Here is a 57,671-nt window from a genome sequence, read left to right as displayed (position 1 = left end):
TGTTGAATACATGACCTTTAACTTCTCTCTAGTTGGTATTGATCAAATTATAAATAATGCAGCTAAAATCAGACAAATGTCTGGTGGACAATTTAAGTGTCCTATTGTGTTTAGAGGCCCAACAGCTTCTGCTGGACAATTAGGTGCAACACATTCACAGGCTTTTGAAAGTTGGTTTGCAAATACTCCTGGTTTAAAAGTGGTAGTGCCATCAAATCCATATGATGCAAAAGGATTATTAAAATCTGCTATTCGTGATGATGACCCGGTTATTTTCATGGAAAGTGAGCAAATGTATGGTGATAAAGGTGAAGTTCCAGAAGGAGAATATACAATTCCATTAGGAGTTGCTGATGTTAAAAGAGAAGGAACAGACGTAACAATCGTCTCTTTTGGGAAAATAATTAAAGAAGCTTATGCAGCAGCCGATGAGCTTGCAAAAGAAGGCATTTCATGTGAAATTATTGACTTGCGTACTGTGAGACCAATGGATAAAGAAGCTATTCTTAAATCTGTTAAGAAAACAAATAGATTAATAATTTTAGAAGAAGCATGGCCTTTTGGAAACGTTTCAACTGAAATTACATACATAGTGCAATCTGAAGCTTTTGATTATTTAGATGCACCAATTATTAAAATTAATACAGCTGATACACCTGCACCATATTCTCCAGTTTTATTGGCTGAATGGTTGCCAAATAGTAACGATGTTATTAAAGCTGTAAAAAAAGTTTTATACAAATAAATTAAAAGTTTTTACGTTATATAAACTTCATTAGCACGATTGTTGATGAAGTTTTTTTTGTAATATGAATATAAGAATACTTTTTGCCCTTTTCTTCATTGGATTTTTTTCCTCATTGGCTCAAACCAAAGTTAGTGGTTATGTTTTTGATGAAGACAATCAACCAGTTTCCTTTGCTAATGTTATTTTTAAAGGATCTACTCAAGGAACAATTACCGACGAGAACGGTAAGTTTTATTTAGAATCTTCTGATACTTGGTCAGAACTTAAAGTCTCCTTTATTGGATACGAAACTATTGTAGTTCCGCTAACCAAAAAAGTTAATTACGATTTAAAATTCATTTTAAAAGAACAAGCATCACAACTTGATCAAGTATTAATTGTAACAGGAAAACAACCCAAAAAGGATAATCCAGCAATTGATTTGCTCAGGAAAATATGGGAGCATAAACGAACAAATGGTTTAAAACAATTCAATCAATATAAATACGATAAATACGAGAAGGTTGAGTTTGATATCAACACCATTGATAGCGCTCTTATAAATAGTAAATTGTTTAAAGGAATGGAATTTGTTTTTAGTGAAGTTGATACTTCAAACGTTACTGGAAAAACATATTTGCCAATCTTTATTAATGAAGCTGTTTCAAAAGTTTATGGGGACAACATTCTGAACAAAGAAAAAGATGTCCTAGAAGGGAATAAAAATTCTGGATTTAGCGATAATCAAATCGTTATTGATTTTGTTAATGATTTGTATTCTGAATTCAATGTATATGATAATTACCTTAAGTTCTTTGATAAAAGTTTTGTGAGTCCACTTTCAAGAACAGGAATAAACACCTATAATTATGTATTATCAGACAGTACTTATATAGATAATAAGTGGTGTTATAATATCATTTATTATCCTAGAAGAAAAAATGAACTAACCTTTAAAGGAGATTTTTGGGTTGCAGATACAACCTATGCTATTAAAGAAATTAACTTACAAGCATCAAAAAGTGCCAATATAAACTGGGTAAAAGATATTTATATAGAGCAAGAATTTGAAGTGTTGAATGACTCATTATTTTTAGTAAAGAGAGATTATATGATGTCTGATTTTGCTCTTAGAAAAAAAGAGAAATCAAGAGGGGTTTATGGTAAAAGAACCACACTTTATAATAATTATGAGTTTGATAAGCCTTTAGATAAAAAATTCTATGAGCAAGAGGTTTATAACTATGATAAAGATGTATATGATAGAGATGAAGAATTCTGGAATGAAAATAGGCTAGAATCTTTAAATAAAGACGAAAAGGGTGTGTACAAAATGTTAGACACACTAAAAACCGTTAAAAAATTCAAGCAGCTTTATAATTTAGGAAGCATTTTAGCTTCTGGTTATATTGAATTTAACGAGCTTCCATTAGATTACGGCCCCATCTTTTCAACCTTTGGTTTTAATGAAGTAGAAGGGACCCGTTTAAGAACAGGAGGAAGAACCTATTTTGGTAAAAACGACCTTTGGCGTTTAGAAGGGTTTTTAGCTTATGGTTTCAAGGATGATAAGTTTAAATATGGAATATCTGGTAAATGGTTGTTAGACAAAAAAAGCCGATTGATTATTTCTGGCGGAAATAGAAGAGATGTAGAGCAAATAGGAGCCAGTTTAACCACATCAACAGATGTTTTAGGTAGAAGTTTAGCTTCATCTTCAGTAGTTGGAACAGGTGCTAATGATAAACTTACCTCAATAAATTTAACCAGTTTTGCAGTTGAATTAGAACCGGTACGAAATTTAATTTTTAGATTAGGAGCAAATTACCGCACTTTAGAATCTGCTTCTCCAACGTTTAGTTTAGACTATAATACACCAACTGGAGTTGAGTCTCAAATAAAACAATATGAAACAACCTTATCATTATCATATTTTCCAAAACGGAAAATGACTGGATTTGGGGTTGAAAGGCGTGAGGCAAATGATAATTTTGCTCGTCTTTTTGCACAAGTGAGTCGTGGAGATAAAAGCATTTTTAATAGTGATTTTAATTACACAAAAGTTCAAATGTCATACGTGCAACCTTGGTTAATAGGTGGTTTAGGAAGATTAACAACAACGATTGAAGCAGGTAAAACTTTTGGAGAAGTGCCTTTAGGGTTGTTAAGTGTCATTCCAGGGAATCAATCCTATTTTTCAATTTATAACACATTCTCTCAATTAGATTATTACGAGTTTGTCTCAGATACTTACACGTCAGTAAACTTTGAGCATAACTTTAATGGGCTGTTCTTTTCAAGAGTTCCTTTTTTAAGAAAATTCAATCTTCGTGAAATTGTTGGTATTCGAGGTGTTTGGGGAGATCTTTCAGATGAAAATTTTGCCTTAAGCAGAACAGCAAACCCAAACAGTATTCCTTTAGTAGCTCCAAACAAAAAAGTGTATTACGAATACAGCTTTGGAGTAGGAAACATTTTTAAGATTTTCAGATTAGATTTTAATTTTAGAGGTAATTATCTTGAAAATCCTAATGCCAGAAAATTTGGAGTTACCGGTACTTTTGGATTTCATTTCTAGGTTTCTAAAAAGTTTTTTTAGCTAATTCTATTGCTTTTGAAATGTCTTTTACAACAAATTTTTTGTCGATTATTAGGAACAAGGCATTTTTTTCAAAATCTTTTCTTAGAGTTTCACTTATTCCGGAAAGAATTACATTGATACCTCTTACTTTATAGGTTTTAATTATTTCTTTTAAGCTTTGGTATCCTGTGGCATCTATCATAGGTACATAACGCATTCTAATAATAATAACTTTAGGTTCTTGATTTGTGTTTGTTATGGTTTCTTGAAACTGGCGTGCGGCACCAAAAAAGAGAGGGCCATTAATTTCATAAAGTAAAGCGCCTTTAGGTAAATCAACCAATTCCTCATCAAACAAATGCTCGCCATTAACATTGTCGGTCAATATATTTTGAACTTGAACAGATTCACTCATTCGCTTCATAAACATAAAACTAGAAAGTACTATGCCTATTTCAATGGCAATAACCAGATCAAAAATTACGGTTAAGAAAAAGGTGGTTAGCATGATAATAATATCCATTCTATTACCTTTTAAAATAGATTTAAATTGTCTCCATTCACTCATATGATATGCCACTATAATTAAAATTCCAGCCAAACACGAAAGCGGAATTAATTTTGCATATGGTCCAAAAAGCAACATTATGGCTAGCAAAACCAAAGCATGAACAATTCCGGCTATTGGAGTTCTGCCACCGTTTTTAACGTTAGTTGCTGTTCTGGCTATGGCTCCAGTTGCAGGTATTCCGCCAAATAATGACGAGAAAATATTGGCACCACCTTGTGCAATTAGCTCGATGTTTGATCGGTGTTTTCCTCCAATCATTGAATCAGACACCACTGCAGAAAGTAAAGATTCAATACTTCCAAGTAAAGCTATGGCAAAAGCAGGTTGAATAAGACTCTGGATAGTATTGAAATCCACTTTAGGAAAGGATGGCAAATGAAAACTATTGGGAATACTTCCAAAATTACTTTCAATAGTATCAACAGGAATCTTAAGTAGTTGGACAATAATTGTAGAAATTAAAATGGCTATTATAGAACCAGGAATTTTTTTTATAAATTTTTGGAAAACCAACATAATGGTAATAGTACCAATGGTTATTGCAGTTGCATACCAGTTTATATTGCTGAAATTTTTAAAATAAACAATCCATTTATCAATAAAATCGGCAGGTAATTTAGTTATGTGAAGACCAAAAAAATCATTTATCTGTGATGAAAAAATAATTAAGGCAATGCCGCTTGTAAATCCTAAAATGAGCGAATAAGGAATAAATTTTAATAAATTTCCAAGTTTAGCAATCCCAAAGCCAATAATTATAAATCCAGCCATAAAGGTTGCAATGGTTAAACCATTGATACCATATTGTTCTACAATGCCATAAACAATCACAATAAATGCTCCTGTTGGTCCGCCAATTTGAACTCTGCTACCACCAAATGCTGAAATAATGATACCAGCAATTATGGCTGTTATAATTCCTTTTTCAGGTGAAACACCAGATGCAATGGCAAAAGCAATGGCAAGTGGTAAAGCTACAATACCAACTATTAAACCAGAAAGTGAATCTTTTATAAAAGTTTCTTTAGAGATGCCTAGCTTAAGAATTGAAAACAGTTTTGGGGTAAATTCTTTACTCATTTTCTTAATATAAAAAGTGATTTTTTATAGGATATGGTTTGATGCGAAGTTAATTGTTTTTCCTTGATTTTTTTAAATTTAATGCTATTTGATTGTGGTATTTTTATCATTTTTTTTTTCTTTTTAAAAAGTTTTAAAACAATCTTCAATTTGTTGCTTAATCTTTAAGGGATGAGTATCTTTGCTTTGCATTTTTAAATGCCTCAAAAAAAAAGAAAATCATTATAATTTGTAATATTAAATATGAGTAAGAAAAATGAATTAACCTTTGACGTGTTAATAGAAATCCCAAAAGGAAGTAGAAATAAGTATGAATATGATTTTACATTACATAAAATCCGTTTTGATAGAATGTTGTTCTCATCTATGATGTACCCTGGAGATTATGGCTTTATTCCTGAAACTTTAGCACTTGATAAGGATCCATTAGACGTATTGGTGTTAGGTACAGAACCAACCTTTCCAATGGTCGTTATGGAAGTAAAACCAATTGGAGTTTTTCATATGACGGATGAAAAAGGACCTGATGAAAAAATTATTTGTGTACCAGTATCAGACCCTATTTGGAGTCAGAATAATGATATAAGTGATTTAAATCCTCATAGATTAAAAGAAATTGAGCACTTTTTTCAAGTGTACAAAGATTTAGAGGAAAAGAAAGTTGATGTTGGAGGTTGGGGAAGTGCTGAAGAGGCCATAGAAATATATCATAATTGTGTAAAGCGTTATGATGAAAGCGAACATAAGAAAAAGAGAACTTTTACCATCTAATTATTGGATTGTCAAAATATCACAAAAAAAATTAAAACCATCTTATTATAAGGTGGTTTTTTTTATCAATTATATTTTACTATTTTTAGTCGATTCAAAAAAAAATTAACTAACAACTAATCATTAATATGGAATTATTAGTAAAATTTCTTCCCGCTTTTGGGGCCCTAGGTCTTCTATTTGTTTTTGTTAAAAACGTTTGGATAACTAAACAGGAGGTAGGTTCTCCAAAAATGGCTAACATAGCCAAACACATAGCAGATGGTGCTATGTCATTTTTAAAAGCTGAATATAAAATTTTAGCAATTTTTGTAGTTGCAGTAGCAATTTTATTATTCTTAAAAGGAAATTCTGAAGAGGGTTCCAATGGTATTATTGCATTATCATTTGTGGTAGGAGCAGTTTGTTCTGCTTTGGCTGGTTTTATTGGAATGAGAGTAGCAACTAAAGCAAATGTAAGAACAACCCAAGCGGCAAGAACATCTTTAGGTAAAGCTTTAGAAGTTGCATTTGCAGGAGGAGCTGTTATGGGATTAGGTGTTGTTGGACTAGGTGTTTTAGGATTGAGTAGTTTGTTCATGATTTATCAAAGCATATGGCCAGGTTCAGAAAATATTCCAATGGTATTAAATGTGCTTTCTGGGTTTTCTTTAGGAGCTTCATCTATAGCCTTATTTGCACGTGTTGGTGGAGGTATTTATACCAAAGCAGCAGATGTTGGTGCAGATTTAGTTGGTAAAGTTGAGGCTGGAATTCCTGAAGACCATCCTCTAAACCCTGCTACTATTGCAGATAATGTTGGTGACAATGTTGGAGACGTAGCTGGAATGGGAGCAGATTTATTTGAATCTTATGTTGGTTCTATTATTGGAACCATGGTATTAGGCGCCATTATTGTTACTCCTGGTTATGGAGGTCTAGGAGCTGTGTATTTACCGCTTGTATTGGCAGCCGTTGGTATTGTAATGTCTATTATAGGAACCTTATTTGTTAAAGTTAAAGATGGAGGTTCACCACATAAAGCTTTAAATTTAGGAGAATTTGGCTCTGGGTTTTTAATGATTATAGCTTCCTATTTTATTATTGAAGCTATGATTCCAGAAACAGTTGAAGGATTACCATTTGGTTCTTTTGGTGTTTTTATGGCTACTCTTGCTGGATTAATTGCAGGATTCTGTGTTGGTAAAGTAACAGAATATTACACGGGTACAGGTACTAAACCTGTTACTTCAATTGTAAGGCAATCTGAAACAGGTTCTGCTACCAATATTATTGCTGGTTTAGGTGTAGGTATGATGTCTACTGCTATTCCAATATTATTAATAGCGGCTGCAATTATGGTTTCTCATTATTATGCTGGTTTATATGGTATTGCTATTGCAGCCGTTGGAATGTTAGCTAATACAGGAATTCAGTTAGCTGTTGATGCTTACGGACCAATTTCTGATAACGCAGGTGGTATAGCAGAAATGGCTGAATTACCAAAAGAAGTTCGTGAACGTACAGATAAATTAGACGCTGTAGGAAATACTACTGCTGCCATTGGTAAAGGATTTGCAATTGCTTCTGCTGCGTTAACAGCGTTAGCCTTATTTGCAGCCTTTATGCATACGGCACACGTAGAAGCAATTGATGTATCTAAACCAAATATCATGGCTGGATTATTAATAGGAGGAATGCTACCATTTGTGTTTTCTGCTTTATCAATGAATGCTGTAGGGCGTGCTGCTATGGCAATGATTGAAGAAGTTCGCCGTCAATTTAGAGACATTCCGCAATTAAAAGCAGCTTTAAAAGTTATGAGAGATGTTGATTCAGATATGTCTAAAGCAACAGAAGAACAAAGAAAAATATTTGATGCAGCTGATGGTTATGCTGAATATGAAAAATGTGTTGAAATATCAACAAAAGCATCTATTAAGGAAATGGTATTACCAGGTTTAATGGCCTTAGCTGTTCCGGTTGCTGTAGGCTTTATTGGAGGAGCCGAAATGCTAGGAGGATTATTAGCTGGAGTAACAACTTGTGGGGTTCTTATGGCAATCTTCCAATCAAACGCTGGCGGTGCTTGGGATAATGCCAAGAAAATGATTGAAGCCGATGGTCGTAAAGGTTCAGCAGCTCATAAAGCAGCAGTTGTTGGTGATACAGTTGGAGATCCATTTAAAGATACATCTGGACCTTCATTAAACATTTTGTTAAAATTAATGTCGGTTGTGGCTTTAGTAATTGCACCTAGTATTGCTCTAGACAATGATGCCGTGACTGTTTATGCTGAGAGTGGATTAACTAATTCAAAAGAAGTAAAAGTTGTCATGAGCAGTAATGATGATGGTATCTATACCGCTACTGTAACTACCGTAAACAATGTGAATGGAGAGGAAAAAAAGACTGAACAAGTTTTTAAAGGAACCGAAGCAGAAGTTAAGGATGAAATTGAAGCTTTAAATGATAAAAATGAATCTGTAAAAGTACTTATTGAAAAACAGGTTGAAAAAGAAACAAACTAGCTAATTATTATATTATTACAAATGAAAAACCACACTTTTATGTGTGGTTTTTTTATTATTTAAAAAGAATTGTTTTTTAAAACAATCCGTTAATTTCTGCATCAATAGTATTAATGATAGTTCCTAAATCCTCTGGTTTTTCAACAAAATCTAAATGGTCAACATCTATAATAAGTAATTTTCCTTTGTCATAACCATGAATCCAAGCTTCATAGCGTTCATTCAATCTGCTTAAATAGTCAATGCTGATGGAGTTTTCATAATCTCTGCCTCGTTTGTGGATTTGAGAAACTAAGTTTGGGATTGAGCTTCGTAAATAAATTAAAACATCTGGGCCATGAACCAGTGATTCCATTAAATCAAAAAGTGATTTGTAGTTTTCATAATCACGGTTAGTCATTAAACCCATAGCATGAAGGTTGGGCGCAAATATATGTGCGTCTTCATAAATAGTTCGGTCTTGAATAATATCTTTTCCGCTTTTTCTTATTTGTAAAACTTGACGAAATCTACTATTTAAAAAGTAAACCTGAAGGTTAAAACTCCAACGCTCCATTTGGTTATAAAAGTCATCTAAATACGGATTGTCTACAACATCTTCAAGTTGTGCTTCCCATTTATAATGTTTTGCCAGTAATTTAGTAAGCGTAGTTTTTCCGGCGCCTATGTTTCCTGCAATTGCAATATGCATAATATCAGTTGGTTTTTAATTGGAATTTCTGAAGGGTTTCATCATTGTAAATATACAAGGTTTCGTTGGTTACAAAAAACTGATTTATTAACAAATTTGGAATTTTAATTGGAAGGATTTGCGTGGTCCCCTTTTTTAAATAAAACAAAGCATTATCCTTTTTTAAAATAATATTTTCATCACTTTCATCCATTTTTGTAAATCCATCATTAGCTATTTTTGAAATTAAGGTTCCAAAATAATTGTAAATTAATAAATTGTCTACGGTTAGTAACCAACAGTAATTATAGTTGCTCTTTATATCTAACACATTGCTTTTTATGGGTAACGTTTTAAATTTGGTTGAATTGTATTTATAATCATAAACTTCCAGTTGTTGCTTGTCTTGATTAAATAACCATAATGTGTTATCATTTCCTGTTGAAATATGTGATACATTACGATAAGGTTGCATAGAACTAAAATCTATTTTGAATATTTCGGCTAACCTGTTATCAAGTATTATAACCGAATTAAAATCTTTATAAAACAAATTAATTTTTAAAGTATTGAATGTATTTGCTGATGAAATATTTCCTAATTGCAAATTATTATAAGAAATGGTTTTTGTAGCATCTTTTTTATAAAACACATTGTTGCTAATATAGTACATGGTGTTAAAACCATCAATGGCAACTGGCGTTTCAACCTTTAATTTTATTGAAGAAATAAAATTAGCTTCAATAGATTCTTGAGAAAATATTGAGAATGAAATAAATAATATAAAACAAGTGATTTTCATACTGACATGAAAAATACAAAAACCAAATCACTTTTAATAAATTAACTTGTAACCAAATCCACGAACATTAATAATTTGGATAGAATCATCTTGATTTAGCTTTTTACGGAGTTTGGTTATAAAGACATCCATACTTCTTGCACTAAAAAAATCGTCATTTCCCCAAAGCTTATTAAGAATTAAAGACCTATCTAAAACGGCATTTTTGTTTTTTATAAGATGAAATAATAAGTGTGCTTCTCGGTGTGTTAGTTGAGATGGAGCATCATTGTTAAATTGAAGGAGTTGCTTCGGGAAATTAAACGTGTATTTACCTACCTGCAATATTTCGGCTGTTTTTTGAAGATGCTTTCGGTTAAGTAAGTTATTAATGCGAGCAATAAGTTCTTCAATGCTAAAAGGTTTTTTAAGATAGTCGTTTCCACCAATGGAGAAGCCTTCAACAACATCTTGGGTTTGCGATTTTGCTGTTAAAAAGATAATAGGAATGTACTCATCAACATCTCTAATATCTTTAGCCAAAGTAAAACCATCTTTTTTTGGCATCATTACATCAAGTACTAATAATTCTGGCTTACAATTAGTATAAACCTCAAAAGCCTTTTCCCCATCTTCACATAACAAGACATTAAAATTTCGGGTTTCTAAACTTTCTTTGATGATTTGCCCCAAAGCAGGCTCGTCTTCAGCTAAAAGTATGGTTATTGGTTTATTCATTAGGTAGCGATATTTTAAATGTTGTTTCGCTCTTGTTCAAATCTAAATGGATAATACCACCATGTTTTTCTGCTATTTTTTTGGAGTAATAGAGGCCTATTCCAAAACCTTTAACATCATGGGTGTTGCCTTTTGGAACGCGATAAAATTTCTCGAATATTTTTTCTTTGTGAGACTTTGTTAATGTATTGCCGTTATCAGAAATTGAAACAGTAAATGCGATTGGTGTTTGTGATAAATGAATAGAAATAGTGTTGCCGCCATATTTAATGGCATTGTCCAAAATATTATTTATAGTATTTTCAAAATGAAATACATCAACTTTAGCAATAATTGCATCTTGTTCAGATTTTAAAGAAATGGTTTTATTATTGGTTTGCATGCTATGTTTGTTAACCAACATGCTTATGAGGTCGGTTATATTTGTGTATTCTTTATTTAATTGTAAACTATCACCATCTAAGGTAGCGGTCTCTAGTAGTTTTTCAACCATCACATTTAATTTTGATAGTTGATTGCTTGACATATCTAAATAGCTTTTTGTTTTTTCTTTATCATCAATCACATTAAAATTCTTAATACTTTCTATAGCTACACCAATAGTGGCAATTGGGGTCTTAAATTCGTGGGTAATATTGCTTATTAAATCATTTTTAACTTCTGCTAGTTGCTTTTGGTTTTTAATGATTTTTAAAAGATAAAAAAGACAACTAATAACTGCCAATATTAAAAGTAACGATATTAAAATACTTGAAAGAATACGTTTTAAAATAATCTTGGTCTCGTTTGTGAAATGAATTTTTAATTCACTAAATTTTGGTAAAAAAGTTGATTTTGAGCTAACAGACAAAAAATCGTTATCAATATGATTTGTAGTTTTTTGGATGGTAGTGGAATCCTTTTTGAATGTTAAGCCATAAGTAATGTTTAATTGTTTTCGTTGTAATTCTTCATGTAGTAAACTATCAATAGTCTCTAGGTTTAATGAATCATTGGTCATTGAAATCAAAACCTTTGAGGTTAGTGTTTTAAAGCTGTCCAAATGCAGTTTATGAATTGAATTGTTTGAGGTCTTTTTTAAAATAACTTTGTTAGAATACCATTCGTTATTTGATTCGTCTTGATAAAGATGTTCTATTATTGTATCGGTGTGTATGTCTTTTAAGGTATCTAAATGATTCTTTTTGTTTGTAAAAATTTGAATGTTTTTAATAATACTATCTAATTTTATGTCATTTGAAAGAGTGTCATTATCTGTTGTAAAAGCAAACTCTAAGGTGTTTTTTTTGGCAAGATTAGCAAAGTAGTTTTCAATAGCTGTGTCCAAACTCAATTGTACCTCGTTGATTAATTGTTGTTTACTAGAAAGATAGTTTTTGTAATTCCAATATAGCTGAACCCAAACGGTGCCCAGTATAACACACGCTATAAAGTATAGAATCCATTTTAATTTAGAATCGTTCATAAATCAAAAGTAAATTTAAAAACCATATAAAACCAATCGGTTAACACACGTTAACACTCATTAACTGTAAAGTATCATTTAAGATTTAATATTTGCAATATCATTAATCAAAAAACGAACAGATATGGTTACAATTATTAGATTCATTATTGTTACAACCTTGACATTGGCAACCTTTAGTGCTAGTGCTCAGAATTTTAAAGGAGAAGCTACTTATAAAACAAAGAGAAAAGTAGATATCAAGTTAGATAGTACCCAAGTAAATTCTGAAATGCATCAAAAGATGTTAGAAATGTTTAAAAAGCAGTTTGAAAAAACATTTATTTTGAGTTTTAATAAAGAAGAATCGCTTTATAAAGAAGAGGAAAAGCTAGGAGCACCACAACCAAGCAATGTGCAAATGGTTATAGTAAACACAGATGAATCAGATATTTTGTACAGAAACCTAAAAGAAAAAAGATACACCTCGAAAAATGAGGTTTTTGGGAAGATATTTTTAATAAAAGATACACTGCCTAAATTAGAATGGACGTTTGAAAAGGAAACCAAAAATATTGGAGAGTACACCTGTTTTAAAGCCACTATGAAACACATGGTTCCAATAGTGACAGGAGGTATCAGTATTAATGATGATAAAGATTTAAAAGCAAATGAAAATAAAGAGCCACAAATGGAGGAAACAACTATTACTGCTTGGTACACAACACAAATACCAATAAGCAATGGACCAGCAAGATATTATGGTTTGCCAGGGTTAATACTTGAAGTTAATGATGGTACAGAAACCATTGTTTGCAGTAAAGTTGTATTAAATCCTGAAGGTAACGCAGATATTGTTGAACCAAGAAAAGGTAAGGTAGTTAATCAGGCAGACTTTGAATCTATTGTGGAGAAAAGAATGCAAGAGGAGAATGAAAGAAGAGAAAGTAACCGTAACGACGACGATGGTGGACACAGAATAGAAATTAGAATAGGAGGATAATTTTTTTGTGAATACTTTAACATTTCTAGCTTAAACTTATTTGTTTAATATAAGTCAAATAAAAAGTTCATTTTTATTAACCTAACAAACAATTCCAATGAATTCAAGTAGAATTAGACTTAGTATTTCAGCACTTTTCATCTTTAGCTTTTTCTTATCACATGCACAAAAGGATTTTCAGGGAAAGGCTTATTATGAATCCAAAACAACAATGGATATGAGCAATTTTGGTGGTGGTCAGTTAAGCGAAGAAAGAAAAAAGCAAATTGCAGAACGAATGAAAAGTGCCCTTGAAAAATCATACATTCTTACATTTAACCAATCAGAATCTATTTATAAAGAAGAAGAAAAGTTAGATGCTCCAAGCCAAGGTGGCGGTATGCGTATTGGAATGATGAGTCTTTCGGGTGGTAATCAGTATAAAAATGTAAAAGAGCAACAACTACTTCAGGAAAATGAGCTCTTTGGAAAACAATTTTTAATAAAGGATAGTTTACCAAAATTAAATTGGGAATTGGGTTCTGAAACCAAAACAATCGGACAATATATGTGTTTTAAAGCAACTGCTGTTAAAGATGCGGATGGATTTGATTTTAATAGTTTTAGAAGACCGCCAGAAAATGATAAGCCCAAAGATTCAACAAAAACAAATTCTGAAGAGATTAAAGAAGAGCCAAGACAAATAATCGTTACTGCCTGGTACACACCACAAATTCCAGTAAATCAAGGTCCGGGTGAATATTGGGGTTTACCTGGTTTAATACTTGAGGTTAATGCAGATAGAACAACTATTCTGTGTTCTAAAATTGTTTTAAATCCTTCAGAAAAAGATGTTATAAAAGCGCCTTCAAAAGGGAAAGAAGTTACAAAATCTGAATACGAATCCATTCAAAAAGAGAAAATGGAGGAAATGAGAGAGATGTTTAGAGGCAGAGGCGGACAAAGAGGACCAAACCATTAATTTTTAAGCAACAATTACATTTAATGAGAAAAATTATTTTTTTAATGCTGCTGTTTGCGGTAAACATCACTTTTGCCCAAGTAAAAATTGAAGGTGTTGTAAAAGACAGTATAGGAAATCCTTTAGAATTGGCCAATGTCATTGCCATCAATCAAAAAACACAAAAGTTAGATTCCTATGGCATTACAAACAACGATGGTCGCTTTAAGTTGTCTGTTGAAAAGAATTCAACGTATAAATTGCAGGTAAGCTATATTGGGATGAAAACGGCTCAAATAGAAATTACTACAACAGATGCCGACATTAATAACGACATTACTTTACAAAACGACAATACCTTAGATACTATAGAGCTTGTGTACGAAATGCCAGTTGTGGTAAAAGGCGATACTATTGTTTATAATACAGATTCATTTACATCTGGAACTGAGCGAAAATTAGGAGATGTTTTAAATAAGTTGCCGGGTGTTGAAGTGAATGATGAAGGACAGATTCAAGTTGAAGGAAAAACGGTTGGAAAAGTAATGGTTGAAGGCAAAGATTTTTTTGATGGCGACTCAAAATTAGCGACTCAAAATATACCAGCCAATGCCATTGATAAAGTTGAGGTGCTTAAAAATTATTCAGAAGTTGGCCAGTTAAGTAGTGTAACAAACAATCAGGATAATATTGCAATTAACATAAAACTTAAGCAAGGAAAAAAGAATTTTTGGTTTGGTAATGTTACCGCTGGATTAGGCGATTCAAAAAACAACACATTGTATTTGGCGCAACCCAAATTGTTTTATTACAGTCCAGATCATAGTATAAACTTTATAGGCGATTTAAATAATATTGGAGAAATTGCCTTTACACGAAGAGATTATTTCAATTTTACAGGCGGATTTAGAAGCCCTAGCAGAAGCAGTGGAACAAGCATAAATTTAGGAGGTAATGATTTAGGATTTTTATCGCTACAAAATAACCGGGCAAAAGACATTAACACCAAATTTGGAGCTGCTAATTTTAGCTACTCACCAAAAAAGACTTTAGATGTTAGTGGTTTTGCCATTTTTTCAAGCAGCAAAACCGAGTTACAAGAAAATAATTCCATTGTTTATACCGACCCAAATTTAGGAATTCCTGATGAAAATACAGAAAGTAATACAACACAACGTAGTGATTTGGGAATGCTAAAATTTAGTACAAAATATAAACCTAACGCAAACAATCAACTGGATTATGATGTGTTGGCAAGAACTTCAAAAGAGTCTCAAGATCAATTATTTTATTCATCAGTAAACGGTAATATTAATCAATTGGAAAAATCGTCACCGTTTAGTATCAACCAAAATTTAAACTACTATTATACGCTTGATGATAAGAATATTTTTGCTTTTGAAGTACAACATTTGTTGCAGGATGAAGACCCGTTTTATAATGCTTTTTTAGAAGATAAAGACAGTTACTTAAATACAGCATCAGCTTTAGGGCTTGATGATTCTCAATCTGGATTTGATATAGCTCAAGATAAACGCGTGAAATCAAATCAAGTAGATGCTAAGTTGGACTATTGGAATATCCTAAATCAAAAAAGCGATATCAATTTTACTTTAGGAACCATTTATAGTAAGCAGGATTTCAACTCCAATATCTTTCAGTTTTTAGATGACAATTCAAAATATGAAACGACTCCAACAATAAATGATGGGATAGATTATAATGATATTTCATATACGTTTAATGATGTGTATTTAGGGTTGCATTACCGATTAAAATCAGGCATTTTTACTTTTACACCAGGAGTTTCGGCACATGCTTACAGTTCTAAAAACGATCAGTTTAATGTAAATTTCAAAGACAACTTTTTTAGGTTATTGCCAGATTTTAATATGCTTATGCAGTTAAAAAAGAGTGAACAAATTGTATTTAATTATGCCATGCAAACCAGTTTTACAGATGTAAACCAGTTTGCCAGAGGCTTGGTTTTAAATAATTATAAGTCTATTTTTTCTGGAAACCAGGAATTAGAAAGTGCTTTGGCTCATAATGTAAGCTTGTCATATTTTAGTTTTAATATGTTCAATTACACCAATGTAAATGCCAGAATTAGTTATACAAAAACCATTGATAGACTTAGAACCACATCACAGTTTGAACCTGGAAGTGTTGTTAATGTTAGCTCACCTATTAATTCTGATTTTGCCGATGAAAGCGCCAGTGCTTTTGCGCGTGCCCAAAAAACCATTGGTAAATTCAGAGCCATGTTAAGTGGTAATTTTAGTTATAGTAAATTCAATCAGCTTATTAATAGTCAAGCTTCGGTTAACGAAAATTACTCTCAAACTTATAGAACTACTATAGGAACAAATTTTAGAGAAGCTCCAAATTTTGAAATTGGATATAGATATGTAATTCAGGATAATGACCAAGGTTCGAGCAGAACGAAATTTTATACTAAGGCACCTTCAGTTGAATTTGATGCCTTGTTTTTAAAATCATTTACTTTTAAAACAGATTACAGTTATAATAATTTTAGCAGAGGAAATACAACGATTAATGATTATGAGTTTTGGGATGCCTCATTGTCTTACAAAAAGAATAAAGACAGCAAGTGGGAATACGAAATTAAAGCTACCAATTTGTTGGATGCCAAATCGCAAAACACAAGTAATACAGGAAGTGTTTCTGTAAGTGCTACAGAGTATTATATACAACCACGGTTTTTAACCTTTAGGTTGAGGTATGAGTTATAAATTAGTTTGACTTTTTTTTGGAGTTTCGTTTAACGCCACGCGGATATGGCGAGTTGCGTTGGCAGCTTGCTGCCATTAGCGATAGTAGCCATTAGACGCATATTCGCTATATCCGATGTTAGGTATAGTGGCAAAGGCAATTTAGTGAAAATATCTTTTGGTTTGACAATGGGTTTATGGCGAAAGTGCAGTCGTACTGCGTGGCGTTAGGAACATTTAGTGTTTGCAGGTGGCACGGAGTGCCGCAAACACGTGTCGAAGGCATTGTTCCTAACGGTTTGTATAAGAATAGTAGCCGACTGCGGAACTCAATGTTTTCAAGTTAATACTAAATTTTATGCGGGCTACAATGTTCATATTTACTACTATCTCGGCTATTATTTTTATACTTTGTTATGTGCTTTTAATTTTACTTCTTATCAATATTTCATCAATAATCAGCAGTAAATCATTATACTCTGTTGTCTGTTTCCAATTTGTGTAATTATCACCTTGCAAAAGACTAATAACTTTTACCAAGTCTTTAGTTTTAAAACCAATGGGAAAATAATCTTCAATATCTCCCCGTCTAAGTATAAAATTATTATTGTTTTTTTGGTCACTAATCAATTTTTTAAGAGAAACTTCCTCAGAAGGACTAAGAGTTAATTTAAGTTTTCTTCTAAAGGATTTTATATATTCCCAAATAATCTCAAGTTCATCTGTTTTCTTTTCGGAAATAGCCCTCTCGATAATCTGAACTAACGAGTCGCCATCTTTACTTTTTTGATTTTTAATTACATCTTTCTCTATTTTCTTTCTATTGCTTGCAAATAATGTCTTAATTTCGGAAGAACCTATTTCATTTACATAATCCAAATCACTTATAAAATATGTTGGAATTTTTAGAGAAGAAAGGAACTTTTTAAAATTGTCAACATTTGATTTACCCTTAATTTCTATAATTTCAACAATTCTTGTTGCATTAAAACTTTCAATTTGTTCATTAAGAATCTTTTGAAAAACTAACCTATCGGTTATTCCTTCAACTAAAAGTACAACATCAGCGAAGAAAATCTTTTCATTATTAGTACTATTTACAATATGTAGGATATCTCTTAGCTTAAATGAATCTGAATCTTTTAGAGTGATTTCTTTGCTAACATTATTAATATCCTTATAAATTCTAAAAATATGATTGTAAGACCTATCATTAATAAAGGTTGGTGAATGTGTTGATAGAATAAATTGATTCTTTGTTACACGAGAAAGTTCTATGAATAAATCTAACAATACATTCTGCCACCTTGGGTGCAAGTGTAATTCAGGCTCATCAATAATAATGATTCCGTTGTTAATATTAAACGCAAAAACACCCAGCAAAAAGTTTATTATTTCTTTTTCTCCAGAACTTGCTTGGTTTATATAGAACTCTTTACTCTCTTTGGTTAAAACTATCTCATATATATTTTTATTCTTATCAATTAGCCTTAAATCCCAACCATACCCTAATTTTCCAAGATATTTAGAAACTAATTTAACTTCTTCATCATTCATCCATTTTTGGATATAACCTTCACTTGTAGCTTCATCCTCAAATCCCCGTCTTTTTTCTGCAAAGTAGATTGTAGCAAGGTTTATTAATGAAAAAACAGATTTTGATGTGGTGTTAATTACAGTTTGTAGAACTTGATAGAAGTTTTGATTTGAAAGATTTGCTTGTAAATTTTGCAAATTTGCCCCACGATAAGGGCTAAAATATAAATAATTAGTATGCAGTTTTATCGCAGGTAATTCTCTGATAAGAATAAGCAAAAATTCAAAATAGTTTAAATACTGAAAGAATAACAGTTTTTTTGGCGTTTCATTTTGATTATTGACAGAATAGTTTTTAATACTGTATGTTAGTTTTTCGTCTACAGTGAGTACTGAGTTATTCCAAGCTTCTATTTGCTTTATTTGGTGATTATAATCTTGTGCATTTCGAAAATCTGACAACTTGTCTTTTATACTATCTATGTTCTGAACAACTTCATTGATATTATCAATATCTTCTTGTTTTACAATAAAATCAATTTCAATTTCAGAATCCGAAGAGTCTCCATAAAATTTATCAAGAAACTGCTGAATGTTTCTAAATGCTTGATTTTGACTTATATTTTTAAAGAATCCTTGTGTGTCATTGGATTCATTTACAGTATATGGTAACAGAAAATATTGGCGAATACATATAGTTATAATATCTAATAGGTTGCTTTTCCCACTTCCATTAGGTCCAATTAGAATATTAAAATCATCATTTAAGTTGATTTCGATTTGCTCTCTAAAGCTTTTTACATTTTTTATTCTAATACTCTGTAATTTCATATCTAAATCCTGTTCATTCTTAATGCTCTAATTGCACATAACTATTATGATATGAATACGCTTTAATTATTTATATCAATCGTTAAACGAAGTTAGTCAATTTTTCTGACAAAATCAAAAAATGGTTTATTCCTTTTCTTCACTGCAATAGTTCATAACTGCAGTAAAAACTTGTTCTCTCACTGGGTTTAAATTATAATAGAATAGAGAATTTAAAAGTCCCATATTTTGGCGATTAATCAGCATAATTACAGAGATATCATATTTAGGTACAACGGCAATACTGGTGCCTGTAAACCCGGTATGCCCAAAACTACCTTCGGGCGCATTTTTTATTACAGCATTATTGGCGTCCATCATCCAACCCAATCCGTTATTAAACTCATCTTGGGTTAAAAATAAATTGATGGTGTTTTCAGAGATCAATTGAAAATCTTCAGTTTTACCATGATGTTTTAATACATCAACTACTTTTTGCAAATCTGAAATTGTAGAGAACAATCCTGCATGACCGGAAACCCCATTATTTGCATACCAGGCATTGCCATCATTTGCTTCGCCTTTAAGCGTATATTGTCTCCATCCGTTCCATTGGTTCACGTTGATGCTATCTATTGTAAACCCAAGCGTGGAATCGGTTACCATTCTTTTCTCGTAAGGATTTCCGTGAGATGTTGCAGCTATGTTATATTCCGATTTACTTTTAAGTGGATTATACATGGTGTGTTCCATTTTTAAAGGAATAAAAATGTTTTGTTCCATATACTCTTCCAAAGAAAGGTTGGAAACGGTTTCAATTATTTCACCTAGTAACATAAAGCCCAAATCACTGTAATGTCTGCCACTGCCAACAGGAAACTTTAAAGGAAGTTCATCAATAATTTTATAAACTTCTTGTTTGTTGTTGCAATAATAAAACATTGGGTACCATTCGTAAAGTCCAGAAGTATGGGTAAGCAAATGCCTGATGGTGATTTTATTTTTATCAACAGTATTAAAAGCTTTAATGTATTTAGAAACAGGGTCGTCTATTTTAACAAGTCCTTTATCGACCAACAACATCATAGAAGTTGTAGTGCCAATTACTTTTGTAAGCGATGCAATATCATAAAGATGATTGATTGTTGTTTTTTCAGGATTCGCAACGATCTGTTCGTTGAAGTCTTTTAAAAAGGCATAACCAAAAGCGTTTTTATAAATCTCTTCGTCACCCTGTTTTATTAATATAACAGCGCCAGGAATTTTAGATTGGTCTATTTCGTTTTGTAAAATGGTATTAATTTCTGTGATTAATTTTTCTTTGTTTTGAGCAATAGAAATTTGATGAATAGTAAAAAGAGATAAAAAAAGAACAATAATTTTTTTAGACATGAAGTAGATTTTTAAAAAGTAAACTAAGTTATAATTTTTTTCTTATTCAACACTTTCTAAATTAAATCTCCAGAAAAAAATGGTTTCATGATATTACAGATACATTAAGAATACATTATCATAATTTTTAATGGTTTAAAAACCATTTATTTAACTAATTCTTAATTATTAAAATAAATAAACTTTAAATACTTAGTATATTTTTAAATACCAAATGTACGTGTAATTTTTAGCTGCTACTATGAGCAAAACCGGTTCTAAAAAACGAAAAATTGACCTTGTTGTTATTTCAGATATCCACTTAGGAACTTATGGATGTCAAGCTTCTGAATTATTAAATTACCTAAGAAGTATCAAGCCAAAAAAGGTGATTCTTAATGGGGATATTATTGATATATGGCAGTTTAAAAAAAGCTATTGGCCTAAAGAACATATGCAGGTTATTAAGCACATTATTAAATGGATAACCGATGGTGTTGAGGTGTATTATATTACTGGAAATCATGATGAAATGCTGCGCAGGTTTGTGAATTTTAAAATTAATTCGTTTAAGATTGTTAATAAAGTTGTACTTAAACTTGATGATAAAACAGCTTGGTTTTTTCATGGCGATGTGTTTGATGTGACCATGCAACATTCAAAATGGTTGGCTAAATTAGGTTCTAACGGTTATGACTTGCTTATTTTAATTAATAGTTTGGTAAATAAAATAAGCAGTTTTTTTGGCAAAGGAAAAATATCGTTATCTAAAAAAATAAAAAACAGTGTAAAAAGCGCCGTTAAGCATATAAATAATTTTGAGAAAACGGCGATTGATATTGCTGTTGAAAACAATTTTGATTATGTAGTTTGTGGGCATATCCATCATCCAAAAATGGAAACCTTTCAATCATTAAACAAGGAAGTTACTTACTTAAATTCTGGGGATTGGGTTGAGAATTTAACGGCTCTTGAATATCATAAATCTAAATGGACTATTTATAAGTATGATGAAGATGATTTTAAATCATTAAATAAAGAGCATGATGAACATGAAGGCATCCTTGAAAAATCCAATAAAGAAATTTTCAACGAATTATTAATGGATTTTAATTTAATACGGCCATTATGAAGATTTTATACGCAGTTCAGGGCACAGGAAATGGTCATTTAAGTAGAGCCAAAGAAATATATTCTGTTTTAAACAATCGCGTAGATGTTGATGTGCTTGTAAGTGGAAGTCAGTTTGAAATTGATTGTCCTTTTCCTGTAAAGTACCAACTTAAAGGAATCGTTTTTGTTTTTGGTAAAAATGGTGGAATAGATTATTTAAAAACCTTAAAATCAAATAATCCGTTTAAAATTTTTAAAGAAATAAAGAACTGTGATTTGAGTGATTATGATTTAATAATCAATGATTTTGAACCCATAACTGCATGGACAAGTTATTTTAGAGGTGATTTAAATTGTATTTCATTAAGTCATCAAGGAGCCTTTTTATCAAGTAGAGTTCCTAGACCCAAAAGGAGAAGTTTCATTGGCAGATTAATTTTAAAATATTTTGCACCATCGGCAACAAATTATAGTTTTCATTTTAAAAGTTACGATAAAAATATGTTCACTCCAATCATTAGGAATGACATAAGGCGCCAAAGTATTAAAGAGAAAAACTACTATGTAGTGTATTTGCCTTTTTACAGTGATGAAAAAATCATTAAAGTTTTATCAAAAATTAAAGGGGTAAAATGGAAGGTGTTTTCAAAACATTCTAAAGAATCATATAGTTTTAAAAATGTAAAAGTGAAACCTATCTCTAATAGCAATTTTGAAAGAAATATGGCATGGAGCAGCGGTGTTATTTGTGGTGCGGGTTTTGAAACACCAGCTGAAGCTATGTATTTAAAAAAGAAATTATTGGTAGTGCCTATGAAAGGACAGTATGAACAAGCTTGTAATGCAGAAAGTTTAAAGGAATTGGGTGTTTTGGTATTGCCGACTTTCAACAAAAAAAAGCTCCCAATCCTTTTACAATGGATTGAAAGCAAAACAATTGTTGATATTGATTTTCCTGACAGAACACAATTTGTTATTGATGAGATTATTACCAATCACATTGTGGCTACAGAACTGTCAGAACGTTTACTTCAAAATATTTAATTATAGACCAAAAGCTTCTTTCACCTTATCAACATAATCTAATTTTTCCCAAGTAAATAATTCTACGTCGAGATTAATTGTTTCTCCATTAGGTTGAGAAAATGTTTTAGAAACAATCTCGTTTTTTCTTCCCATATGTCCGTATGCAGCTGTTTCACTATATATTGGTGAACGTAATTTTAAACGCTCTTCAATAGCAGCCGGACGCATATCAAATAATTTGGCAACTTCCAGGGCAATTTCACCATCGGTCATATTAAAAGGACATGTGCCATAAGTATCCACAAAAATTGATGTTGGTTTAACCACACCAATAGCATACGATACTTGTACTAAAATTTCGTCTGCGACACCTGCTGCCACTAAATTTTTGGCAATATGTCTGGCTGCATATGCAGCACTTCTATCAACTTTGCTTGGGTCTTTTCCAGAAAAAGCTCCACCACCATGAGCTCCTTTTCCACCATAAGTATCCACAATAATTTTGCGTCCAGTTAAACCAGTATCGCCATGAGGTCCACCAATAACAAATTTCCCTGTTGGGTTTATATGATAGGTAATATCATCATTAAACAACGCTTTAATATGTTCTGGTAATTTTGCCTTAACTCTTGGAATAAGAATGGTAATAATATCTTTTCTTATTTTGGACAACATGGCTTCGTCTTCATCAAAATCATCATGCTGTGTAGAAACTACAATGGCATCAATACGCTGCGGAATATTGTCATCACTATATTCAATGGTAACCTGACTTTTAGAATCGGGTCTTAAATAGGTGATTTCTTTGTTTTCTCTGCGTAAATCGGCTAATTCAATTAAAATACGATGGGATAAATCTAATGCCAAAGGCATGAAATTTTCTGTTTCATTCGTAGCATAACCAAACATCATTCCTTGGTCACCAGCGCCTTGCTCCTCTTTATTTATCCTGTCAACGCCACGGTTTATATCTTCAGATTGTTCGTGAATAGCTGAAAATATACCACACGAACTACCATCAAACATATACTCGCTTTTGGTATACCCTATTTTATTAATAGTATCTCTTGCTATCTTTTGAACATCTAAATAGGTTTTAGATTTTACTTCACCAGCAAGTACAACTTGACCAGTAGTTACTAAAGTTTCACAAGCCACTTTCGAATTGACATCAAAAGCTAAAAAGTTATCAATTAAAGCATCACTAATTTGATCTGCTACTTTATCAGGATGTCCTTCAGATACACTTTCTGAAGTAAATAAATACGCCATTTTTTTTAATTTAAACAGAAGATTTGACGATAACGTCGAAGGAAGTTTACACTGCCTTTAGCATTTTTGTTTATACTATTTTTTTAAGTATAAGAGGTTGCAATCAGTCAAATCTTTCCTCTATTATTTATAGGTGCAAAATTAATAAAATAAAAGGAATGACGAATTTTTTTAACTTTTTTTCAGTATTAATTTGGCTAATGTTTTTTTATTTTAAATATTTGCTCCATCAAAATGAAAAAACAAGTTTTAAATATCATTTCTATTATTGTCATTGTGATTATTTCACAGGGATAGGGAATGGTATATTAAAGTTTTAATAAAAATTTAAAAGCCTTCCCTAATCGGAAGGTTTTTTTTTATTCATTTTTTAAACATTGAACGTCATAAAAAATAAGAATTAACTAACTGTAAATCAATAAAATAAAACATTTTAAACTTTGATGGATTTAAACTTAAAATGTAAAGGATTGATTTATTAAAAGTGTAAAGATTTAATTTCGGACATTATTTTAAAAACATGTTGTTTTTAAAGTACAGAATAAACAAAAAAGTAGAAGTAAAACTAAGAATGAAAGAACTTAATAAACACAGTAGAAGATTAACACAGGACGAATCACAGCCAGCCTCTCAAGCCATGTTATATGCCGTTGGTTTGACAGATGAGGATATGAAAAAAGCGCAAGTGGGAATAGCTAGCACAGGATATGATGGAAATCCTTGTAACATGCATTTAAATGGATTGAAAGATCAAGTAAAAATTGAGTGTAATATTGCTGGTTTAGTTGGTTTAGGTTTTAATACAATTGGTGTTTCAGATGGAATTTCTATGGGGACTTCTGGCATGAATTATTCATTAGTTTCAAGAGATATTATAGCAGATTCTATTGAAACGGTTGTGAATGCTCAAAGTTATGATGCACTTATTTCTGTTGTTGGATGTGATAAAAATATGCCAGGCGCTGTAATTGCTATGTTGCGTTTAAATCGTCCGTCTATAATGATGTATGGTGGAACTATAGCTTCAGGAAAGTACAAAGGAAGAAAATTAAATATTGTTTCGGCTTTTGAAGCCTTAGGACAAAAAGTTGCAGGTGAAATAGATGAAGAAGAATATAGAGAAATTATAAAAAGTGCTATTCCAGGTGCAGGTGCTTGTGGCGGTATGTATACGGCAAATACAATGGCTTCTGCTATTGAGTGCATGGGGTTTGCTTTGCCATATAATTCTTCAATTCCTGCAGAAAATCCTAATAAATTATCAGAAAGCGAAAGAACAGCGAGAGCGATAAAAAATCTTTTGGAATTAGATTTAAAACCCTTAGATATCATTTCTAAAAAATCAATTGAAAATGCGATTGCGCTTGTAAATGCCCTAGGTGGTTCGACAAATGCAGTGTTACATTTCTTAGCCATCGCACATGCAGCAGATATAGATTTTACATTAGAAGATTTTCAACGTGTTAGTGATAGAACGCCTTTAATAGCCGATTTAAAGCCTAGCGGAAAATACTTAATGGAAGACGTTCACGGCATTGGTGGAACGCCAGCAGTGATGAAATATTTATTAGATAATGGCTATTTGCATGGTGATTGTATGACTGTTACCGGTAAAACCTTAGCTGAAAATTTAGCCGATGTAGAACCACTAATTTTTGAAAATGACCAAGATGTTATTTATCCAAAAGATAAGGCTTTGAAGTCTTCAGGAAACTTACAAATTCTTTATGGAAATTTAGCCACTGAAGGTGCAGTTGCGAAAATATCTGGAAATGAAGGTCTGTTGTTTGAGGGAAAAGCGGTAGTTTATGATGGCGAGCAAGCAGCAAACACAGGTATTTCAAATGGTGAAGTTGAAAAAGGAGATGTGGTTGTAATTCGTTATGTAGGTCCAAAAGGTGGTCCGGGAATGCCAGAAATGCTAAAGCCAACGTCTCTAATTATGGGTGCAGGTTTAGGGAAATCTGTAGCATTAATAACCGATGGTCGTTTCTCAGGAGGAACACATGGTTTTGTGGTTGGACATATTACACCAGAAGCACAATCGGGTGGAACCATCGGGTTGTTAAAAACAGGTGATAAAATTAAAATTAGTGCTATAGATAATTCTATAAACGTATTACTTTCCGATGAAGAATTAGCTGAAAGAAAAGCGCAGTGGGTTGCCCCAGACTTAAAACATAATAAAGGAATATTATTTAAATATGCAAAAACAGTATCATCAGCATCAAAAGGATGTGTTACTGATGAATTTTAAGCTAGAAGTATATGGATACAGAGACAAAAAACAAAGCAAAAGAAATCGCACAAAAAACTGAGCGTATTACTGGAAGTGAGGCTATTATAAGATGCTTAATAGAAGAAGGGGTTGATATTCTTTACGGATATCCAGGAGGAGCTATTATGCCAGTTTATGATGAGCTATTTAAATTTAGAGATAAAATTCATCATGTATTAACACGTCATGAGCAAGGTGCAACACACGCTGCCCAAGGATATGCTCGTATTTCTGGTAGAGTTGGCGTTGCTATGGCAACATCAGGGCCAGGTGCAACCAATTTAATAACTGGTATAGCTGATGCTCAAATAGATTCTACACCTTTGGTTTGTATTACAGGACAGGTTGCCTCACATTTATTGGGAAGTGATGCATTTCAAGAAACTGATATTGTTGGTATTTCTACACCGGTAACCAAATGGAACCATCAGGTCACAAAAGCTTCAGAAATTCCTGAAGTTATCGCAAAAGCATTTTATATTGCAAAAAGTGGTAGACCAGGACCCGTACTAATTGATATCACAAAGGATGCCCAATTTGAAGAATTTGATTTTTCATATAAAAAATGTACAGGTATTAGAAGTTATAATCCTGTACCAAAAATAAATATCGATGCAATTAAAGCAGCAGCTGCATTAATCAATCAGGCAAAAAAGCCTATGATTGTTTGGGGTCAGGGTATTATATTAGGTAAAGCAGAAGCAGAATTAAAAGCAGTGATTGAAAAAGCGGGTATACCTGCAGCTTGGACTATTCTTGGGGCTTCAGCATTACCAACTTCACATCCATTAAATATTGGGATGGTGGGCATGCATGGAAATTATGCACCAAATAGATTAACTAACGAGTGTGATGTGTTGATTGCTATCGGAATGCGATTTGATGATCGTGTTACAGGTAATTTAAATACTTATGCAAAACAAGCTAAGGTCATTCATTTTGAAATTGACCCAGCTGAGGTTGATAAAAATGTAAAGACTGATATAGCTGTTTTAGGAGATTCAAAAGAAAGTTTAGCTGAACTTTTACCGTTACTGGATTCTAAATCCTATCCAGATTGGCTTCAAGAATTTAAAGATCTATACGATATCGAATTTGAAAAAGTTATAAAAAATGACTTACACCCTACAAAAGAGGGATTAACCATGGGTGAAGTATTAAATGAAATTAATATTCAAACCAAAGGGAATGCGGCTATTGTTTCAGATGTAGGTCAACATCAAATGATTGCTTGTAGATATGCAGATTTTAATAAAACGAAAAGTAATATAACCTCTGGAGGTTTGGGAACGATGGGATTTGCGCTTCCGGCTGCTATTGGAGCTAAAATGGCTGCTCCAGAAAGAGAAGTTGTGGCAATAATTGGAGATGGAGGTTTTCAAATGACTATTCAGGAGTTGGGAACTGTTTTACAACAAAAACTGGCTTTAAAAATAGTTGTATTAAACAACGAGTTTTTAGGAATGGTGCGTCAATGGCAACAACTGTTTTTCGATAAACGTTACGCATCAACAGAAATGACAAATCCAGATTTTGTAACTATTGCAAAAGGGTATTATATTAATTCTAAACGTGTTAAAACCAGAGAAGAATTGAATGATGCTGTAAAAGAAATGATTGCTTCAAAAGAAGCCTATTTCTTGGAAGTTTGTGTTGAAAAAGAAGACAATGTATTTCCAATGATTCCTTCTGGAGCATCTGTTTCAGATATTAGATTAAGCTAAATATTTAGAAAGAATGAACGAAGAAATAAAAACATTTACCATATCGATTTATACCGAAAACAATATTGGGTTATTAAATCGTATTTCAGCAATTTTTCAACGCAGACATATCAATATTGAAAGTTTAACAACATCTCAGTCAGAAATCGAAGGTGTTAACAGATTTGTTATCGTGGTTAATATTAGTGAGGTTCAGGCGAAAAAAGTGGTGAAACAAATTGAAAAGCAGGTGGAAACCATTAAAGCTTACTACCATACCGATGAGCAAACTATTTTTACAGAATCTTGCATGTTCAAAATAAAATCGGCTTTACTGTTTGAAGAACCTCAAATTCAAAACATAATTAAAGATAGTAACTCGCAAATTGTAACTGTGAACAAGGAGTTTTTTGTGTTGGAAAAATCAGGAAGACGTCATGAAATTGAATCACTTCGAAGAGATTTAAATGTATTTGGAATCATGCAATTTGTGCGTTCTGGAAGAATAGCAGTAACAAAAAGTGAAATGAAAATAAGTGAAATGCTAGTGGCATTCAATAATCAATAATAACTAAAATTAAAAATGGGAAATTACTTTAACACACTGTCGTTAAGAGATAAATTAAATCAATTATCAAAGTGTAGATTTATGGATTCTTCAGAATTTGAAGATGGTGTAAATGCTTTATTAGGAAAGAAAATTGTCATAGTAGGTTGTGGCGCACAAGGGCTAAACCAAGGGTTGAATATGAGAGATTCTGGTTTAGACATATCATATACATTACGTGCTGAAGCCATTGCAGAAAAACGTGCTTCATATCAAAAAGCAACAAGTAATAATTTTAAGGTTGGAACTTATGAAGAGTTAATTCCAACAGCCGATTTAGTATTAAATCTAACTCCAGATAAACAACATACCAGCGTTATTAAAGCTATTATGCCTTTAATGAAAAAAGGGGCTACATTATCTTATTCACACGGTTTTAATATTGTTGAAGAAGGTACTCAAATCCGTAAAGATTTAACAGTTATTATGGTGGCTCCAAAATGCCCTGGAACCGAAGTTAGAGAAGAATATAAAAGAGGTTTTGGTGTTCCAACATTAATTGCAGTTCATGAAGAAAATGATCCAGAAGGAAAAGGTTGGGCGCAAGCAAAAGCATATGCTGCAGCTACAGGTGGTCATAGAGCGGGCGTTTTAGCATCATCATTTGTTGCCGAGGTAAAAAGTGATTTAATGGGTGAACAAACCATTCTTTGTGGATTGTTGCAAACAGGTTCTATTCTTTGTTTTGATAAAATGGTTGAAAAAGGAATTGAACCAGGGTATGCATCAAAATTAATTCAATATGGTTGGGAAACTGTTACGGAAGGATTGAAATATGGTGGTATTACCAACATGATGGATAGACTTTCAAATCCAGCAAAAATTAAAGCTTTTGAACTTTCAGAAGAATTGAAAGACATCATGCGTCCGTTATTTCAAAAACATATGGATGATATCATGGAAGGAAATTTTTCAAAAGGTATGATGGAAGATTGGGCTAATAATGATAAAGATTTATTAGGATGGAGAGCTGAAACTGCTGAAACTGCTTTTGAAAAAACTCCAGCTGGTGATGTTGAAATCTCAGAGCAGGAATACTATGATAATGGTGTATTAATGGTAGCCATGGTAAGAGCAGGTGTTGAATTAGCATTCGAAGCTATGACAGAATCTGGAATTATTGACGAATCTGCTTACTACGAATCATTGCATGAAACACCACTTATTGCAAATACTATTGCAAGACGTAAATTATATGAAATGAACAGCGTAATCTCTGATACTGCAGAGTATGGATGTTATTTATTTGATCATGCATGTAAGCCATTATTAGCAGATTTTATGAAGAAAATTGATACAGATGTTATTGGTAAAGCATATGCAAAAGATAATGGTAAAGGTGTTGATAATGCTAAATTAATAGAAGTTAACGCTGCTTTAAGAAATCATCCTGTTGAAAAAATAGGAACATTTTTAAGAGCATCAATGACAGCTATGAAACCAATAGTTTAAGCTGTTTTAAAACAACATAAATTTTATGAATAAGGAAAAGCAAACTTATTTTCCTAGTATTAATAATATAAAAGTAGCTGCCGATGCCATTAAAAATGTATCGGCAGTTACACCTTTAATACCTAATGTAAGACTTTCAAAAGAGTTTAACGCCAATATTAGCTTTAAACGAGAAGACCTTCAACAGGTAAGATCTTATAAAATCAGGGGTGCATATAACAAAATCAGTTCTCTTTCAAAAGAAGAAGCTAATATAGGTGTGGTTTGCGCCAGCGCTGGAAATCATGCACAAGGTGTCGCTTTATCTTGTAAATTATTAAAAATAAAAGGCACTATTTATATGCCTGCACCTACACCAAAACAAAAAGTTGAGCAAGTTAAAATGTTTGGTGAAGACTTTATTGATATTGTTCTTCATGGAGATACTTTTGACGATGCTTATTATGCAGCAATTAAAGAATGTGAGCATTTAGGTAAAAGTTTTATTCATCCGTTTGATGATAAAAAAGTTATTGAAGGTCAGGCAACAATAGGATTAGAACTATTAGAACAATCCAAAAATCCAATAGATTATATTTTTATTCCTGTTGGCGGAGGCGGATTGGCTGCAGGACTTTCAACTGTTTTCAGTCAGTTATCACCTAACACGAAAATTATTGGTGTTGAACCTGAAGGCGCACCTTCAATGTCAGTTTCTATTAAAAACAATAAAAACACCGAGCTAGATTCCATTGAGAAATTTGTTGATGGAGCAGCAGTAAAACGAGTTGGAGATTTAACCTTCCAAATTTGTAAAAACAATTTGCATGCGATGATGACCGTTCCTGAAGGAAAAGTGTGTCAAACCATTTTAGAACTCTATAATAAAGATGCTATTGTTGTTGAACCAGCTGGTGCATTAAGCATTTCTGCATTAGATTATTATGCTGATGAGATTAAAGGCAAAAACGTGGTTTGTGTTATTAGTGGAAGTAATAACGACATTATAAGAACACCCGAAATTAAAGAACGTGCGTTGCTTTATGCTAATTTAAAACACTATTTTATTATTAAATTTCCACAACGTGCAGGTGCTTTAAAAGAGTTTGTGGTTGAAATTTTAGGACCAAACGACGATATTACATATTTTGAATACGCAAAAAAAACTAATCGTGAGAATGGGGCAGCTGTTGTAGGTATCGAATTAAAATCTGCTGATGATTTGGAGCCTTTGGTTACAAAAATGAAACTGCATAATTTTTACGGTGATTACTTAAATGATAAACCAGACTTGTTCCAGTTTTTAGTTTAAATTTCAAAACCTCTTTTGTTTTCTTCATACGAAATCGTTTTCGTTATAAGTATTTTGTTTTCAGTTAATTAAATAGATAATAATACATTATTTTTTCAACAATTATCTTTTTTATAACGGCATTCAAGAAGAAATATAAGTATATTAGTGTTTAATTTTAACGATATTTTTTCTTATGAAAATACCATTTACAGAAATTCCAGAAGCATATAAAATAAATTCTCTATTACATCAAAATACCTATTTAGTATCAGGAGAATTAAAAAAGTGGGAAGGAGAAACATCAAATATATACTCAACAATTTCATCAACAGAAGAATACAAACCAACACTTTTGGGAAGTATTCCAAATCAAGGAAAAACAGAGGCCCTAGAGGCTTTAGAGTCAGCCTGTTTAGCATATGATAAGGGACAAGGGCTTTGGCCAACAATGAAAGTTTCAGATAGAATAAAATGTATGGAAACTTTTGTTGAAATGATGAAAACAAAACGAGAGGAAGTCGTTAAATTACTTATGTGGGAAATAGGTAAAAATTTACCGGATTCGCAAAAAGAATTTGATAGAACCGTAGACTATATTAATGATACCATTGAGGATTACAAACAAATGGATCGTGATAGTGCCAAGTTCAATAAAAGCGAAGGCATTTATGCCCATATAAGGAGAGGTCCCCTTGGCGTTGTATTATGTTTAGGTCCATATAATTACCCTCTCAATGAAACATTCTGTTTGCTTATTCCGGCTTTAATAATGGGAAATACAGCCATTTTTAAGCCAGCAAAACATGGGGTTTTACTTATCACGCCTCTTTTAGAAGCATTTCAGAAAAGTTTCCCAAAAGGAGTTGTGAATATTATTTTTGGTAGAGGCAGAGCTGTAGCATCACCAATTATGGAGTCTGGAAAAGTAGATGTTTTGGCTTTAATAGGAAATAGTGTCTCAGCAAATGCTTTACAAACCATTCACCCAAAGAAAAACAGATTGCGAATGGTATTAGGGTTGGAAGCTAAGAATCCGGCGATTGTTTTACCCGATGCTGATTTGGATCTAGCTATTAACGAATGTATAGCCGGAACCTTATCTTTTAACGGACAGCGATGTACTGCTTTAAAAGTGCTGTATGTTCACAAAGATATTGTTGATGAATTTAATAAACGTTTTTCATTACGTGTAGATGCTCTTAAATTTGGAAATCCATGGGAACCAGGCGTTAAATTAACTCCGCTTCCTGAAAAAGATAAACCAGCATATATTAAAGAATTAATTGAAGATGCTGAAAAGTTAGGAGCCAAAATAATTAACGAAAAAGGCGGAAAAACAACTGAAAATTACATTTTTCCAGCCGTTTTGTATCCTGTTAACAAGGATATGCGAGTTTTTAAAGAAGAACAGTTTGGACCAGTAATTCCGGTTTTACCTTTTACAAACATAGCAGAACCTTTGGATGATATGGCTGAGTCAAATTACGGACAACAAGTAAGTGTTTTCGGAAAGGATGTTAACAAGTTAGCTCCACTAATTGACACTTTGGTAAATCTTGTTTGTAGAGTAAATTTAAATAGTTCTTGTCAACGTGGTCCAGATGTTTACCCGTTTACTGGAAGAAAAGATTCCGCTTTTAGCACGTTGAGTGTTCATGATGCACTTCGCTCATTTTCAATTAGAACCTTTGTGGCTTCAAAAGATAATGAGTACAACAATGCTATTTTGAATGAGTTGTTAGATAAAAAATCATCTAACTTTATTAGTACGGATTATATTTTATAGTTTAAAAAATATTGAAACATGTATTAACATATAAAAAATGGAGTTCAATAAATAGATTTCGTTTTTTATATGTTTAATTGTTTTTAAAATATCTACATTATTCATAATAAATAAGAGTTTTTGTATGAGTATTGATAATTTTTTTAAAAAAGTAAAGTCTTTTTACAGGTTGTAAAAAATAAAATCATAATTTTACTTCATGAATACTTTAAAAAATAAAATACGTCCTTCATCACCCGGTTTGCGCGTGCGTAGTACTCGCCGTCGCTCTTAGTCATTGATTAGCAAAACCAATACGTAATTTTAATTTTTATAACATTGTACAAAGTTTCATTCATAGCATTTCAAAATATAATTAGTAGGTCAATTAACCACTATTTTATGTGCCATATTTTTCCGCGCCGCCCTTAGGGGTTGTAGGTCTTTTTAAGAACTAGGTGAGTCCAGTTCGTCATTAAATCAATCAATATTTTATAACTTTTAATTAGATAATCAATACAATAAATGGACATTGTAATTGCTGATAAATCACATAGTAAATACGCAGAAATTATTTGCGAAACCATAGCAGAATCTGCTGCAGTTAGAGGAACAGGTATAGCTAGACGTACTCCTGAATATATTACCACTAAAATGGAAAACGGTAATGCAGTTATCGCTTTAGATGGTGATAAGTTTGCTGGTTTTTGTTACATCGAAAAATGGGGACATGGCAAATTTGTAGCTAATTCGGGTTTAATAGTGCATCCAGATTATAGAAATGCTGGTTTGGCAAAAAAGATTAAGCATAAAATATTTCAGCACTCAAGAAATAAATTTCCTGATGCTAAAGTATTTAGTATAACCACAGGTTTGGCTGTTATGAAAATGAATACCGAATTGGGTTATAAACCCGTACCGTTTTCAGAGTTAACAGACGATCCAACCTTTTGGGATGGATGTCAAACTTGTAAAAACTATGATGTTTTAACGCGTACCAATAGAAAAATGTGTTTATGTACTGGGATGTTATATGATCCTAAAGCAAAAGATATTAATGAAAAAAAACAGGTTAAAACCAAGGTGTTTCAAAGATTAAAACATATCAAGGAGACTATGTTTTTAAAAAAAGATAAGAAATGAGTACCATGAAAAAATTAGTAATTGCCTATAGTGGCGGATTAGATACATCTTATTGTGCAGTAAGTTTATCTAAAAAATTTGATGTGCACGCTGTAAGTGTAAATACAGGTGGATTTACACAAACTGAAATTGATAACATTGAAGCTAACGCTTATAAAATGGGTGTTTCAACCTATAAAAACATTGATGCTGTTGCTTCTTTTTATCAAAAAGTAATAAAGTATTTGGTGTTTGGTAATGTTTTAAAAAATAATACCTATCCATTATCAGTAAGTGCAGAACGAATTATTCAAGCTATTGAAATAGTAGAATATGCTAAAAGTATTGGTGCAGAATATATTGCTCACGGAAGTACAGGTGCAGGAAATGACCAGGTGAGATTTGATATGATTTTTCAAACCTTGGCTCCAGATATTGAAATTGTGACTCCTATCAGAGATGAAAAACTTTCGAGACAGGAAGAGATAGAATATTTAAAAGCCAATGGTATTGATATGTCTTGGGAAAAAGCCAAATATTCAATAAACAAAGGGCTTTGGGGAACTAGTGTTGGTGGACAAGAAACTTTAACTTCTGAAAAACCATTGCCAAACGAAGCTTATCCATCTCAATTAAAGTATAGTGATGAAGAAAAGGTAAAGTTGACTTTTGAAAAAGGTGAGTTGGTAGCTGTAAATGGTGTTAAAAACGACCCTGAAGTTAATATTGAAGCCTTAAATAATTTGGCTTCAGCTTACGCTATTGGTAGAGATATTCATGTTGGAGATACTATTGTTGGTATTAAAGGACGTGTTGGTTTTGAAGCTCCGGCAGCTTTAATTACCATAAAAGCACATCATTTATTAGAAAAGCACACACTTACTAAATGGCAATTACAGCATAAAGAATATTTAGCAAGTTTTTATGGTATGCATTTGCACGAAGGACAATATTTAGATCCAGTAATGCGAAACATAGAGGCCTTTTTACAAAGTAGCCAGGACAAAGTTAGTGGAGATGTAACTGTGAGTTTAAAACCATATCATTTCACTTTAGATGGTATTGTTTCTAAACATGATTTAATGAATGCTAAGTTTGGAAGTTATGGTGAAGAAAGTAAAGGTTGGACTCCTGATGAAGCAAAAGGGTTTATAAAAATCTTTGGAAATCAAAATAAAATATATCAACAAGTAAATTCTGAAGGGGTAAGCTAAAATGAAAAAGAAGTGAGTCATTTCGACGAAAGGAGAAATCGCATGATTTGTGATAAGATATTTTATACGATGTCTCAATCGTTCCTCATTTCGACATGACTATAGAACAAAAAATATCATAAGAATGAAAAAAATAGAAGTTGGCATTATTGGAGGAGCAGGTTATACAGCTGGAGAATTGATTAGACTATTGATGTTTCATCGTGAAGCAGAAATCAATTTTGTTTACAGCACATCAAATGCTGGAAATAAAATTTGTAAAGTGCATCAAGATTTAGAAGGTAGTTTAGATTTAAAATTCACTGATACAATCAATCCAAATGTCGATGTATTGTTTTTGTGTTTAGGTCACGGAAATTCAGTAAAGTTCTTAAAAGCAAATTCTTTTTCAGATAAAACAAAAATCATTGATTTAGGAAATGATTTCAGATTAGAGAAAGATAAATTTTTTGACAATAAAACTTTTGTTTACGGATTGCCAGAACTTCAAAAAGAAGCCATTAAAAAAGCGGATTATATAGCAAACCCAGGTTGTTTTGCTACGGCTATTCAATTGGCCTTATTGCCATTGGCTGAGAACAATTTAATAAATAGTGATGTGCATGTAAATGCCGTTACCGGTTCAACCGGAGCAGGAACTTCGTTGTCTGAAACAACTCATTTTACTTGGAGAGATAATAATTTTTCATATTACAAACCATTTACACATCAGCATTTGGGTGAAATCAATCAATCGGTCAAGCAATTACAAGAAAGCTTTTCATCAGAAATTGTTTTTATGCCAAACAGAGGAAATTTTTCCAGAGGCATTTTTGCAACTGTTTATACCAATTTTGAAGGCACATTAGAAGAGGCGAAAAATCTATATAAAACCTTTTATCAAGATTCAAGATTTACTTTTGTTTCTGATGAAGATTTGCATTTAAAACAAGTTGTAAACACCAACAAATGCTTGATTCATTTGCACAAGCATAATAATAAATTACTTATTACAAGTATTATTGATAATCTATTGAAAGGTGCTTCTGGACAAGCTATTCAAAACATGAATTTGATGTTTGGGTTTGAGGAAACAGAAGGATTGCAATTAAAAGCCAATTATTTTTAAAAATAGAAATTATGAAAATAGCAATCATAGGAGCTGGGAATTTAGGAAAATCCATAGCAAAAGGACTAATAGCAACTGATGCTATTTCATCTTTGTATTTAACCAAAAGGAATACAGAACACCTAAAGGAATTTGAAGGTTCAAAAGGTGTAACATTAACTTCTGATAATGCTTTAGCTGTAAAGAATTCGGATATTTTAATTTTTGCAGTTCAACCATCTCAATTTGAAAATATTTTAAAAAAGTTAGAACCTTTTTTAACTGAAAATCATGTGATTATTTCAACCATTACAGGTTATTCTATAGCAAGAATTGAATCTGTTATTGGTATAAATAAATTTGTAATTAGAGCTATGCCAAATACAGCAATTTCTGTTGGGCAATCCATGACTTGTGTAGCTTCTAATGAAAAAGGTAAAGAGAAAGTAAAACTTGCCTTGGAAATTTTTAATCGCCTTGGGCGTTCACTAGAAATACCTGAAGAACAAATACAAGCAGCAACAGTTATTTGTGCCAGTGGCATTGCGTTTTGGATGCGATTAATTCGCGCTACAACACAAGGAGCCATTCAGTTAGGTTTTGAAGCCCATGAAGCACAGGAATTAGCCATGCAGACCTGTTTTGGAGCTGCAAGCTTGTTAATTGAATCTGGAAGCCATCCAGAGCAAGAAATAGATCGTGTAACAACACCAAGAGGATGTACCATTGAAGGTTTAAATGAAATGGAACATCAAGGTTTAAGTTCATCCTTAATTAAAGGGATTGTTGCATCCTTTGAAAAAATTAACCAAATTAAAAAGAATTAAAATGCCATTATTTGACGTTTATCCATTATACAATGTCACTCCAGTATCTGGAAAAGATATGCACGTTTATGACGATGCAGGAACAGAATATTTAGACCTTTACGGCGGTCATGCTGTAATTTCCATTGGGCATTCACACCCCAATTATGTTAAAGCCGTTACTAATCAAGTATCAAAACTTGGGTTTTACTCCAATGCCATTCAAAATCCGTTACAAGTTGAGTTAGCCGATAAAATTGAAACACTTTCAGGTTGTAAAGGGTATGAATTGTTTTTATGTAATTCAGGTGCTGAAGCTAATGAGAACGCTTTAAAATTAGCGTCTTTTAAAACAGGGAAATCTAGGGTTATAGCTTTTAACAATTCATTTCACGGACGTACATCGGCAGCCGTTGCTGCCACCGATAATGCCAATATAGTGGCGCCAATCAATGCACAACAAAAAGTCACTTTTTTAGCTTTGAATGATATTGAAGGTGTAAAAAATGAATTGGAAAAAGGCGATGTTTGTGCCGTTATTGTTGAATTTATTCAAGGAGTTGGAGGTTTAGATCAAGGAACTGCTGATTTTTTTGAACAAGTAGATGCACTTTGTAAAGCAAACAATACCTATTTTATTGCAGATGAAGTGCAAGCGGGTTACGGACGTTCAGGAAAATTCTTTGCGTTCCAACATTACAAGGTAACACCAGATGTTATTTCGATAGCAAAAGGTATGGGTAACGGGTTCCCTATTGGAGGGATTTTGATCCATCCAAGTATAGAAGCAAAATATGGAATGCTAGGAACCACATTCGGTGGAAATCACCTTGCATGTGCAGCTGGTTTAGCGGTTTTAAACACCATTGAAGAGGAAAAACTCATTGATAATGTCAATGAAATTTCGGAGTATTTTATTTCGAAAGCGAAAACCATTCCACAGATAAAAAATATTAAAGGGAAAGGTTTGATGCTAGGTTTGGAATTCGATTTTGAGGTAGGTGAATTAAGAAAGAAACTTATTTATGAGTATCATATTTTTACTGGAGGTGCTTCAAATAAAAAATTAATAAGAATATTACCACCGTTAACAATCAAAAAAGAACATGTTGATCAATTTTTTGAAACATTAAAAAAGGCATTATAAAGAATAAGGCTTTTTGAATTGTCAATTTGATTGACTAAAAAACAACAAAATGAATACCCTATTATCAATTGAGACAAGAAACGAAGTATTACTTAAAATGGCAGAGCTTTTGGAACAAGAAAGAGATGCTATTATTAAAATCAATGAAGCAGATTTAGAGGCTTATGATGGTGATGATATTTCTATGTACGACCGTCTAAAAGTGGATGATTCTAAGATAGATGAAATGATTAAGTCTGCTACACATTTAGCATCTCAAGATGACCCTGTTGGAGTGGAGCGTTTCAGTTTTAAGCATGATAATGGGATGCAAGTTTATAATAAAACGGCTTCGTTTGGAACGGTTTTGATTATATATGAATCGCGTCCAGATGTAACTGTTGAGGCGGCAGGTATTGCCTTTAAATCGGGGAATAAAATTCTATTAAAAGGAGGAAAGGAATCTTTAAAATCAAATCTAAAAATTGTTGATTTGTGGCATCATGCATTAAAAAGTCAAGGCGCATCAACAGAATGGGTAGAATATTTGCAATTCAACAGAAAAGAAACCCAAACCTTTTTAGAAAAACCAACCCAAAAAGTAGATTTGATTGTGCCTCGTGGTGGTGAGCGTTTAATTGCTTTTGTAAAGGAACATGCTACTTGTCCGGTTATTATTAGTGGTCGTGGTAATAATTTTGTTTATGTACATAAAGAGGCAGATTTAGACCTTGCTTTAAGCGTAATTATAAATGCCAAAACAACAAAAATTTCAGCTTGTAACGCATTAGACAAAGTGTTGATTGATACAAATCTTCCAAATAAAGAATCTTTTATAAAAGCATTGATTTCAAAACTGAAAGAATTTAAGGTGCAGATTTTAGGTGATGATTCTATTTCAAAATTTGAAGGCATTGAAGCTATTGAATCAGACGATATTTGGTATCAAGAATTTTTAGATTATAAAATAGCCATGGCCGAAATAGAATCCAATGAAGATGCTATTGCTATGATAAATAAATACTCAGGCGGTCATTCTTCATCCATAATAACTACAGATAATGAAGTTGCTAAATCGTTTATGGAAAATGTAGATACGGCTGCGGTATATCATAACGCTTCAACACGATTTACAGATGGTGGACAATTAGGATTAGGAGGAGAATTGGCTATAAGTACAGATAAGTTGCACCAACGCGGACCTATTGGTTTGCAGCATTTGGTGACTAATAAATGGTACATCCACGGTAATGGACAAATACGATAAAGTATGCAAAAGAAGAAAAGAATACTGCTTAAAATAGGCTCTAATACGCTAACCAAAGAAACAGATAATATTTCTAGAGGGAAGATTGAAGATTTAGCTAGTCAAATAGCACATTTACAGGATACGTGTGAGTTTATAATTGTAAGTTCTGGCGCTATTGCAGTTGCTAAACAGTTTGTAAAACTGGAAAGCAAAGGAAAAGATATTAATGTTAAACAAGCCTTGGCATCTATTGGTCAGCCGCATTTAATTCGGATTTATCAGGAGATATTTAGAGAGTATGGTTTATTGACATCACAATGTTTGTTATCGTATTCTGATTTTGAAAAGGAACAAAGCAAGACCAATATAGTTAACACAATCAATGTACTTGTTAATAATAATTACATTCCTATCATTAATGAAAATGACACGGTTGCTACCGATGAGATTAAATTTGGTGATAACGATAAATTAGGAGCTTTAACAGCATCACTTTTAAATGCCGATTTGTTTATTATTGCAACAAATACTAATGGAATCTATACCAAAGAATCCATGGAAAATGGTATTCCAAAAACCATTAAATTGGTAGAAGATTTCAAGCATTTGGAAGATGAAGTTGTGAGTTCAAAATCATCACATGGCACAGGCGGTATGCAATCAAAAGTAGATGCTATTTTAGTGGCAAAAAAAGCTAATATAGAAACATGGATTGTAAACGGACTGGAAGATAATTTTATAATGAATGCATTCAATGATAAAGTGCCGTTTACTAAAATAAAATAAGACTAAAAATGAAGAATTACACCTCCATACACGATATAGATAACATCCATTCTTGGATTGAGGAAGCAAAAGCTTTAAAGGCAAATCCGTTAAAGCATATTGCATTAGGAAAGCATAAAACTTTAGGGTTGTTGTTTTTTAATTCCAGTTTGCGTACACGTTTAAGCACACAAAAAGCAGCGTTAAATTTAGGAATGGATCCTATAGTTATGAATGTTTCGGGTGATGCTTGGGGTATTGAATTTGGAGATGGAACGATCATGAATGGTAATACCGCAGAGCACATCAAAGAAGCGGCAGCTGTTGTGTCCCAATATTGTGATATTATTGCAGTAAGAGCTTTTCCATCTTTAACTGATAAAGAGAAAGATGAAAGCGAACAGGTCATGAATGCCTTTGTAAAATATGCCTCTGTGCCCATTGTAAATATGGAAAGTGCTACTGGTCATCCGCTTCAAGCGTTAACAGATGCCATTACCATTTCAGAGCATGCAAAAGTTTTAAAACCTAAAGTAGTTTTAAGTTGGGCACCACATGTTAAAGCGTTGCCACATGCCGTAGCCAATAGTTTTACTCAAGCTATGCAAAAAATGGATGTGGAGTTTGTTATTACTAATCCGGAAGGTTATAATTTAAATCCTGAAATAACAGGAAACACACCAATAATTCATAACCAAGAAGAAGCCTTTAAAGATGCAGATTTTGTTTATGTTAAAAACTGGAGTTCTTATGAGAATTACGGAAAAGTTGAGAACACTGACCCTAATTGGATGATTACCAAAGAAAAATTAGGTAATGCCAAGTTTTTGCATTGTTTGCCTGTAAGACGAAATCTTATTGTTGAAGATGCCGTTTTAGATAGTGATAGTTCTTTGGTTATTCAACAAGCCAATAACAGAACCTACGCAGCTCAATTGGTGTTGAAAAAAATATTAGAAAATGCTTAAAGAAAAGCTATCCATAGTAAAAATAGGAGGTAATATTATCGAAGATGATACCTTTTTAAAAGCATTTTTAAAGCTGTTTGGTAATTTAGAAGGAAATAAAATTTTAGTGCATGGTGGTGGTAAACGAGCTACAGCTATTGCTTCTAAATTGGGTATTGAATCTAAAATGATAAATGGCCGACGTGTTACCGATGCAGAAACTTTGGAAGTGATTACCATGGTTTATGGTGGTTTAGTCAATAAAAATATCGTAGCCCAATTACAGGCTTTAAAAATTGACGCCATTGGATTAACTGGAGCTGATGCTAATAGTATCACTTCAGATAAGCGACCTGTAAAAGAAGTAGATTTTGGCTTTGTGGGCGATGTCAAAAAAGTAGCATACAAGTCTATAGATAAATTAATCCAAGCAGGTTTTACACCTGTTTTTTGTGCGATTACACACGATGGTAACGGACAATTATTAAACACCAATGCAGATACTATTACTTCGCAATTGGCTGTTGGTATGAGCCATTTATATGAAACATCTATTTACTATTGTTTCGAATTGAATGGTGTTTTAAAGGATATTAATGACAAAAATTCAGTTATAAAACATATTGATTCTAAGTTGTATTCAGAACTTTTGGAGCAAGGAATTATTGCAGATGGTATGCTTCCTAAGCTAGAAAACTGTTTTGATGCTTTAAACCATGGCGTAAAAACTATAAATATGGGAAACACAAATATGTTAACCCAAGAGAATGATAATTTTACAAGAATAACTTTATAATATGGCGATACAAGAATTAACCAATGATGCGATAGGGCTGTTAAAGCAATTAATAGAAACTCCTTCTTTTTCTTCTGAAGAAGATCAAACAGCATCTCATATTGAAGCTTGGTTAAAAAAATATCAAATAGCATATAAAAGAACACTTAATAACGTTTGGGCTGTTAATAAACATTTTGACGAAAGCAAGCCAAACTTATTACTTAATTCGCATCACGATACTGTAAAACCCAATACAGCTTACACTAAAGACCCATTTAAAGCCATCGTTGAAGATGGTAAGTTGTTTGGTTTAGGCAGTAACGATGCTGGTGGTTGCTTGGTGTCGTTAATAGCAACGTTTACCCATTTTTATAATCATAAGGATTTAAAAAATAATTTGATTTTGGTCGCTTCTGCGGAAGAAGAAAGTAGTGGACCAAATGGGTTGAACAGTATGCTGAAAATCATTCCAAAGATTGATGTTGCCATTGTTGGTGAACCAACGTTGATGAATTTAGCAGTTGCCGAAAAAGGTCTGGTGGTTTTTGATGCTAAAGTAAAAGGAACGGCAAGTCATGCAGCACATCCCAATGATGATAATCCTATTTATAAAACCATTGAAACCTTGCAATGGTTTAAGGATTTAAAGTTTGAAAAGACTTCGAAAGCCTTAGGAGATGTAAAATTAACCGTCACTCAAATCAATGCAGGTAAGCAACATAATGTGGTGCCAGCCGATGTAGAAATGGTTATCGATGTACGTGTAAACGATAAATATACCAATGCAGAAATAGCCGAATTTTTACAAAAAAACGCACCTTGTGATAGTATCATACCACGTAGCTTACATCTAAATTCATCATCAATTCCAGTAGAGCATCCATTGGTGAAAGCAGGAATAGCTTTAGGAAGAACCACATATGGATCACCAACTTTATCAGACCAAGCGTGGTTGTCTTGTCCTTCTTTAAAATTAGGACCTGGCGATAGTCCACGCTCTCATTCAGCGGACGAATTTATTCATTTGCATGAAATTGAAGAAGGAATAAAAATATATATAGAATTGTTAAATCGCGTAATTGTTTAACAGTTCTGTCTTTATTGCGAAAGCAGGAATCTTATAATAATAATATGAAATTGTCAGGTCGAGCGCAGTCGAGACCTAATAAACTTAAAACCTCTCGACTGCGCTCGAGGAGACATAAATAAAAATCATTACTCATGAAACTCTGGGACAAAGGCATATCAATCGATAAAAAAATAGAACAATTTACTGTTGGAAACGATAGGGAAATTGATGTTCATATAGCAAAATACGATGTTATTGCATCTAGAGCTCATGCCAAAATGCTACAAAAAACAGGTATATTAACTACCAATGAGTTAATTGAGTTATTAGGCGGATTAAAAAAATTAGAGAACCAAATTGATAATGGCACTTTTGTGATTGATTCACAATTTGAAGATGTACATTCTAAAATAGAGTTCGAATTAACTAAGACCTTGGGAGACGTCGGTAAAAAAATCCATACGGCACGTTCTAGAAACGACCAAGTTTTAGTAGCCCTTCATTTATATTACAAAGAGAATTTAGAGTTGGTAAAAGAAAAAACCCAAACGTTTTTCAATACGCTTTTGGATCTAGCCGAAACACATAAAAACAAAGTTTTACCAGGTTACACCCATTTACAAGTAGCTATGCCATCATCTTTTGGGTTATGGTTTTCTGCCTATGCTGAATTAATGATTGACGATGTGTATTTAATAAATGCAGCCATCAAAACAGTCGATCAAAATCCGTTGGGTTCTGCAGCAGGTTACGGTAGCTCATTCCCAATAGATAGAGAGTTTACGACTAAAGAAATGGGTTTTGAAACGTTGAAATACAACGTAGTGGCAGCACAAATGGGGCGCGGTAAAAATGAGCGTACTATTGCGGCCGCATTAGGAGGTTTGTGTAACACCATGGCACGTTTTGCTATGGATACCTGTTTATATATGAGTCAGAATTTTGGATTTATTTCATTTCCTGATGAATTGACGACTGGTAGTAGCATTATGCCACATAAAAAGAATCCAGACGTGTTCGAATTAATACGTGGTAAATGCAATAAAATACAGGCGTTACAGACTGAAATGATTTTAATAACCAATAACTTACCAAGTGGTTATCACAGAGATTTTCAGTTGTTAAAAGAAAACATGATTGCTGCTTTTGAGGAAGTTAAAGACATTCTGGATATTTTCAATTACTCAATTCAACAAATCATTGTAAAAGATATTGATGTGCACAACGATTTGTATAAATACCTGTTTACGGTTGATAATATTAATACATTAGTTGTTGAAGGACAGACATTTAGAGAAGCCTACCAGAAAATTGGCGGACAAGTGCAAGATGGAACCTACGTTCCGGATACATCTAAAAAGCACACACATGTTGGGAGCATCCATAATTTGTGTTTAGATAAAATCAAAGCAAAGTTTCCTAGTTAAGGATTTCTATATTTATAATTATGAAAATAAAGATTGATAAGTTTGTTCTATTTATAATTGTAGTAATAGGAGTTGCTTATCTCTTTCCTCATTGGGGTTCAAAAGAAAGTCAAATTCCCCTAAAGACTATCAGTACTTTGGGAATTTCTTTAATTTTCTTTTTTTATGGACTTAAATTGAGTCCCGATAAGTTAAAAGCAGGACTTAAAAACTGGAAATTACATGTATTAGTTCAAGCAACTACGTTTTTAATTTTCCCCCTTATTGTTTTAGCATTTCACCCATTAATACAAACACAAGAACAAGAAATCTTGTGGCTGGCTTTCTTTTTTTTAGCAGCATTACCATCTACGGTATCATCATCAGTTGTTATGGTTTCTATCGCAAAAGGCAATATTCCTGCTGCGATATTTAATGCAAGTATTTCTGGAATTATAGGCATTGTTGTTACACCACTTTGGATGGGTTTGTTTGTACATAGTGCACAAACAGATTTTGATTTTACTGAAATTTACATAAAGCTTATTGTACAAATTATTTTGCCAGTTGTTTTTGGTATTATTTTACAACGTTATTTAGGAAAATTAGCCAATGAGCATAGCAGTAAAATTACTTTATTTGATAAGTCCGTTATATTATTGATTATTTATAGGAGTTTTTCTGAATCTTTTGATGAGCATATATTTAGCTCGGTTTCATTATCAGATTTGTTGTTCTTTTTTACAGCTGTATTATTTTTGTTTTTTATTGTATTTACTCTAACAGGATATGTTGCTAAAAAATTAAATTTTAACAAAGAAGACCAAATTACTACACAGTTTTGTGGCACAAAAAAATCATTGGTACACGGCACTGTTTTTTCAGCTATTTTGTTTGGTAATATGGCAACTATTGGTATTATTTTATTACCTCTTATGCTGTTTCATGCTATTCAAATATTAATTATAAGTATTATAGCTTCAAAATCAGGAAGATTAATGGTTAAGTAGTAAACAAAAAAAGAGCATTATTTAAATGCTCTTTTATAATCCATAATATTTATTGGTTTGTGTGACTAACTCAAATATTTAAATGATTGTGGACTGTCCTAAATGTATGTTTGTAAAGTTTAAGTTTGTTTCTTCTGGGTTATTAATAAAATCTTCAATAAAATCACCAACCTTACTTGTTGAAATATTGTCATATTTAGTGTTTAAATCTGGAGTGGTTATATGAAGGTTTAAAGATTTATCAATGGCTCTTCTTACTAAGGCCGCTTCTTCTAATAATCCAAAATGTTCAAGTAGCATGGCGGCTGATAAAATAGATGCTATTGGGTTTGCAATACCTTTGTCTGTAGCTTTTGAATAAGCACCATGAATTGGTTCAAACATAGAATATTTTTGGCCCAAGGAAGCCGATGCCAATAAGCCAATAGAACCTACAATAACACTGGCTTCTTCAGAAAGAATATCACCAAACATATTTTCTGTTAAAATAACATCAAACTGTCTAGGGTTAACCACCAATTGTTTTGCTGCATTATCAATGTACAAAAAGTCTAAAGTTACATCTGGATATTGTGGAGCAAGTTCTAGTATTACTTTACGCCAAAGTCTGGAACTTTCAAGAACATTAGCTTTGTCAACTAAAGTGATTTTTCGTTTTCTTGATCGAGCTGCTTTAAATGCTAAATGTGATATGCGTTCTATTTCAAATCGGGTGTATCTGCAAATATCAGATGCAGTGTTACCATCATCACTCAATGTTTTTTCACCAAAATAAATACCACTTGTTAGTTCTCTGTAAATAACAATATCAGCATCTTTTATGAATTTTTTCTTAAGTGAGGATTTTTCTAAAAGGTCTTCATAAGCTACTACTGGTCTTATATTTGCAAATAAATCAAGTTCTTTTCTCAAATTTAAAAGACCTTGCTCTGGTCTTACTTTTGCAGTAGGATCAAAATTGTATTTATGTTCTCCAATAGCGCCAAATAAAACGGTATCTGCATTTTTACATAAATTAATTGTTTCGTTTGGTAAAGCAACTCCTGTTTTAGAAATAGCTACACCGCCAATTAAACCATATTCAAAAGTAAATATGTGGCCAAATTCCATTGCTATGGCTTTCAAAACCTTTACAGCTTGTGCTATAACTTCTGGACCAATTCCATCACCTGGTAAAACAGCTATATGTAATTTCATTTACTTTAAAATATTTTTATGCTGAAATAATTTCTTTATAAACTCTGCTTGATTCTATAATTTGATGAATATCAGAATCATCTATTTCTTTCTTTTTGTCAGCAAAATCTAAAAAGTTAGAATAAATCTCATCTAACTGTAATTTGGTTAATTCATAACCAATGTTTTTTGCTCTGTAAGCCAATGCCGCTCTTCCACTTCTTGCAGTAAGCACAATGGACGATTCTGTTACACCAACATCTTTTGGATCTATAATCTCATAAGTTTCGCGATTTTTTATCACGCCATCTTGATGAATTCCAGAACTATGGGCAAATGCATTAGCACCAACAATGGCTTTGTTTGGTTGTGTGTAAATACCCATACTATCAGACACTAATTGACTAATACCATATAGCATTTCTGTTTTAATATTAGTATCTAAATTAAGGTAAGGATGTTGTTTTAAAATCATTACCACTTCTTCAAGAGCTGTATTTCCTGCACGTTCACCAATTCCATTAATAGTGCACTCAATTTGTCGCGCACCATTGATAACACCTTCAATGGAGTTTGCCGTTGCTAAACCTAAATCGTTGTGGCAATGGCAAGATAAAATGGCTTTATCAATACCTGTTACGTTTTCTCTTAAATATTTAATTTTAGCACCATATTCGTGTGGTAAACAATACCCCGTTGTGTCTGGAATATTAAGCACAGTTGCACCGGCTTTAATGACTGTTTCGCAAACTCTTGCTAAAAATTCATTATCCGTTCTTCCTGCATCTTCTGCATAAAATTCAACATCTTCAACAAAGGATTTTGCATACCTAACGGCTTCAAAAGCACGTTTTAAAATGTCTTCACGATTGGATTTAAACTTAAATTTAATATGCGAATCAGAAGTTCCAATACCGGTATGAATTCTTGCTCTTTTAGCATATTTTAATGCTTCAGCGGCTACTTTTATATCATTTTGAACAGATCTTGTAAGTCCACATACTGTTGCGTGTTTAATTAATTTTGAAATTGCTTCTACCGATTTAAAATCACCAGGACTAGATACAGGAAAACCAGCTTCAATGATATCAACACCTAAAAAATCAAGTTGTTCAGCAATCACTAATTTCTGCTCTGTATTTAATTTACAGCCAGGAACTTGCTCTCCATCTCTTAACGTTGTATCAAAAATTTGTACGTTCTTATCTAACATTTATTAAAATAAATTTTCTTATTGTAATACGAATGTATATTTTGGTTTCGGAAATGTAGAATTCATCATGTTTTAATTACGATGTTTAACCTATGTTTAATTGATTTAAAATATTGTTTTTCAGTTATTTAATACTAGTTTTGCAACTATGACAAAAGAGCAAAAAGATAATTTGTTTGTGTTAATAAAATCACTGTCAAAATCAGAAAAAAGGCAGTTTAAGCTTTATGTAGGAAGATTAGGCGTTAATGAAGACTCAAAATTTTTAACCCTTTTTAATATACTTGAAAAGCTTCCGTTTTATGACGAAACAGCAATTCTTAAAAAAGGAATTGTTAAGAAACAACAATTATCAAATTTAAAGGCGCATTTATATAAGCAAATTCTTATTTCCTTAAGGTTAAATCCGTCACATCAAAACATAAGAATTCAAATACGTGAGCAATTAGATTTTGCCACAATTTTATATCATAAAGGATTATACAAGCAAAGTTTAAGAATATTAGATAAAGCTAAAGGTTTAGCCATTGCCAATGAAGAAAAAAATATTGCTTATGAAATTGTAGAGCTTGAAAAAGTTATTGAATCTCAGTATATTACTAGAAGCATAAGTAGTAGGGCTGATGAATTAACCATTCAAGCAAAAGAGCTAAGTCAACAAAATGTTTTGGCCAGTAAATTGTCTAATTTATCACTTCAATTATACGGTTTATTTCTCAAAACAGGTTATGTAAAAAATGATAAAGAGAATAAAAGAGTTACAAAGTACTTTAATGACAGAATGCCCAAATGTGACATTAATACATTGGGTTTTAGAGAAAAATTGTGGTTTTTCAAAGCACATTTGTGGTATAGTTTTTTAACTCAAGATTTTTTATTATGTTATAAATATTCAGCCAAATGGGTGACTTTATTTTATGATAATAAAGATCAAATTGTTTTAAATCCTGTATTTTTTCTTAAAGGGAATCATTATTTGTTAGAGTCATTATATTATTTAAGGCATTACGAAAAATTCAAAGAATCACTTCAAAGATTAGAATCTGTAACCAAGGAAAGTTGGTTTCCGGTCGATGATAATTTAGAGGGGCTGGCATTCTTATATATTTACAATAATAAATTCAATTTACATTTTATTGAAGGTAGCTTTAAAGAAGGCTTGCCTATGGTAGATAAGGTTTTAGATAATTTAAAAAATTATCAGGACAGAATTGATGAGCATCACATCATGGTGTTTTATTATAAAATTGCAAGCCTTTATTTTGGAGCAGGAGAAAACAAAAAATGTATTTTCTTTTTAGAAAAAATAATAGACAATAAATCTCTTGAAATGAGGGAGGATTTATTGTGTTTTGCTAGAATTTTAAATCTTGTTGCACATTATGAGGCTGGTTTAGATTATAACTTGGAAACCCTCATAAAAAGTACTTTTAAGTTTTTAATTAAGATGGAAGATTTATATGAAGTGCAAAAAGAATTTATTAAGTTTTTAAGAGGTTTAGGCGACATTTATCCAAATGAAGTTAGAGGAGAATTTATTAAACTTCATCAAAAATTAAAACAATATGAAGATGACCCATATCAAAACAGGGCATTCTTGTATTTAGATATTATTTCATGGTTAGAATCTAAAATAGAATCAAAACCAATAAGCGTCATTATTAAAGATAAATTTGAAGCCAGTTTAGCAAGGAAATAAGCTTTTTATTAATTTTTTTCAAAAAAATTAGGATTTTAAATATTTCTAACTGAATATTTGCACTCACAAAGTTCAATAACTTATTGAAATGTTATCAAGAAAGGCGGAGGGATTAGACCCAGTGAAGCCTTAGCAACCCTTTATTCGTAAAGAAGGTGCTAAATTCTACTTAAGCTGTTTATTTATTAACAGATTTAGATAGATAACCAAACGAAATTACTTTATTTAATTTCGATAATTTCTTTTTAACATTTTTCTATTAAGTACATCAAAAATTTGATGCATTTGACTTTTGGTTTAATTATTTATTAACTCAAAAAAAAATTAGAAAAATGAGTACACAAAAATTCGCTACTAATGCATTGCATGCAGGACATGATGTATCTGCAAATGGAGGAACAAGAGCGGTTCCAATTTATCAAACAACGTCGTATGTTTTTAATAATACAGAACATGCGGCAAACTTATTTTCATTAAAAGAGCTGGGGTTTATTTATACTCGGTTAAATAATCCTACAAACGATATTTTGCAACAGCGTTTAGCTTCCATAGAAGGCGGAATTGGAGCAGTAGTTTTTGCTTCAGGAACGGCGGCCATTTCAACAGGATTGTTAACTCTTTTAAAAGCTGGAGACCACATAGTTGCTTCCAGCAGTTTGTATGGCGGAACCTATAATTTATTAAAAGTAACGTTGCCAAGATTAGGTATCACTACTACATTTGTTGATGCGGATAAACCAGATAATTTTGCAAAAGCAGTACAAGACAACACAAGGGCATTCTTTGTTGAATCTTTAGGAAACCCAAAATTAGATGTGTTAGATTTAGAAGCTATTGCAGAATATTCTAAGAACGCAGGTGTCCCTTTTATTGTAGATAACACGGTAGCAACACCAGCACTTCTAAATCCTATAAAACATGGTGCAAATATTGTAATCCATTCGTTAACAAAATATATTGGCGGACAAGGAAATTCTTTAGGCGGAGCCATTATTGATGCCGGAACTTTTAATTGGGCAAATGGAAAATTTCCCGAATTTACAGAACCTTCAGCGGGTTATCATGGCTTAGTTTATCATGAAACTTTAGGAGCTGCCGCTTATACATTTAAGCTTATTTTAGAAGGTTTAAGAGATTTTGGTGGTGCATTAAGTCCGTTTAATGCTTTTCAAATAATTCAAGGATTGGAAACATTACCTGTAAGAATAAAGCAGCACAGTGAAAATGCTTTAGAACTTGCAAAATGGCTTGAACAACAAGATGAAGTGGCTTGGGTAAACTATCCAGGTTTAGAATCAAGTAAATATAAGGCTTTGGCTAATAAATATTTGCCAAAAGGGCAAAGCGGAATAATTACCTTTGGGGCAAAAGGTGGTTACGAAGCAGCAAAATCAATTGCAGATAATTCCAAATTATTCTCTTTATTGGCAAATATTGGAGATACAAAATCGCTAATCATACATCCTGCAAGTACAACACACCAACAGTTAAGTGATGCTGAACAGGAATCTACAGGAACCACTAAAGATTTAATTAGATTGAGTGTTGGTATAGAAGATATTGAGGATTTAAAAGCTGATTTAAAAGAAGCTTTTAGTAAAATTTAAATTAAAATAATCCATTTTGAAAAAAACATTGCAACATATTATTGTCAAAGATTACATTACAGAAAGTAACGTACTGATTTCTGAAATAAAACTGAGTTATCAGTTATTCGGAAAAGAATTAGGTTCTGCCCCTGTAGTTTTAGTAAACCACGCTTTAACAGGAAATAGTAATGTAGCAGGTGATGACGGCTGGTGGAAGGACTTGATTGGTGACGATAAAGTTATAGACACAAAACAATACACCATTTTAGCATTTAATATCCCCGGAAATGGTTTTGATAGTTTTGTTATTGAAAACTACAAAGATTTTGTGGCCAGAGATATAGCTAAATTATTTTTAATTGGTTTAGATGAATTAAAAATCAAAAAGCTTTTTGCAATTATTGGGGGTTCTTTAGGTGGCGGTATTGCTTGGGAAATGGCTGTTTTAAATCCAGATATTACAGAGCATTTGGTTCCTGTAGCTACCGATTGGAAATCTACTGATTGGCTAATTGCTAATTGTCAAATACAAGAGCAATTCTTGTTGAATTCAAAAAATCCGGTGCACGATGCAAGAATGCATGCTATGTTATGTTACAGAACACCAGAATCTTTTAATGAACGTTTTCAGCGTTCAAAAAACATCGATTCAGAAATTTTCAATGTTGAAAGCTGGTTGTTGCATCATGGTAAAAAATTGCAAGAGCGTTTTCAGTTATCAGCCTATAAATTAATGAATCAACTTTTAAAAAGTATTGATGTCACTAAAAACAGACCTACAGACTTTAATGTCTTAGAGAATATTCATTGTAATATTCATATTATAGGTGTTGACTCCGATTTGTTTTTTACGGCTGAAGAAAACAGGCAAACCCATAAACAGTTGGCGGTTTCAAACCCAAATGTAACTTATAACGAAATCCATTCTGTACATGGACATGATGCATTTTTAATGGAATACGAACAATTAGAGAAAATAATAGAAGGCATTTTTGTGCCAAATTCTAAAAAAAGAAGAATGAAAGTATTAAAGTTTGGAGGAAAATCTTTAGCAAATGGTAAAGGATTGAATACCGTTATTTCAATTATTGAAAATAAGGTTAATGAAGGAGAAAAAATTACAGTTGTTGTATCGGCAAGAGATTCTGCTACAGATGATTTAGAATCCATTTTAAATAAGGCTTTAAAAGGAAAACCATATAAGGAAGACCTAGAAGAATTTAAAGCGTATCAGTTAGAACCATCAAAGGACATTGATTTTTCTAAAGAATTTTCAGTTTTGGATAAACTGTTTGAAGGGGTAAGTTTGTTGGGTGATTACAGTGGAAAAACCAAAGATGAGGTTTTAGCACAAGGAGAATTGCTTTCAGTAAAGTTAATTGCTGATGTATTAAATAAGAAAGGAATTAAAACTGTAGCTGTAGATTCAAGAGAATTAATTAAAACCGATGGAAATTTTGGAAATGCGCAGCCAATTTTACAATTATCAAAAGACAACGTTAAGAATTTTTATAAAAAGCACGGAAGTGATGTTGTATATGTAGCTGCTGGTTTTATCGCTTCAAACTCAAAAAATGAAACCACAACACTTGGCAGAAACGGAAGCAACTACACAGCGGCACTTTTGGCAAATTATTTAGATGCCGAAGAGTTGCAAAACTACACCCATGTAAATGGTATTTATACAGCTAATCCGGATTTTGTTGAAGACGCTCAAAAAATTAGAGAGCTGTCTTTTAGTGAAGCCAACGAGCTTGCTAATTTTGGCACAAATGTTTTACATGCAAAAACGATTATTCCTTTGGTTGAAAAAAATATCAGCCTTCGTATTTTAAATACGTTTAATCCAGATGATGAAGGTACATTAATAACCGCTAAGCCAAATTCAAAGGAAGTAACATCCTTATCGGTTTTAGATAATGTGGCTTTATTGAATTTAGAAGGGCGTGGTTTATTAGGAAAAAGCGGCGTTGATGCCAGAATATTTGGTGCGTTGGCAAATTATAATATTAGTGTTAGTATTATTTCTCAAGGCTCATCAGAAAGAGGTATTGGTTTAATTATTAATGCAAAACAAGCTACCCAAGCTGTTATTGCTTTAGAGCGAGAATTTGAAAGAGATTTTTATTCCCAAGACGTTAACAAAATTGGTGTGGTTGATGATGTTTCTGTTATTTCAATTATTGGGATTGAGTTAAGCTCATTTCATAAACCATTTAATGCTCTTATTAAAAACCAAATTACTCCTTTATTGTTCAATAATACTGTTACAGGAAGAAACGTAAGTTTGGTTGTTAAAAAGAGCCAGTTGCACAAAGCTATGAACGTAATTCATGGTGAGATTTTTGGGATTTCCAAGAAAATCAATATTGCCATTTTTGGTCACGGATTAGTTGGAGGCGCACTTATAAATCAGATTTTGAAATCTAAAGACGAGATTGAAAAACGAAAAGGCATCAACTTAAACGTGTTTGCTATTTCTAATTCAAGAAAAATGCTTTTAAACAAAAAAGGAGTTGATAAAAACTGGAAAAAAGATATACAGGCATCAACAATAGATGGTTCTATTCAAGATGTCATAACCTTTGCGAAAACACATCATTTAGAAAATTTAATTGCCGTTGACAATACAGCGAGTTCAAGTTTTTATAAAAACTATATCTCTTTAGTAGAAGCCGGATTTGATTTGGTGTCATCAAACAAGATTGCCAATACTATTTCACATGAATTTTATTCAGATTTACGTATTCAGTTAAAAGAAAATAACAAGCAATATTTATACGAAACTACTGTTGGCGCAGGATTGCCATTGATAGATACTATTAAGTTGTTACATGAATCAGGTGAAAATATTACCAGAATTCGAGGTGTTTTTTCAGGTACATTGAGTTATTTGTTCAATAATTTTTCAGTTCAAGACAAACCATTTAGCGAAATCATACAAGAGACCATTTATAAAGGATTTACCGAACCAGATCCAAGAGAAGATTTTTCAGGAAATGATGTTGCTAGAAAATTGTTAATTTTAGCAAGAGAATTAGATTTGCAAAATGAATTTGAAGATGTTTCAGTTCAAAACTTAATTCCAGAAGCGTATCAAAATATTTCTGTGTCAGAATTTTTAAAACAATTAAATGTTTTGGATGAAGAATTTGAAGCTTTAAAACAAGCTCAAAAACCAGGACATGTGTTAAGATATATTGGTGATTTATCAGGAGATTTATCAAAAGATAAAGGAAACTTAGAGGTAAAATTAGTATCAATTCCTGAAGATAGTACCTTAGGACATATCAAAGGATCTGATGCAATTTTTGAAATATTTACAGAATCTTATGGCGAGCAACCTATTGTGATACAAGGAGCAGGAGCAGGAGCAGAGGTAACTGCAAGAGGAGTTTTTGGAGATATTTTAAGGTTGTCAAAACATATAAATTAATTGTCTGGTCGAGCGCAGTCGAGACCTTTTTAGTTAAAAAATAAAATAAGCCACCAATACACGAATTATATTAATTGAAATTATTCGTGAATTCGTGACAAAAAAGAAAAAACATGGATGAGGAAATAAAAAATTTCGAAACGGAAGCTATTCGTACCCAATTAGAGCGTACCAAATTTTTAGAACATTCAAGCCCATTATATTTAACATCAAGTTTTGTTTTTGAAGATGCCGAAGATATGCGTGCTTCTTTTACTGAAGAAAAGGAACGTAATATTTATAGTCGTTTTTCAAATCCTAACACGACTGAATTTGTAGAGAAAATTTGTAAAATGGAAGGTGCAGAAAGCGGATATGCTTTTGCTACCGGAATGGCGGCCGTGTTTTCAACGTTTGCCGCATTGCTAAATAGTGGCGATCATATTGTATCTGCACGTTCTGTTTTTGGTTCTACACATGCGTTGTTTGTAAATTATCTTCCTAAGTGGAATATTTCAACAAGTTATTTTGATATCAATAAGCCTGAAACTATTGAAAGTTTTATCACGCCTAAAACAAAAATTCTTTATGCCGAATCGCCAACGAATCCTGCAATTGATATTATTGATTTAGAGTTGTTGGGAAATATTGCTAAAAAGCATAATTTACTTTTAGTAATAGATAATTGCTTTGCAACACCATATTTACAACAGCCAATAAAACATGGTGCACATTTGGTTATCCATTCGGCAACCAAATTGATTGACGGACAAGGTCGTGTTTTAGGTGGTGTAACTGTTGGTAGAGCAGATTTAATTAGAGAAATTTATTTGTTTTCAAGAAATACTGGGCCTGCTTTATCACCTTTTAATGCCTGGGTTTTATCAAAAAGCTTGGAAACACTTTCAGTAAGAGTCGATAAACATTGTGAAAACGCTTTAAAAGTAGCTGAGTTTTTAGAATCTCATCCAAATGTGAATTGGGTAAAATACCCATTTTTAAAATCTCATCCTCAATATGAAGTGGCTAAAAAGCAAATGAAGCTTGGAGGAAATATTGTTGCTTTTGAAGTTAAAGGTGGTATTGAAGCCGGAAGAAAATTTTTAAACGCCATAAAAATGTGTTCATTATCAGCAAATTTAGGCGACACCAGAAGTATAGTAACCCATCCAGCATCAACAACCCATAGTAAATTGTCGGAAGCTGATAGATTGGAAGTTAGTATTACAGATGGTTTAGTTAGAATTTCAGTTGGTTTGGAACATGTAGATGATATTATTCAGGATTTGGAGCAAGCTTTAAATTGATTATATTAGCACAATGCTATCTAAAAAAACAAAATACGGCTTAAAGGCACTTACTTATCTTGCAAGACAAGAAGGAAACACACCTGTTCAAGTAGGTGAAATAGCCCTTAATGAAAACATACCACAAAAATTTTTAGAAAGTATTTTGTTGACTTTAAGAAAATCAGGTTGTTTAGGGTCAAAGAAAGGAAAACATGGAGGATACTATCTTATAAAAAAACCTTCTGATATTTTAATGGCAGATGTTATGAGGGTTCTAGAAGGCCCTATTGCGTTAGTGCCATGTGTGAGTTTAAATTTCTATGAAAAGTGTGATGACTGTCCAGATGAGATTACTTGTAGTGTACACAAATTAATGATTCAAGTTAGGGATAGCACCTTGAATGTTTTTAGAAATAACACTTTAGCTGACATATGTAAGACCTCTAAGGATGAAAATTTCACAATATAATGCGACTTTTCTTTTTATATTCTTCCATTTTTCTTAAAAAATTTCATTATCCTAAAAAATTATTAATAATGTTTGGTATGTTATAAAAAGTTTTACTTTTGTAATTCCTATTAAATCGATAGGAATAATATAAATCAATTTTAAAATGATTACACAAGTGTTAACAGATTCTATACAAAAAGAGAAATCTACATATAAAGAAGACGTTGTTAAAGAGAAACCATTTAGAAGTATTGCTAAATCCATAAGCTGGAGAATAGTAGGAACTTTAGATACTATTTTAATATCATGGATAGTAACTGGTAAATTAGAATTGGCTTTTTCAATAGGTTCGGTAGAATTAGTTACAAAAATGGTTCTGTATTTTTTTCACGAACGTATTTGGAATTCAATTAAATGGGGAAAGTAGGAGGAAATAATATGATGACACAAGAGCAAATAAACGAATTAAATAGACTATTTAAAGAAGCAAAGCCTTCTGAAATAATTAAAAAAGCTTTTGAGATTAGCAATGAAGCGGTTGTTACAACTAACTTCAGACCTTATGAAGCTGCAATTTTACACGCAGTTAATACGTTTAAACCAAATATTGCTGTGGTTTGGTGTGATACAGGTTATAATACACCACAAACATATAGACATGCCGAAAAAGTTATTGAAGATTTAAAATTAAACGTATTTCTGTATGTACCTAAACAGACAGCAGCACACAGAGATGTCGTTATGGGTATACCAAGTATTGATGCTCCAGAACACAAGTTGTTTACAGAGCAAGTTAAACTAGAACCTTTTAGACGAGCAATGGAATTCCATAAACCAAAAGTTTGGTTCACAAACTTACGTCAAGGTCAAACAGCCTTTAGAGATAGTATTGGAATTTTTAGTGTAAGTAAAGATGGTGTTTTAAAAGTAAGTCCATTTTATTATTGGAGTGATTCTGATTTAGATGCCTATTTAGAAGAAAATAATTTACCTAACGAATTTAAATATTTCGACCCAACAAAAGCATTAGAGAATAGAGAGTGTGGTTTACATGCTTAAGAAAATTGATAAAAGAGTAAAATGAAGAAAGATACATACCATATAAATTCGCTTGAAAATGAAGCTATTTATATAATGAGAGAAGTAGCTGCACAATTTGAAAAACCTGTGTTGTTGTTTTCAGGAGGAAAAGATTCCATTACTTTGGTAAGACTTGCCGTAAAAGCGTTTTATCCAGCCAAAGTACCATTTCCTTTAATGCATATTGATACAGGTCACAACTTTCCTGAAACTATAGAGTTTAGAGACAAATTGGTTGAGGAATTAGGGTTGGAATTAATAGTTAGACATGTCCAGGATTCTATTGATGAAGGTAAAGTAAAAGAAGAATCTGGAAAATATTCAAGTAGAAACTCATTACAAACAACAACGCTTTTAGACGCTATTGAAGAATTTAAGTTTGATGCCTGTATAGGTGGAGCAAGACGCGATGAGGAAAAAGCT

Annotated in this window: 45 protein-coding genes and 1 riboswitch (2 of these 46 cut by a window edge); of the genes, 35 read left to right on the top strand and 10 right to left on the bottom strand. The window is 32.3% G+C overall.

Annotated elements, in window-relative coordinates; genetic code table 11:
• On the top strand, positions 1 to 745 hold the 3' portion of the coding sequence (locus V8G69_RS06030) for a pyruvate dehydrogenase complex E1 component subunit beta (RefSeq protein ID WP_394880925.1). 233 nt of this gene lie to the left of the window's left edge; 745 of the gene's 978 nt are visible here — the last part of the coding sequence; the start codon falls outside the window, past its left edge; its stop codon occupies positions 743 to 745.
• A 64-nt stretch (positions 746 to 809) separates the two neighbouring features.
• Positions 810 to 3,305, top strand: a complete 2,496-nt coding sequence (locus V8G69_RS06025; protein ID WP_394880924.1) for a DUF5686 family protein — start codon at positions 810 to 812, stop codon at positions 3,303 to 3,305.
• Positions 3,306 to 3,309: 4 nt separating this feature from the next.
• Here V8G69_RS06025 and V8G69_RS06020 read toward each other — a convergent pair whose 3' ends face one another.
• Positions 3,310 to 4,959 (bottom strand): SulP family inorganic anion transporter, encoded by a 1,650-nt coding sequence (locus tag V8G69_RS06020; RefSeq protein WP_394880923.1) that lies wholly within the window; start codon positions 4,957 to 4,959, stop codon positions 3,310 to 3,312.
• Between the two features lie 243 nt (positions 4,960 to 5,202).
• Here V8G69_RS06020 and V8G69_RS06015 point away from each other — a divergent pair, with 243 nt between their 5' ends.
• Complete coding sequence (locus V8G69_RS06015; protein WP_394880922.1) at positions 5,203 to 5,730, top strand: inorganic diphosphatase; 528 nt, start codon at positions 5,203 to 5,205, stop codon at positions 5,728 to 5,730.
• A 128-nt stretch (positions 5,731 to 5,858) separates the two neighbouring features.
• Positions 5,859 to 8,240, top strand: coding sequence for a sodium-translocating pyrophosphatase (locus V8G69_RS06010; RefSeq protein WP_394880921.1), 2,382 nt, complete (start codon positions 5,859 to 5,861; stop codon positions 8,238 to 8,240).
• Between the two features lie 76 nt (positions 8,241 to 8,316).
• Here the strand turns inward: V8G69_RS06010 and V8G69_RS06005 are convergent, their stop codons facing one another.
• The 4 genes from V8G69_RS06005 to V8G69_RS05990 are packed head-to-tail and all read right to left on the bottom strand — an operon-like array spanning position 8,317 to position 11,894.
• Complete coding sequence (locus V8G69_RS06005; RefSeq protein ID WP_394880920.1) at positions 8,317 to 8,931, bottom strand: deoxynucleoside kinase; 615 nt, start codon at positions 8,929 to 8,931, stop codon at positions 8,317 to 8,319.
• A gap of 4 nt (positions 8,932 to 8,935) precedes the next feature.
• Positions 8,936 to 9,712, bottom strand: a complete 777-nt coding sequence (locus V8G69_RS06000) for a hypothetical protein (RefSeq protein ID WP_394880919.1) — start codon at positions 9,710 to 9,712, stop codon at positions 8,936 to 8,938.
• Between the two features lie 33 nt (positions 9,713 to 9,745).
• Positions 9,746 to 10,429, bottom strand: coding sequence for a response regulator transcription factor (locus tag V8G69_RS05995; protein ID WP_394880918.1), 684 nt, complete (start codon positions 10,427 to 10,429; stop codon positions 9,746 to 9,748).
• A complete protein-coding gene (locus V8G69_RS05990; protein WP_394880917.1) occupies positions 10,422 to 11,894 on the bottom strand; it encodes a sensor histidine kinase in 1,473 nt (490 codons plus the stop codon). Before V8G69_RS05990 ends, V8G69_RS05995 begins: the two co-directional genes overlap by 8 nt.
• Positions 11,895 to 12,018: 124 nt before the next feature.
• Between V8G69_RS05990 and V8G69_RS05985 the strand changes: the two genes are divergently transcribed.
• From V8G69_RS05985 to V8G69_RS05975, 3 genes are all read left to right on the top strand, one after another.
• Positions 12,019 to 12,876 carry a GLPGLI family protein gene (locus tag V8G69_RS05985; RefSeq protein ID WP_394880916.1) on the top strand — a complete coding sequence of 286 codons (858 nt, stop codon included), beginning with the start codon at positions 12,019 to 12,021 and terminating at the stop codon, positions 12,874 to 12,876.
• Between the two features lie 97 nt (positions 12,877 to 12,973).
• Positions 12,974 to 13,837: a GLPGLI family protein gene (locus tag V8G69_RS05980; RefSeq protein ID WP_394880915.1), complete on the top strand. Its 864-nt coding sequence runs from the start codon at positions 12,974 to 12,976 to the stop codon at positions 13,835 to 13,837.
• Positions 13,838 to 13,860: 23 nt separating this feature from the next.
• Complete coding sequence (locus tag V8G69_RS05975) at positions 13,861 to 16,572, top strand: carboxypeptidase regulatory-like domain-containing protein (protein WP_394880914.1); 2,712 nt, start codon at positions 13,861 to 13,863, stop codon at positions 16,570 to 16,572.
• A gap of 393 nt (positions 16,573 to 16,965) precedes the next feature.
• On the opposite strand, the gene V8G69_RS05970 is transcribed toward V8G69_RS05975, so the two are convergent.
• Both V8G69_RS05970 and V8G69_RS05965 read right to left on the bottom strand, forming a co-directional pair.
• Complete coding sequence (locus tag V8G69_RS05970; RefSeq protein ID WP_394880913.1) at positions 16,966 to 18,918, bottom strand: ATP-dependent endonuclease; 1,953 nt, start codon at positions 18,916 to 18,918, stop codon at positions 16,966 to 16,968.
• A 126-nt stretch (positions 18,919 to 19,044) separates the two neighbouring features.
• Entirely contained in the window at positions 19,045 to 20,289 is a 1,245-nt protein-coding gene (locus tag V8G69_RS05965) for a serine hydrolase domain-containing protein (protein ID WP_394880912.1), read from the bottom strand.
• A gap of 241 nt (positions 20,290 to 20,530) precedes the next feature.
• Between V8G69_RS05965 and V8G69_RS05960 the strand changes: the two genes are divergently transcribed.
• Together V8G69_RS05960 and V8G69_RS05955 are read left to right on the top strand one after the other, a co-directional pair.
• Positions 20,531 to 21,400 carry a UDP-2,3-diacylglucosamine diphosphatase gene (locus V8G69_RS05960; RefSeq protein WP_394880911.1) on the top strand — a complete coding sequence of 290 codons (870 nt, stop codon included), beginning with the start codon at positions 20,531 to 20,533 and terminating at the stop codon, positions 21,398 to 21,400.
• The gene (locus V8G69_RS05955) at positions 21,397 to 22,425 is read left to right on the top strand and encodes a glycosyltransferase family protein (RefSeq protein ID WP_394880910.1); all 1,029 of its coding nucleotides are present in this window, start codon (positions 21,397 to 21,399) and stop codon (positions 22,423 to 22,425) included. The genes V8G69_RS05960 and V8G69_RS05955 overlap by 4 nt, the downstream gene beginning before the upstream one ends.
• Here the strand turns inward: V8G69_RS05955 and metK are convergent, their stop codons facing one another.
• Positions 22,426 to 23,679 carry a methionine adenosyltransferase gene (gene metK, locus V8G69_RS05950; RefSeq protein ID WP_394880909.1) on the bottom strand — a complete coding sequence of 418 codons (1,254 nt, stop codon included), beginning with the start codon at positions 23,677 to 23,679 and terminating at the stop codon, positions 22,426 to 22,428.
• A gap of 571 nt (positions 23,680 to 24,250) precedes the next feature.
• Between metK and ilvD the strand changes: the two genes are divergently transcribed.
• From ilvD to V8G69_RS05860, 18 genes are all read left to right on the top strand, one after another.
• Complete coding sequence (gene ilvD, locus V8G69_RS05945; RefSeq protein ID WP_394880908.1) at positions 24,251 to 25,936, top strand: dihydroxy-acid dehydratase; 1,686 nt, start codon at positions 24,251 to 24,253, stop codon at positions 25,934 to 25,936.
• 11 nt (positions 25,937 to 25,947) lie between these two features.
• Entirely contained in the window at positions 25,948 to 27,681 is a 1,734-nt protein-coding gene (ilvB, locus tag V8G69_RS05940; RefSeq protein ID WP_394880907.1) for a biosynthetic-type acetolactate synthase large subunit, read from the top strand.
• Between the two features lie 13 nt (positions 27,682 to 27,694).
• The gene (gene ilvN, locus V8G69_RS05935; RefSeq protein ID WP_394880906.1) at positions 27,695 to 28,228 is read left to right on the top strand and encodes an acetolactate synthase small subunit; all 534 of its coding nucleotides are present in this window, start codon (positions 27,695 to 27,697) and stop codon (positions 28,226 to 28,228) included.
• A 15-nt stretch (positions 28,229 to 28,243) separates the two neighbouring features.
• Positions 28,244 to 29,719: a ketol-acid reductoisomerase gene (gene ilvC, locus V8G69_RS05930; RefSeq protein WP_394880905.1), complete on the top strand. Its 1,476-nt coding sequence runs from the start codon at positions 28,244 to 28,246 to the stop codon at positions 29,717 to 29,719.
• 25 nt (positions 29,720 to 29,744) lie between these two features.
• Positions 29,745 to 31,010 carry a threonine ammonia-lyase gene (gene ilvA / locus V8G69_RS05925; RefSeq protein ID WP_394880904.1) on the top strand — a complete coding sequence of 422 codons (1,266 nt, stop codon included), beginning with the start codon at positions 29,745 to 29,747 and terminating at the stop codon, positions 31,008 to 31,010.
• 175 nt (positions 31,011 to 31,185) lie between these two features.
• Positions 31,186 to 32,778 (top strand): NADP-dependent glyceraldehyde-3-phosphate dehydrogenase, encoded by a 1,593-nt coding sequence (locus V8G69_RS05920; RefSeq protein WP_394880903.1) that lies wholly within the window; start codon positions 31,186 to 31,188, stop codon positions 32,776 to 32,778.
• 504 nt (positions 32,779 to 33,282) lie between these two features.
• A complete protein-coding gene (locus V8G69_RS05915; RefSeq protein ID WP_394880902.1) occupies positions 33,283 to 33,900 on the top strand; it encodes a GNAT family N-acetyltransferase in 618 nt (205 codons plus the stop codon).
• Positions 33,901 to 33,905: 5 nt separating this feature from the next.
• Entirely contained in the window at positions 33,906 to 35,093 is a 1,188-nt protein-coding gene (locus V8G69_RS05910; protein WP_394880901.1) for an argininosuccinate synthase, read from the top strand.
• A 124-nt stretch (positions 35,094 to 35,217) separates the two neighbouring features.
• Complete coding sequence (gene argC / locus V8G69_RS05905) at positions 35,218 to 36,201, top strand: N-acetyl-gamma-glutamyl-phosphate reductase (RefSeq protein WP_394880900.1); 984 nt, start codon at positions 35,218 to 35,220, stop codon at positions 36,199 to 36,201.
• Positions 36,202 to 36,212: 11 nt separating this feature from the next.
• Entirely contained in the window at positions 36,213 to 37,007 is a 795-nt protein-coding gene (gene proC, locus V8G69_RS05900) for a pyrroline-5-carboxylate reductase (RefSeq protein WP_394880899.1), read from the top strand.
• Between the two features lies 1 nt (position 37,008).
• On the top strand, positions 37,009 to 38,133 hold the full coding sequence (locus V8G69_RS05895; protein WP_394880898.1) for an aspartate aminotransferase family protein: 1,125 nt from the start codon (positions 37,009 to 37,011) through the stop codon (positions 38,131 to 38,133).
• Between the two features lie 49 nt (positions 38,134 to 38,182).
• Positions 38,183 to 39,379, top strand: coding sequence for a glutamate-5-semialdehyde dehydrogenase (locus tag V8G69_RS05890; RefSeq protein WP_394880897.1), 1,197 nt, complete (start codon positions 38,183 to 38,185; stop codon positions 39,377 to 39,379).
• A gap of 3 nt (positions 39,380 to 39,382) precedes the next feature.
• Complete coding sequence (gene proB / locus V8G69_RS05885) at positions 39,383 to 40,147, top strand: glutamate 5-kinase (protein WP_394880896.1); 765 nt, start codon at positions 39,383 to 39,385, stop codon at positions 40,145 to 40,147.
• An 8-nt stretch (positions 40,148 to 40,155) separates the two neighbouring features.
• Positions 40,156 to 41,094: an acetylornithine carbamoyltransferase gene (locus V8G69_RS05880; RefSeq protein WP_394880895.1), complete on the top strand. Its 939-nt coding sequence runs from the start codon at positions 40,156 to 40,158 to the stop codon at positions 41,092 to 41,094.
• Positions 41,087 to 41,869, top strand: coding sequence for an acetylglutamate kinase (argB, locus tag V8G69_RS05875; protein ID WP_394880894.1), 783 nt, complete (start codon positions 41,087 to 41,089; stop codon positions 41,867 to 41,869). The genes V8G69_RS05880 and argB overlap by 8 nt, the downstream gene beginning before the upstream one ends.
• Position 41,870: 1 nt before the next feature.
• Positions 41,871 to 42,938 (top strand): M20 family metallo-hydrolase, encoded by a 1,068-nt coding sequence (locus tag V8G69_RS05870; protein WP_394880893.1) that lies wholly within the window; start codon positions 41,871 to 41,873, stop codon positions 42,936 to 42,938.
• 134 nt (positions 42,939 to 43,072) lie between these two features.
• Complete coding sequence (argH, locus tag V8G69_RS05865; protein WP_394880892.1) at positions 43,073 to 44,347, top strand: argininosuccinate lyase; 1,275 nt, start codon at positions 43,073 to 43,075, stop codon at positions 44,345 to 44,347.
• Between the two features lie 20 nt (positions 44,348 to 44,367).
• Positions 44,368 to 45,336: a bile acid:sodium symporter family protein gene (locus tag V8G69_RS05860; RefSeq protein WP_394880890.1), complete on the top strand. Its 969-nt coding sequence runs from the start codon at positions 44,368 to 44,370 to the stop codon at positions 45,334 to 45,336.
• A gap of 78 nt (positions 45,337 to 45,414) precedes the next feature.
• Here V8G69_RS05860 and leuB read toward each other — a convergent pair whose 3' ends face one another.
• Together leuB and V8G69_RS05850 are read right to left on the bottom strand one after the other, a co-directional pair.
• Complete coding sequence (gene leuB, locus V8G69_RS05855; protein WP_394880889.1) at positions 45,415 to 46,533, bottom strand: 3-isopropylmalate dehydrogenase; 1,119 nt, start codon at positions 46,531 to 46,533, stop codon at positions 45,415 to 45,417.
• 16 nt (positions 46,534 to 46,549) lie between these two features.
• The gene (locus V8G69_RS05850) at positions 46,550 to 47,725 is read right to left on the bottom strand and encodes a 2-isopropylmalate synthase (RefSeq protein WP_394880888.1); all 1,176 of its coding nucleotides are present in this window, start codon (positions 47,723 to 47,725) and stop codon (positions 46,550 to 46,552) included.
• Positions 47,726 to 47,873: 148 nt separating this feature from the next.
• On the opposite strand from V8G69_RS05850, the gene V8G69_RS05845 reads away from it, so the two are divergent.
• The 8 genes from V8G69_RS05845 to cysD form a co-directional block, all read left to right on the top strand.
• On the top strand, positions 47,874 to 49,424 hold the full coding sequence (locus V8G69_RS05845) for a hypothetical protein (RefSeq protein WP_394880887.1): 1,551 nt from the start codon (positions 47,874 to 47,876) through the stop codon (positions 49,422 to 49,424).
• Positions 49,425 to 49,512: 88 nt separating this feature from the next.
• Positions 49,513 to 49,633, top strand: a riboswitch (SAM riboswitch).
• A gap of 123 nt (positions 49,634 to 49,756) precedes the next feature.
• Positions 49,757 to 51,031: an O-acetylhomoserine aminocarboxypropyltransferase/cysteine synthase family protein gene (locus tag V8G69_RS05840; protein WP_394880886.1), complete on the top strand. Its 1,275-nt coding sequence runs from the start codon at positions 49,757 to 49,759 to the stop codon at positions 51,029 to 51,031.
• A gap of 16 nt (positions 51,032 to 51,047) precedes the next feature.
• Positions 51,048 to 54,449 carry a bifunctional aspartate kinase/homoserine dehydrogenase I gene (thrA, locus tag V8G69_RS05835; protein WP_394880885.1) on the top strand — a complete coding sequence of 1,134 codons (3,402 nt, stop codon included), beginning with the start codon at positions 51,048 to 51,050 and terminating at the stop codon, positions 54,447 to 54,449.
• Positions 54,450 to 54,562: 113 nt separating this feature from the next.
• A complete protein-coding gene (locus V8G69_RS05830) occupies positions 54,563 to 55,735 on the top strand; it encodes a trans-sulfuration enzyme family protein (RefSeq protein WP_394880884.1) in 1,173 nt (390 codons plus the stop codon).
• A gap of 13 nt (positions 55,736 to 55,748) precedes the next feature.
• On the top strand, positions 55,749 to 56,186 hold the full coding sequence (locus V8G69_RS05825) for an RrF2 family transcriptional regulator (protein WP_394880883.1): 438 nt from the start codon (positions 55,749 to 55,751) through the stop codon (positions 56,184 to 56,186).
• Positions 56,187 to 56,331: 145 nt separating this feature from the next.
• Positions 56,332 to 56,595 carry a DUF2061 domain-containing protein gene (locus V8G69_RS05820; protein WP_394880882.1) on the top strand — a complete coding sequence of 88 codons (264 nt, stop codon included), beginning with the start codon at positions 56,332 to 56,334 and terminating at the stop codon, positions 56,593 to 56,595.
• A gap of 11 nt (positions 56,596 to 56,606) precedes the next feature.
• Positions 56,607 to 57,227: a phosphoadenosine phosphosulfate reductase family protein gene (locus tag V8G69_RS05815; protein WP_394881193.1), complete on the top strand. Its 621-nt coding sequence runs from the start codon at positions 56,607 to 56,609 to the stop codon at positions 57,225 to 57,227.
• A gap of 21 nt (positions 57,228 to 57,248) precedes the next feature.
• A protein-coding gene (cysD, locus tag V8G69_RS05810; RefSeq protein WP_394880881.1) for a sulfate adenylyltransferase subunit CysD crosses the window boundary here: on the top strand, positions 57,249 to 57,671 show its 5' portion. It continues 480 nt past the right edge of the window; only the first 423 of its 903 coding nucleotides appear in the window; its start codon is at positions 57,249 to 57,251; its stop codon lies beyond the right edge, outside the window.

Source organism: Gaetbulibacter sp. M235 (genome assembly GCF_043876835.1).
Classification (GTDB): Bacteria; Bacteroidota; Bacteroidia; order Flavobacteriales; family Flavobacteriaceae; genus Yeosuana.
The sequence above is the reverse complement of the archived record's forward strand: the minus strand, read 5'-3'. Positions and strand labels throughout refer to the sequence as shown.

What these genes read in the sequence shown, in the direction of transcription:
- V8G69_RS05895 (WP_394880898.1), top strand. Translation starts at nt 37,009, where the DNA reads ATGCCATTATTTGACGTTTATCCATTATACAATGTCACTCCAGTATCT.
- V8G69_RS05815 (WP_394881193.1), top strand. Translation starts at nt 56,607, where the DNA reads ATGATGACACAAGAGCAAATAAACGAATTAAATAGACTATTTAAAGAA.
- V8G69_RS05990 (WP_394880917.1), bottom strand. Translation starts at nt 11,894, where the DNA reads ATGAACGATTCTAAATTAAAATGGATTCTATACTTTATAGCGTGTGTT.
- ilvC (WP_394880905.1), top strand. Translation starts at nt 28,244, where the DNA reads ATGGGAAATTACTTTAACACACTGTCGTTAAGAGATAAATTAAATCAA.
- V8G69_RS05980 (WP_394880915.1), top strand. Translation starts at nt 12,974, where the DNA reads ATGAATTCAAGTAGAATTAGACTTAGTATTTCAGCACTTTTCATCTTT.
- V8G69_RS05970 (WP_394880913.1), bottom strand. Translation starts at nt 18,918, where the DNA reads ATGAAATTACAGAGTATTAGAATAAAAAATGTAAAAAGCTTTAGAGAG.
- V8G69_RS05960 (WP_394880911.1), top strand. Translation starts at nt 20,531, where the DNA reads ATGAGCAAAACCGGTTCTAAAAAACGAAAAATTGACCTTGTTGTTATT.
- proC (WP_394880899.1), top strand. Translation starts at nt 36,213, where the DNA reads ATGAAAATAGCAATCATAGGAGCTGGGAATTTAGGAAAATCCATAGCA.
- ilvA (WP_394880904.1), top strand. Translation starts at nt 29,745, where the DNA reads ATGAATAAGGAAAAGCAAACTTATTTTCCTAGTATTAATAATATAAAA.
- V8G69_RS05880 (WP_394880895.1), top strand. Translation starts at nt 40,156, where the DNA reads ATGAAGAATTACACCTCCATACACGATATAGATAACATCCATTCTTGG.
- V8G69_RS06000 (WP_394880919.1), bottom strand. Translation starts at nt 9,712, where the DNA reads ATGAAAATCACTTGTTTTATATTATTTATTTCATTCTCAATATTTTCT.
- argH (WP_394880892.1), top strand. Translation starts at nt 43,073, where the DNA reads ATGAAACTCTGGGACAAAGGCATATCAATCGATAAAAAAATAGAACAA.
- V8G69_RS06025 (WP_394880924.1), top strand. Translation starts at nt 810, where the DNA reads ATGAATATAAGAATACTTTTTGCCCTTTTCTTCATTGGATTTTTTTCC.
- V8G69_RS05870 (WP_394880893.1), top strand. Translation starts at nt 41,871, where the DNA reads ATGGCGATACAAGAATTAACCAATGATGCGATAGGGCTGTTAAAGCAA.
- V8G69_RS06020 (WP_394880923.1), bottom strand. Translation starts at nt 4,959, where the DNA reads ATGAGTAAAGAATTTACCCCAAAACTGTTTTCAATTCTTAAGCTAGGC.
- V8G69_RS05920 (WP_394880903.1), top strand. Translation starts at nt 31,186, where the DNA reads ATGAAAATACCATTTACAGAAATTCCAGAAGCATATAAAATAAATTCT.
- V8G69_RS05985 (WP_394880916.1), top strand. Translation starts at nt 12,019, where the DNA reads ATGGTTACAATTATTAGATTCATTATTGTTACAACCTTGACATTGGCA.
- V8G69_RS05995 (WP_394880918.1), bottom strand. Translation starts at nt 10,429, where the DNA reads ATGAATAAACCAATAACCATACTTTTAGCTGAAGACGAGCCTGCTTTG.
- V8G69_RS05965 (WP_394880912.1), bottom strand. Translation starts at nt 20,289, where the DNA reads ATGTCTAAAAAAATTATTGTTCTTTTTTTATCTCTTTTTACTATTCAT.
- leuB (WP_394880889.1), bottom strand. Translation starts at nt 46,533, where the DNA reads ATGAAATTACATATAGCTGTTTTACCAGGTGATGGAATTGGTCCAGAA.
- ilvD (WP_394880908.1), top strand. Translation starts at nt 24,251, where the DNA reads ATGAAAGAACTTAATAAACACAGTAGAAGATTAACACAGGACGAATCA.
- argC (WP_394880900.1), top strand. Translation starts at nt 35,218, where the DNA reads ATGAAAAAAATAGAAGTTGGCATTATTGGAGGAGCAGGTTATACAGCT.
- V8G69_RS05890 (WP_394880897.1), top strand. Translation starts at nt 38,183, where the DNA reads ATGAATACCCTATTATCAATTGAGACAAGAAACGAAGTATTACTTAAA.
- metK (WP_394880909.1), bottom strand. Translation starts at nt 23,679, where the DNA reads ATGGCGTATTTATTTACTTCAGAAAGTGTATCTGAAGGACATCCTGAT.
- V8G69_RS05975 (WP_394880914.1), top strand. Translation starts at nt 13,861, where the DNA reads ATGAGAAAAATTATTTTTTTAATGCTGCTGTTTGCGGTAAACATCACT.
- V8G69_RS05910 (WP_394880901.1), top strand. Translation starts at nt 33,906, where the DNA reads ATGAAAAAATTAGTAATTGCCTATAGTGGCGGATTAGATACATCTTAT.
- V8G69_RS05825 (WP_394880883.1), top strand. Translation starts at nt 55,749, where the DNA reads ATGCTATCTAAAAAAACAAAATACGGCTTAAAGGCACTTACTTATCTT.
- V8G69_RS05860 (WP_394880890.1), top strand. Translation starts at nt 44,368, where the DNA reads ATGAAAATAAAGATTGATAAGTTTGTTCTATTTATAATTGTAGTAATA.
- proB (WP_394880896.1), top strand. Translation starts at nt 39,383, where the DNA reads ATGCAAAAGAAGAAAAGAATACTGCTTAAAATAGGCTCTAATACGCTA.
- V8G69_RS05820 (WP_394880882.1), top strand. Translation starts at nt 56,332, where the DNA reads ATGATTACACAAGTGTTAACAGATTCTATACAAAAAGAGAAATCTACA.
- V8G69_RS05830 (WP_394880884.1), top strand. Translation starts at nt 54,563, where the DNA reads ATGGATGAGGAAATAAAAAATTTCGAAACGGAAGCTATTCGTACCCAA.
- V8G69_RS05955 (WP_394880910.1), top strand. Translation starts at nt 21,397, where the DNA reads ATGAAGATTTTATACGCAGTTCAGGGCACAGGAAATGGTCATTTAAGT.
- V8G69_RS05915 (WP_394880902.1), top strand. Translation starts at nt 33,283, where the DNA reads ATGGACATTGTAATTGCTGATAAATCACATAGTAAATACGCAGAAATT.
- ilvN (WP_394880906.1), top strand. Translation starts at nt 27,695, where the DNA reads ATGAACGAAGAAATAAAAACATTTACCATATCGATTTATACCGAAAAC.
- V8G69_RS06015 (WP_394880922.1), top strand. Translation starts at nt 5,203, where the DNA reads ATGAGTAAGAAAAATGAATTAACCTTTGACGTGTTAATAGAAATCCCA.
- V8G69_RS06005 (WP_394880920.1), bottom strand. Translation starts at nt 8,931, where the DNA reads ATGCATATTGCAATTGCAGGAAACATAGGCGCCGGAAAAACTACGCTT.
- ilvB (WP_394880907.1), top strand. Translation starts at nt 25,948, where the DNA reads ATGGATACAGAGACAAAAAACAAAGCAAAAGAAATCGCACAAAAAACT.
- V8G69_RS05845 (WP_394880887.1), top strand. Translation starts at nt 47,874, where the DNA reads ATGACAAAAGAGCAAAAAGATAATTTGTTTGTGTTAATAAAATCACTG.
- V8G69_RS05850 (WP_394880888.1), bottom strand. Translation starts at nt 47,725, where the DNA reads ATGTTAGATAAGAACGTACAAATTTTTGATACAACGTTAAGAGATGGA.
- V8G69_RS05840 (WP_394880886.1), top strand. Translation starts at nt 49,757, where the DNA reads ATGAGTACACAAAAATTCGCTACTAATGCATTGCATGCAGGACATGAT.
- argB (WP_394880894.1), top strand. Translation starts at nt 41,087, where the DNA reads ATGCTTAAAGAAAAGCTATCCATAGTAAAAATAGGAGGTAATATTATC.
- V8G69_RS06010 (WP_394880921.1), top strand. Translation starts at nt 5,859, where the DNA reads ATGGAATTATTAGTAAAATTTCTTCCCGCTTTTGGGGCCCTAGGTCTT.